Origin of the sequence: Halorientalis persicus, assembly GCF_900110215.1 — an archaeon.
GTDB lineage: Archaea > Halobacteriota > Halobacteria > Halobacteriales > Haloarculaceae > Halorientalis > Halorientalis persica.
Map to the genome: position 1 here is coordinate 1 of NZ_FOCX01000019.1, position 55,747 is coordinate 55,747.

Annotated in this window: 59 protein-coding genes and 2 pseudogenes (1 of these 61 cut by a window edge); 26 read left to right on the forward strand and 35 right to left on the reverse strand. The window is 64.9% G+C overall.

Going from position 1 to position 55,747, the window contains the following annotated elements:
* From BMX17_RS17145 to BMX17_RS17165, 5 genes are all read left to right on the forward strand, one after another.
* The coding region (locus BMX17_RS17145) for a SufD family Fe-S cluster assembly protein (protein ID WP_170845365.1) at positions 1–324 on the forward strand (324 nt) is incomplete at its 5' end.
* A 38-nt stretch (positions 325–362) separates the two neighbouring features.
* Positions 363–692: a 4Fe-4S dicluster domain-containing protein gene (locus BMX17_RS17150; protein ID WP_092662343.1), complete on the forward strand. Its 330-nt coding sequence runs from the start codon at positions 363–365 to the stop codon at positions 690–692.
* A 140-nt stretch (positions 693–832) separates the two neighbouring features.
* Positions 833–1,096, forward strand: a complete 264-nt coding sequence (locus BMX17_RS17155; RefSeq protein WP_244515037.1) for a hypothetical protein — start codon at positions 833–835, stop codon at positions 1,094–1,096.
* Positions 1,097–1,189: 93 nt separating this feature from the next.
* Positions 1,190–2,053 carry a 2-oxoacid:ferredoxin oxidoreductase subunit beta gene (locus BMX17_RS17160; protein ID WP_092662347.1) on the forward strand — a complete coding sequence of 288 codons (864 nt, stop codon included), beginning with the start codon at positions 1,190–1,192 and terminating at the stop codon, positions 2,051–2,053.
* Between the two features lie 18 nt (positions 2,054–2,071).
* Positions 2,072–2,629, forward strand: a complete 558-nt coding sequence (locus BMX17_RS17165; RefSeq protein ID WP_092662349.1) for a TATA-box-binding protein — start codon at positions 2,072–2,074, stop codon at positions 2,627–2,629.
* Between the two features lie 427 nt (positions 2,630–3,056).
* On the opposite strand, the gene BMX17_RS17170 is transcribed toward BMX17_RS17165, so the two are convergent.
* From BMX17_RS17170 to BMX17_RS17190, 5 genes and pseudogenes are all read right to left on the reverse strand, one after another.
* The gene (locus BMX17_RS17170) at positions 3,057–4,388 is read right to left on the reverse strand and encodes a glutamate-5-semialdehyde dehydrogenase (protein WP_092662351.1); all 1,332 of its coding nucleotides are present in this window, start codon (positions 4,386–4,388) and stop codon (positions 3,057–3,059) included.
* Positions 4,381–5,229, reverse strand: a complete 849-nt coding sequence (proB, locus tag BMX17_RS17175) for a glutamate 5-kinase (protein ID WP_092662353.1) — start codon at positions 5,227–5,229, stop codon at positions 4,381–4,383. The genes BMX17_RS17170 and proB overlap by 8 nt, the downstream gene beginning before the upstream one ends.
* Positions 5,222–5,998, reverse strand: a complete 777-nt coding sequence (proC, locus tag BMX17_RS17180; protein ID WP_092662478.1) for a pyrroline-5-carboxylate reductase — start codon at positions 5,996–5,998, stop codon at positions 5,222–5,224. Before proC ends, proB begins: the two co-directional genes overlap by 8 nt.
* Before the next feature lie 240 nt (positions 5,999–6,238).
* On the reverse strand, positions 6,239–6,439 hold the full coding sequence (locus tag BMX17_RS17185) for a hypothetical protein (protein WP_244515038.1): 201 nt from the start codon (positions 6,437–6,439) through the stop codon (positions 6,239–6,241).
* A gap of 76 nt (positions 6,440–6,515) precedes the next feature.
* Positions 6,516–7,139: pseudogene (locus BMX17_RS17190) on the reverse strand (IS6 family transposase).
* Between the two features lie 278 nt (positions 7,140–7,417).
* On the opposite strand from BMX17_RS17190, the gene BMX17_RS17195 reads away from it, so the two are divergent.
* Positions 7,418–7,870 (forward strand): nucleoside deaminase, encoded by a 453-nt coding sequence (locus BMX17_RS17195; protein ID WP_394327917.1) that lies wholly within the window; start codon positions 7,418–7,420, stop codon positions 7,868–7,870.
* A gap of 20 nt (positions 7,871–7,890) precedes the next feature.
* On the opposite strand, the gene BMX17_RS26295 is transcribed toward BMX17_RS17195, so the two are convergent.
* On the reverse strand, positions 7,891–8,040 hold the full coding sequence (locus BMX17_RS26295; RefSeq protein ID WP_170845457.1) for a hypothetical protein: 150 nt from the start codon (positions 8,038–8,040) through the stop codon (positions 7,891–7,893).
* A 76-nt stretch (positions 8,041–8,116) separates the two neighbouring features.
* Positions 8,117–8,377 (reverse strand): hypothetical protein, encoded by a 261-nt coding sequence (locus tag BMX17_RS17200; protein ID WP_092662355.1) that lies wholly within the window; start codon positions 8,375–8,377, stop codon positions 8,117–8,119.
* Positions 8,378–8,534: 157 nt separating this feature from the next.
* Between BMX17_RS17200 and BMX17_RS17205 the strand changes: the two genes are divergently transcribed.
* The 4 genes from BMX17_RS17205 (at position 8,535) to BMX17_RS26745 (ending at position 11,613) form a co-directional block, all read left to right on the forward strand.
* A complete protein-coding gene (locus tag BMX17_RS17205; protein WP_092662357.1) occupies positions 8,535–9,416 on the forward strand; it encodes a CBS domain-containing protein in 882 nt (293 codons plus the stop codon).
* 197 nt (positions 9,417–9,613) lie between these two features.
* Complete coding sequence (locus tag BMX17_RS17210; protein WP_244515040.1) at positions 9,614–9,922, forward strand: PRC-barrel domain containing protein; 309 nt, start codon at positions 9,614–9,616, stop codon at positions 9,920–9,922.
* Positions 9,923–10,296: 374 nt separating this feature from the next.
* On the forward strand, positions 10,297–10,647 hold the full coding sequence (locus tag BMX17_RS17215) for a HalOD1 output domain-containing protein (RefSeq protein WP_170845458.1): 351 nt from the start codon (positions 10,297–10,299) through the stop codon (positions 10,645–10,647).
* A gap of 246 nt (positions 10,648–10,893) precedes the next feature.
* Complete coding sequence (locus tag BMX17_RS26745; RefSeq protein WP_092662359.1) at positions 10,894–11,613, forward strand: hypothetical protein; 720 nt, start codon at positions 10,894–10,896, stop codon at positions 11,611–11,613.
* Positions 11,614–11,654: 41 nt separating this feature from the next.
* On the opposite strand, the pseudogene BMX17_RS17225 reads toward BMX17_RS26745, so the two are convergent.
* A pseudogene (locus tag BMX17_RS17225) lies at positions 11,655–11,973 on the reverse strand (DUF7130 family rubredoxin-like protein).
* A 460-nt stretch (positions 11,974–12,433) separates the two neighbouring features.
* Between BMX17_RS17225 and BMX17_RS17230 the strand changes: the two are divergent.
* Positions 12,434–13,105 carry a helix-turn-helix domain-containing protein gene (locus tag BMX17_RS17230; protein ID WP_092662361.1) on the forward strand — a complete coding sequence of 224 codons (672 nt, stop codon included), beginning with the start codon at positions 12,434–12,436 and terminating at the stop codon, positions 13,103–13,105.
* A gap of 124 nt (positions 13,106–13,229) precedes the next feature.
* Here the strand turns inward: BMX17_RS17230 and BMX17_RS17235 are convergent, their stop codons facing one another.
* From BMX17_RS17235 to BMX17_RS17265, 7 genes are all read right to left on the reverse strand, one after another.
* Entirely contained in the window at positions 13,230–14,081 is an 852-nt protein-coding gene (locus tag BMX17_RS17235) for a YihY/virulence factor BrkB family protein (protein ID WP_092662363.1), read from the reverse strand.
* Positions 14,082–14,374: 293 nt separating this feature from the next.
* The gene (locus tag BMX17_RS17240; RefSeq protein WP_092662365.1) at positions 14,375–15,298 is read right to left on the reverse strand and encodes a hypothetical protein; all 924 of its coding nucleotides are present in this window, start codon (positions 15,296–15,298) and stop codon (positions 14,375–14,377) included.
* 189 nt (positions 15,299–15,487) lie between these two features.
* Complete coding sequence (locus BMX17_RS17245; RefSeq protein ID WP_092662367.1) at positions 15,488–15,979, reverse strand: four-helix bundle copper-binding protein; 492 nt, start codon at positions 15,977–15,979, stop codon at positions 15,488–15,490.
* Between the two features lie 147 nt (positions 15,980–16,126).
* Positions 16,127–16,486: a hypothetical protein gene (locus tag BMX17_RS17250; RefSeq protein ID WP_092662369.1), complete on the reverse strand. Its 360-nt coding sequence runs from the start codon at positions 16,484–16,486 to the stop codon at positions 16,127–16,129.
* Positions 16,487–16,543: 57 nt separating this feature from the next.
* Positions 16,544–17,641: a Gfo/Idh/MocA family protein gene (locus BMX17_RS17255; protein WP_092662371.1), complete on the reverse strand. Its 1,098-nt coding sequence runs from the start codon at positions 17,639–17,641 to the stop codon at positions 16,544–16,546.
* The gene (locus tag BMX17_RS17260) at positions 17,638–18,603 is read right to left on the reverse strand and encodes a sugar phosphate isomerase/epimerase family protein (RefSeq protein WP_092662373.1); all 966 of its coding nucleotides are present in this window, start codon (positions 18,601–18,603) and stop codon (positions 17,638–17,640) included. The genes BMX17_RS17255 and BMX17_RS17260 overlap by 4 nt, the downstream gene beginning before the upstream one ends.
* Positions 18,604–18,685: 82 nt before the next feature.
* Entirely contained in the window at positions 18,686–18,934 is a 249-nt protein-coding gene (locus tag BMX17_RS17265; RefSeq protein ID WP_092662375.1) for a hypothetical protein, read from the reverse strand.
* 145 nt (positions 18,935–19,079) lie between these two features.
* On the opposite strand from BMX17_RS17265, the gene BMX17_RS17270 reads away from it, so the two are divergent.
* Positions 19,080–20,111: a Gfo/Idh/MocA family protein gene (locus BMX17_RS17270; RefSeq protein WP_092662377.1), complete on the forward strand. Its 1,032-nt coding sequence runs from the start codon at positions 19,080–19,082 to the stop codon at positions 20,109–20,111.
* A gap of 30 nt (positions 20,112–20,141) precedes the next feature.
* Here the strand turns inward: BMX17_RS17270 and otsB are convergent, their stop codons facing one another.
* Positions 20,142–21,038: a trehalose-phosphatase gene (otsB, locus tag BMX17_RS17275; protein WP_092662379.1), complete on the reverse strand. Its 897-nt coding sequence runs from the start codon at positions 21,036–21,038 to the stop codon at positions 20,142–20,144.
* A gap of 62 nt (positions 21,039–21,100) precedes the next feature.
* Complete coding sequence (locus tag BMX17_RS17280) at positions 21,101–22,711, reverse strand: alpha,alpha-trehalose-phosphate synthase (UDP-forming) (protein WP_244515041.1); 1,611 nt, start codon at positions 22,709–22,711, stop codon at positions 21,101–21,103.
* 594 nt (positions 22,712–23,305) lie between these two features.
* Here BMX17_RS17280 and BMX17_RS17285 point away from each other — a divergent pair.
* From BMX17_RS17285 to BMX17_RS17300, 4 genes are all read left to right on the forward strand, one after another.
* Positions 23,306–23,704 (forward strand): hypothetical protein, encoded by a 399-nt coding sequence (locus tag BMX17_RS17285; protein ID WP_092662381.1) that lies wholly within the window; start codon positions 23,306–23,308, stop codon positions 23,702–23,704.
* A gap of 1,243 nt (positions 23,705–24,947) precedes the next feature.
* Positions 24,948–25,241, forward strand: coding sequence for a PadR family transcriptional regulator (locus BMX17_RS17290; RefSeq protein WP_092662383.1), 294 nt, complete (start codon positions 24,948–24,950; stop codon positions 25,239–25,241).
* Positions 25,242–25,397: 156 nt separating this feature from the next.
* Positions 25,398–25,802, forward strand: coding sequence for a hypothetical protein (locus tag BMX17_RS17295; protein ID WP_092662385.1), 405 nt, complete (start codon positions 25,398–25,400; stop codon positions 25,800–25,802).
* Positions 25,803–25,927: 125 nt separating this feature from the next.
* The gene (locus BMX17_RS17300) at positions 25,928–26,125 is read left to right on the forward strand and encodes a DUF7511 domain-containing protein (protein WP_139203568.1); all 198 of its coding nucleotides are present in this window, start codon (positions 25,928–25,930) and stop codon (positions 26,123–26,125) included.
* Between the two features lie 189 nt (positions 26,126–26,314).
* Here BMX17_RS17300 and BMX17_RS17305 read toward each other — a convergent pair whose 3' ends face one another.
* The 4 genes from BMX17_RS17305 to BMX17_RS17320 form a co-directional block, all read right to left on the reverse strand.
* Positions 26,315–26,914: a DUF7344 domain-containing protein gene (locus tag BMX17_RS17305; protein WP_211611380.1), complete on the reverse strand. Its 600-nt coding sequence runs from the start codon at positions 26,912–26,914 to the stop codon at positions 26,315–26,317.
* Positions 26,915–27,266: 352 nt separating this feature from the next.
* Positions 27,267–28,640 (reverse strand): nucleotide sugar dehydrogenase, encoded by a 1,374-nt coding sequence (locus BMX17_RS17310; RefSeq protein ID WP_092662389.1) that lies wholly within the window; start codon positions 28,638–28,640, stop codon positions 27,267–27,269.
* Between the two features lies 1 nt (position 28,641).
* Positions 28,642–29,613: a Gfo/Idh/MocA family protein gene (locus BMX17_RS17315; RefSeq protein ID WP_092662391.1), complete on the reverse strand. Its 972-nt coding sequence runs from the start codon at positions 29,611–29,613 to the stop codon at positions 28,642–28,644.
* 55 nt (positions 29,614–29,668) lie between these two features.
* The gene (locus tag BMX17_RS17320; protein WP_092662393.1) at positions 29,669–30,772 is read right to left on the reverse strand and encodes a DegT/DnrJ/EryC1/StrS family aminotransferase; all 1,104 of its coding nucleotides are present in this window, start codon (positions 30,770–30,772) and stop codon (positions 29,669–29,671) included.
* 435 nt (positions 30,773–31,207) lie between these two features.
* On the opposite strand from BMX17_RS17320, the gene BMX17_RS17325 reads away from it, so the two are divergent.
* Positions 31,208–31,756, forward strand: a complete 549-nt coding sequence (locus tag BMX17_RS17325) for a DUF7344 domain-containing protein (RefSeq protein WP_092662395.1) — start codon at positions 31,208–31,210, stop codon at positions 31,754–31,756.
* A 16-nt stretch (positions 31,757–31,772) separates the two neighbouring features.
* On the opposite strand, the gene BMX17_RS17330 is transcribed toward BMX17_RS17325, so the two are convergent.
* Positions 31,773–31,964: a DUF7563 family protein gene (locus tag BMX17_RS17330; RefSeq protein ID WP_092662397.1), complete on the reverse strand. Its 192-nt coding sequence runs from the start codon at positions 31,962–31,964 to the stop codon at positions 31,773–31,775.
* 435 nt (positions 31,965–32,399) lie between these two features.
* Between BMX17_RS17330 and BMX17_RS17335 the strand changes: the two genes are divergently transcribed.
* On the forward strand, positions 32,400–32,675 hold the full coding sequence (locus BMX17_RS17335; protein WP_077208359.1) for a winged helix-turn-helix domain-containing protein: 276 nt from the start codon (positions 32,400–32,402) through the stop codon (positions 32,673–32,675).
* 137 nt (positions 32,676–32,812) lie between these two features.
* Here the strand turns inward: BMX17_RS17335 and BMX17_RS27345 are convergent, their stop codons facing one another.
* Positions 32,813–32,947 (reverse strand): hypothetical protein, encoded by a 135-nt coding sequence (locus BMX17_RS27345; protein WP_280141409.1) that lies wholly within the window; start codon positions 32,945–32,947, stop codon positions 32,813–32,815.
* Between the two features lie 352 nt (positions 32,948–33,299).
* Here BMX17_RS27345 and rdfA point away from each other — a divergent pair, with 352 nt between their 5' ends.
* The 4 genes from rdfA to BMX17_RS17355 all read left to right on the forward strand — a co-directional run bounded on the left by rdfA (position 33,300) and on the right by BMX17_RS17355 (position 38,508).
* Positions 33,300–33,911 carry a rod-determining factor RdfA gene (rdfA, locus tag BMX17_RS17340; protein ID WP_092662399.1) on the forward strand — a complete coding sequence of 204 codons (612 nt, stop codon included), beginning with the start codon at positions 33,300–33,302 and terminating at the stop codon, positions 33,909–33,911.
* 186 nt (positions 33,912–34,097) lie between these two features.
* Complete coding sequence (locus tag BMX17_RS17345; protein WP_092662401.1) at positions 34,098–36,032, forward strand: archaea-specific SMC-related protein; 1,935 nt, start codon at positions 34,098–34,100, stop codon at positions 36,030–36,032.
* Positions 36,033–36,391: 359 nt separating this feature from the next.
* Complete coding sequence (locus BMX17_RS17350; RefSeq protein ID WP_092662403.1) at positions 36,392–37,495, forward strand: DegT/DnrJ/EryC1/StrS family aminotransferase; 1,104 nt, start codon at positions 36,392–36,394, stop codon at positions 37,493–37,495.
* Positions 37,492–38,508 (forward strand): Gfo/Idh/MocA family protein, encoded by a 1,017-nt coding sequence (locus BMX17_RS17355; RefSeq protein WP_092662405.1) that lies wholly within the window; start codon positions 37,492–37,494, stop codon positions 38,506–38,508. Before BMX17_RS17350 ends, BMX17_RS17355 begins: the two co-directional genes overlap by 4 nt.
* A 100-nt stretch (positions 38,509–38,608) precedes the next feature.
* Here the strand turns inward: BMX17_RS17355 and BMX17_RS17360 are convergent, their stop codons facing one another.
* The 9 genes from BMX17_RS17360 to BMX17_RS17400 all read right to left on the reverse strand — a co-directional run bounded on the left by BMX17_RS17360 (position 38,609) and on the right by BMX17_RS17400 (position 48,530).
* Entirely contained in the window at positions 38,609–38,968 is a 360-nt protein-coding gene (locus BMX17_RS17360; protein ID WP_092662407.1) for a hypothetical protein, read from the reverse strand.
* Positions 38,969–39,032: 64 nt separating this feature from the next.
* Positions 39,033–39,830, reverse strand: a complete 798-nt coding sequence (locus BMX17_RS17365; protein WP_092662409.1) for a methionyl-tRNA formyltransferase — start codon at positions 39,828–39,830, stop codon at positions 39,033–39,035.
* Positions 39,831–39,953: 123 nt separating this feature from the next.
* Positions 39,954–40,787: a formyltransferase family protein gene (locus tag BMX17_RS17370; RefSeq protein ID WP_092662412.1), complete on the reverse strand. Its 834-nt coding sequence runs from the start codon at positions 40,785–40,787 to the stop codon at positions 39,954–39,956.
* 378 nt (positions 40,788–41,165) lie between these two features.
* A complete protein-coding gene (locus tag BMX17_RS17375) occupies positions 41,166–42,635 on the reverse strand; it encodes a flippase (RefSeq protein WP_092662414.1) in 1,470 nt (489 codons plus the stop codon).
* Between the two features lie 9 nt (positions 42,636–42,644).
* Positions 42,645–44,459 (reverse strand): hypothetical protein, encoded by a 1,815-nt coding sequence (locus BMX17_RS17380; protein ID WP_092662416.1) that lies wholly within the window; start codon positions 44,457–44,459, stop codon positions 42,645–42,647.
* Between the two features lie 189 nt (positions 44,460–44,648).
* Positions 44,649–45,593, reverse strand: coding sequence for a glycosyltransferase (locus tag BMX17_RS17385; protein WP_092662488.1), 945 nt, complete (start codon positions 45,591–45,593; stop codon positions 44,649–44,651).
* 59 nt (positions 45,594–45,652) lie between these two features.
* A complete protein-coding gene (locus tag BMX17_RS17390) occupies positions 45,653–46,663 on the reverse strand; it encodes a lipid II:glycine glycyltransferase FemX (protein WP_092662418.1) in 1,011 nt (336 codons plus the stop codon).
* A gap of 95 nt (positions 46,664–46,758) precedes the next feature.
* Positions 46,759–47,676 carry a polysaccharide deacetylase family protein gene (locus BMX17_RS17395; protein WP_092662420.1) on the reverse strand — a complete coding sequence of 306 codons (918 nt, stop codon included), beginning with the start codon at positions 47,674–47,676 and terminating at the stop codon, positions 46,759–46,761.
* Complete coding sequence (locus tag BMX17_RS17400; RefSeq protein WP_092662422.1) at positions 47,673–48,530, reverse strand: polysaccharide deacetylase family protein; 858 nt, start codon at positions 48,528–48,530, stop codon at positions 47,673–47,675. The genes BMX17_RS17395 and BMX17_RS17400 overlap by 4 nt, the downstream gene beginning before the upstream one ends.
* Before the next feature lie 309 nt (positions 48,531–48,839).
* Between BMX17_RS17400 and BMX17_RS17405 the strand changes: the two genes are divergently transcribed.
* Together BMX17_RS17405 and BMX17_RS17410 are read left to right on the forward strand one after the other, a co-directional pair.
* Positions 48,840–49,946, forward strand: a complete 1,107-nt coding sequence (locus BMX17_RS17405; RefSeq protein WP_092662424.1) for a DUF354 domain-containing protein — start codon at positions 48,840–48,842, stop codon at positions 49,944–49,946.
* Between the two features lie 93 nt (positions 49,947–50,039).
* Complete coding sequence (locus tag BMX17_RS17410; protein ID WP_092662426.1) at positions 50,040–51,143, forward strand: Gfo/Idh/MocA family protein; 1,104 nt, start codon at positions 50,040–50,042, stop codon at positions 51,141–51,143.
* A gap of 25 nt (positions 51,144–51,168) precedes the next feature.
* On the opposite strand, the gene BMX17_RS17415 is transcribed toward BMX17_RS17410, so the two are convergent.
* Positions 51,169–51,693 (reverse strand): acyltransferase, encoded by a 525-nt coding sequence (locus tag BMX17_RS17415; RefSeq protein ID WP_280141411.1) that lies wholly within the window; start codon positions 51,691–51,693, stop codon positions 51,169–51,171.
* 367 nt (positions 51,694–52,060) lie between these two features.
* On the opposite strand from BMX17_RS17415, the gene BMX17_RS17420 reads away from it, so the two are divergent.
* Entirely contained in the window at positions 52,061–53,032 is a 972-nt protein-coding gene (locus BMX17_RS17420) for a polysaccharide deacetylase family protein (RefSeq protein ID WP_092662430.1), read from the forward strand.
* A gap of 21 nt (positions 53,033–53,053) precedes the next feature.
* On the opposite strand, the gene BMX17_RS17425 is transcribed toward BMX17_RS17420, so the two are convergent.
* Positions 53,054–54,232, reverse strand: a complete 1,179-nt coding sequence (locus BMX17_RS17425; protein WP_092662432.1) for a GNAT family N-acetyltransferase — start codon at positions 54,230–54,232, stop codon at positions 53,054–53,056.
* A 7-nt stretch (positions 54,233–54,239) separates the two neighbouring features.
* The gene (aglF, locus tag BMX17_RS17430; RefSeq protein ID WP_092662434.1) at positions 54,240–54,971 is read right to left on the reverse strand and encodes a UTP--glucose-1-phosphate uridylyltransferase AglF; all 732 of its coding nucleotides are present in this window, start codon (positions 54,969–54,971) and stop codon (positions 54,240–54,242) included.
* Positions 54,972–55,515: 544 nt separating this feature from the next.
* Here aglF and BMX17_RS17435 point away from each other — a divergent pair.
* On the forward strand, positions 55,516–55,747 hold the start of the coding sequence (locus BMX17_RS17435) for an orc1/cdc6 family replication initiation protein (RefSeq protein WP_092662436.1). 992 nt of this gene lie beyond the right edge of the window; 232 of the gene's 1,224 nt are visible here — the first part of the coding sequence; its start codon is at positions 55,516–55,518; the stop codon falls past the right edge of the window.

A 55,747-nucleotide genomic window follows, 5' to 3' on the forward strand; every position in this document is an offset into this window, starting at 1 on the left:
CTGGTCCACATGGCCGACGGCGCGGAGAACGCCAGTACGAGCGTCGAGTGTGACGCGCTGATGTTCGACAACGAGTCCACGTCGGACACGATGCCGTACATGGAGATCCAGGAGAACAAGGTCGACGTGGCCCACGAGGCGACCGTCGGGAAGATCGGCGACGAGGACGTCTTCTACCTGGAGACGCGTGGGCTGGACGACGACGACGCAAAGCAGATGATCGTCGCCGGCTTCATCGAGCCGATCACCGAAGAACTGCCCATCGAGTACGCGGTCGAGCTCAACCGCCTCATCGAACTCGAGATGGAGGGCTCGCTCGGATAGTGAACAGGCTCGGCAGATACAATTACAGAGATAGATCAATGGCTATCGATCCGAAATTCGAGGAGAATCGCGACGTCGCCGAACAGCACGAGGACCACCGAGTCTGGGGTCCGGTCGACGAACCGGAGCAACTGGGCATCCACGGCACGCACGTGGCCGTCGACTTCGACATCTGCATCGCCGACGGGGCCTGTCTGGAGGACTGCCCCGTCGACGTGTTCGAGTGGACGGATACTCCGGACCACCCGGAGAGTGAGATCAAAGCCGACCCCGCCAGAGAGGAGCAGTGTATCGACTGTATGCTCTGTGTCGACGTGTGTCCCGTCGACGCGATCGACGTCGATCCAGGTCGTGCTGGGAGGCTTTAGAGGGTGTGACGATGACCGCCCTGACACTCCAGTGCTACCGATGCGGGGCCGAGTATGACTATATCGGCACCTCGCCACATCCAGCCCGATGTCCGGCGTGTGCGTCGTCGTGCGTGCCGCCTGCTGGCTCTCTCACTGTCGTGAACAGCGTCCACTGGGAGAGTGCCAACGGACTCTCGAAAGTCTGGGTGCACGCCACTGACGAACGCGACCGACCGTTCGAGTTCGAGGTCGCTGCACACGGTGACTGTGGCAAACTGGTCGCGGTCAAAGTCGACGGCGTGTCGACCGACCCACAGACTGAACCGTCGCTTGAGAGACTCCCAGAGGCAGTGACGGCCGAAATCGCTGCCCTCGGAATCGACGATGTCGAAACTACCCGAATGAAAAACTCGAAACGATGATCGTAGATTCGACCACGAAACCGACGATATCACCGAGTATCGAACCGATGAGCCAGTATGCAATCACGACGATCGGAGGTGTTCACTGAGCCGATGAGCTCCGAGATCAGATTCACGGACTTCAAATCCGACAAACAGCCCACGTGGTGTCCCGGCTGCGGGGACTTCGGGACGATGAACGGCATGATGAAAGCTCTCGCGAACACCGGCAACGACCCAGACAACACGTTCGTGGTCGCCGGCATCGGGTGTTCCGGGAAGATCGGCACCTATATGCACAGCTACGCGCTCCACGGCGTCCACGGCCGCGCACTGCCCGTGGGCATCGGGACCAAACTCGCCAATCCCGAACTCGAAGTGATGGTCGCCGGCGGGGACGGCGACGGCTACTCCATCGGCGCGGGCCACTTCATCCACGCCGTCCGCCGCAACGTCGACATGACCTACGTCGTCATGGACAACCGCATCTACGGTCTCACCAAGGGCCAGGCCTCCCCGACCTCGCGTGAGGACTTCGAGACCTCGACCTCACCCGACGGGCCCAAACAGCCCCCGGTCAACCCCCTCGCACTCGCGCTGGCCGCGGGCGGCACCTTCATCGCCCAGTCGTTTAGCTCGGACTCCCAGCGCCACACCGAGATCGTCAAGAAAGCCATCGAACACGACGGCTTCGGCTTCGTCAACGTCTACAGCCCCTGTGTCACGTTCAACGACGTCGACACCTACGACTACTTCCGGGACACCATCGTCGACCTCGGCGAGACCGACCACGATCCCACCGACTACGACGACGCCAAGGGGAAGATTCTGGACGCCGACAAGGAGTATCAGGGCGTCATCTACCAGAACGACCAGTCGGTACCGTTCGAGGAACGTGAAGGCCTGACCGGTTCCATGGCAGACATCCCCGACGGCGCGCCCGACGAGGCGATGGACCTCGTCAGAGAGTTCTACTGAGTCCGACGAGCCACCACAATGTCACTTCAACAGTCTGTCTCCGTCGAGAACGTCGTCGCGTCGACCGATGTCGGGAGAGAACTCGACCTCGACAGCGTCGCGCTGGACCTGGATGGGGTTGATTACGACCCCGAAGCGTTTCCGGGCATCGTCTATCAGACAGACGAACCCGACGCGGTCGCACTCATATTTCGGTCGGGGAAGATCGTCTGTACTGGTGCGGCAAGCGTCGACGCCGCCCGTGATTGCGTTGATATCCTCTTTACGGAGTTCGAGACACTCGAGATCCCGACACCGGAGGAGCCGTCGATCACGGTTCAGAACATCGTCTCATCCGGAGATCTCGGAGCGGCACTGAATCTCAACGCCATCGCCATCGGGCTTGGCCTCCAGGCGGTCGAGTACGAACCCGAACAGTTCCCGGGCCTGGTCTACCGACTCGACGAACCGGACGTGGTGTTACTGCTATTTGGATCGGGAAAAGTCGTTATTACGGGTGGGACGCATCCGTCGGATGCGTCCACGGCGCTGGAAACTGTCGGTTCGGAACTCGAATCGCTCGGGTTGCTCGAATGACGGGGTGATCGAGAGCCACCGTATTCCGGCGCTGATCGGTGTCCGGGGTTTCGAGACGCAATCCCACGGGTCCAGTCGTGAGACGACGGCGACAGCCAGGAATGAGTGATCCTCTCGACTGTAAGGGTATGGCCCCTCTGACGACGGGCGTCGGAAATCGCCACGACCTCGAGAGACCCGTCCTGCTCCATGTGTGAGGGCTCGCAGGGGCAGCGAGAGAATCCGTCACGTTAGAGACGGTCTAGCTGTATCTCCGCACCGTCGAGTCCCTGGTTCCCTCGTCGACAGCGTTGGCGTCGTATCGGCCGTCACGATTCGGGAGTGGCACCACAGTACGCCAGCCAAGCAGACGTGAGCGGCCCTCTCGTCGGGAGAGTAGCGGTCGATACGGAGTGGCCGACGAACGTTTGCTCAGCCGCGATAGCGACTATTCGTCGTCGAGTCGGCCGGGTGTCCACTCCCTGTCGAGGGGGTCGTGGGAGAACGGTGTACTCTCTGCACCTGCGTAGGTGGCCACGATCTGGCCGTCACCTTCGAGGTAGTACTTGTAGGTCGTCAATCCCGCCAGACCGACCGGGCCACGAGCGTGGATCTTCCCCGTCGAGATGCCGACCTCCGCGCCGAGACCGTAGCGGTAGCCGTCGGCAAAGCGTGTCGAGGCGTTGTGGAAGACGCTCGCGGCGTCGATGCCGGTCATGAACAGCTCGGCGGTCTCGGCGTCTTCGGTGACGATCGACTCCGTGTGCTTCGAGCCGTGGGTGTTGACGTGGTCGACAGCCTCGTTCACGTCCGAGACGATCTTGATCGACAGTTCGAGGTCGCCGTACTCGCTGTCCCAGTCGTCGTCGGTCGCTTCACCGACGTCGACGATCTCGCGAGTCGCCTCGTCCCCGCGGAGTTCGACGCCGGCAGCCTCGTAGCGCTCGACGATGTCCGGGAGGAACGTCTCGGCGACGCGTTCGTCGACCAGGAGCGTCTCGACGGCGTTACAGACAGCCGGATACTGGACCTTGGCGTCGTAGGCGATCTCTTCGGCCTGTTCGAGGTCGGCGGCTTCGTCGACGTAGACGTGGCAGATCCCTTCCGTGTGACCCAGCACGGGAATTTGGGTGTTGTTCTGGATGTAGGAGACGAACTCCGAGGAGCCACGGGGCATCAGCAGATCCACTTTGTCGTCCATCTCCAGCAGGCGGTCGACCTCCTCGTGAGCTTCGATGAGTTGGACCCAGCCGTCGGGCAGCTCGGTGGTCGCCTCGCGGATGATCTCGTAGAGGACGCGGTTGGACTCGCTCGCTTCGCTGCCGCCTTTGAGGATGACGGCGTTGCCGGATTTGAGGGCGAGGGCGGCGATCTGGACCAGTGCGTCCGGCCGTGACTCGAAGATGGTGCCGACGACACCGATCGGGACGGCGACCTTGTAGAGTTCGAGATCCTCGTCCAGTTCCCGGGCGTCCAGTGTCTCGCCGAGGGGATCCTCCTGTTCGGCGACGCTGTCGACCATCTCGGCGATACTCTCCAGTTTCGCGTCGTCGAGTTTCAGCCGGTCGACGAGCGCCTGGGTGTACTCGCCACGTTCGAGCATGGCCTCCGCCTCTTCCACGTCGGTCGCGTTGGCCTCGCGGATCTCCGTCTCGTGGCTGCGAATGGCGTCGGCCATCGATTCGAGCGCCGCGTTGCGCGTCGCTTCGTCGACGTTTGCCAGCCGCAACGCGGCCTGCTGTGCGTCGGTCACCTGGGATTCGGTGTCGTGTTCAGTCATCTTCGGCTCCGTTTATAGGGACGAATAGCGTGCCCACCGATTTGGCAGTGGCGATCCGTTCTAGCACGTCTCGGGCCGCCGAGTTCGCGATGATGGCGGGCGTGCCGTGCTCGCTCACGTCGCGTGCACCCTCGACTTTCGTCTGGATGCCGCCGAACTCGGCGGTCGTGCTGTCGTCGACGAGCGACTGGACGGCGTCGTAGTTCGTGCCGACTGCCTCGATCAGTGCCGCGTCCTCGTCGTCTTTCGGATTGCCAGTGTAGACGCCGCCAACGTCGGTCAGCGTCACCAGCAGATCGACGTCGACACCGATAGCGACCGAGGCCGAGAGCATATCGTTGTCGCCGATCTGGATCTCCTCGGTCGCGATGGCGTCGTTCTCGTTGATGATCGGGACGATCCCCCAGTCGAACAGGGTCTCGATGGTGTTGCGGACGTTCGTGAACCGCTCGGGATTGGACAGATCGTGCTCGGTCAGCAGAATCTGTGCCACCGTCTGGTCGTAGCGGTCGAAACTCTGCGTGTAGTGGCGCATCAGGTGGCTCTGACCGACGGTCGACAGCGCCTGGCTCTCCTCGACGGTCTCGGTCTCCTCGTCGATCAGTCCCTTGCCGGCACCGACTGCGCCAGACGAGACCAACAGTACGTCTTTTCCACGCTCCCGGAGCGCCATGATGTCGCTGACCAGTTTGTCGAGTTTCACGCGGTCGAGTTGGGAGTCCGCGTCGGTCAGGGAGTTCGTCCCCGCCTTGACGATCACGCGCTGGGCGTCGGCGGCCTGGTTGCGTGCCCGCTCGACGACCTCCTCGTCGATGGCTTCGATCGTCGACTGGTCACTCATCGTCGAACTCCTCGGCGAGTTCGCGGGATCGCTGCTCGGCCGCTTCGACGGCGTCGACGACCGCCGTATCGGCGTCGCTGTCCCACAGCATCTCCATGCCTTCGATGGTCGTCCCGTTGGGCGAGCAGACGGCGTCGATGAGTTCCGAGACAGTTCGGTCGTCCCGGAGGACGGTCTCGGCCGCACCTTTGAACGTCTGCGCGGCCAGCGTCTCGGCCTGCTCGGGTTCGAGACCGCCGTTGACGCCGGCCTCCTTCATCGCGTCGATGAGGTAGAAGGCGAAGGCCGGGCCGCTCCCGTTGACGGCTGTGGACACGTCCATCAGTTCCTCGTCGATCTCGACGAACTCGCCGAGCGCGTCGAGCAGGTCCCGCACGTCGTCGTCGATCCCCTCCTGGGTGGCTGCGGCGGCCATGTCGCCGGTCTCGGCCGCCAGGTTCGGCATGATCCGGACGACCGTCGCATCCGTCTCGCTGGCGACGAACGACCGCGGGACGCCCGCCGCGATGGTGACCAGCGACTGGTCCGGCCGGAGGTCGAGATCCGAGAGCACTGCGGAGACTGCCTTGGGTTTGACGGCCAGAACGACGATGTCCGCTTCCCGCGCCGCGTCGATGTCGTCGGTCGTCCTGTCCGCGTCGTCGGCGACTGACGCCAGCGCCTCGGGATCGAGGTCGATAGCTGTCACTTCGTACGCACTGCTCTGGGCGAGCCCCCTCACGAACGCTCCACCCATGTTCCCGCAACCGATAACGCTCACGTGTGTCATCATATCCTCACTGGGGAGATTGAGGTACATACCAACTACGGCTTCGTCCGAGCAGTGGGCCTGGCGAGGTCGCTGTTCGTTTCACTACCAACGCCGATACACATTCGTATCTATGTGTGTGAAGAACCTCTGAAAATCCAGGATATCGGACTAGCGACGGTTTCGATAAAAACTTCGGGAAGCAGTAGTTGAGACGGACCATCTCAATGCATATGCCTCACGCCCTCTGTGCTCGGTCGTTCAGAGTTGGTCGACCGGCTTGTTGATAATCTTGAAGACTTCGCTCGCCCGGTCGAACCGATTTCGCTCCTTCCCGGTGAGCTCTTCGAGTGCTCCGTCGTCTGCGAGCGGGCCGATCAGTCGGCCGATTGTGCTGTATTCGACATCCAAACAGTCGGCTGCTGTGTTCACGTCCAAGTACGGATCTTCGACGAGCCCCATCAGCAGTTCGAGGATATTCTCAGACCGCTCGCTCTGACCCTGTTGATAGTCTTCTCGGAGGTCGACGAGGTAGTGTTCAGATTAGTTGCTCCCATGCGTGGGGGAACGACTGGAACCGGTCGTCAGCTGTGTCTCGCTCGGTGTTGTCGAAATAGTTCGAGAACAAAGAGGTACAGCGTTTTCCTTCAGGAAAGACACGTTTGAGAGCGGTCCAAGTTCCTGGCCTTCGTATCTGAAATCGAGAGCGTGTCGTCGGCAGGCGTCTTTCAGCGGTGCTGCACCGTAGACGAGAAACCACAGCGTTGTCCACATCGTGTTTCTCGCGGGGCTCGGCAAAGAATGCACGAACGACACCGCTTCATCCCGTCGTTTCAAACCTTCTGTAACGTAATGTATTCGTGTCGGGATCGACCGCTACGTACAGACAATATTGCTCGTCGTCGAGTCGGGTCACGGTCTTGTCGACCGCGATGTGGTCCGGACTGCATCCAGTTTTGGGCTGTAGATCGGCTTTGGAAACCCAATTGTGTACGGTAGGTCGCGCTCGCTCACCATCGGATATTTCAAAAATAGCAACTGTATTCGAAACTGTGACTTCAGCGAGATGCAACCGAATATCGATCTTCATCAGCGGTCGCGGTGTCGACTCGGCCCGCGGGGCGTACAACCGATCACCATCGACGATATCGACGTCTGGCAACGTTGGTTGTAGATCAGACTCCTCGACGAAGCGGTCGCGGCCCTCGTCGGAGACGCCGATAGCTGATACGTTAGTTGGACAGCCGACAATAACTCCCAGTCAGAAAGCGAACTGGAGCAGTTTCCGCGTCCCGATTCGTCCGAAGTCTCACATTACAGATCCGTCGTACCCGCTGTGGTCTCAACTTCCACGGCGGACCTGTGTATACAAAGACGCCACCGGCCACCGGCACCGAACGGAATATTTGTTCGCGATGTATACAGTGGAAGGTGACCGGCATCGATTTCGACGGTTTCGATCACGAGGCGCATATGCGAGCAGCCTTCGACCTGGCCCGGGAGGCCGCGGCACGCGGTGACGAACCGTTCGGGAGCGTCCTCGTCCGGGACGACACAGTCGTGATGACCGAGTCGAACAGAGTCAACACGGAGTCCGACATCCGACGCCATCCCGAACTCGATCTCGCCTACCGCGCCTGCAACGAGTTCGACCCGGACGAACGCGCCGAAATCGTGATGTACACCAGCACCGAGCCCTGTCCCATGTGTGCCGGTGGGATGGCGCGAGCAGGGTTCGAAGGCGTCGTGTACAGCGTCGGTGGCGACGAGATCGCGGCGTTCCAGGGGACGGAACCGTCGACTCGTGCGTCCGAGATCCTCGACGACACCCGTGTCGTGGGCCCGGTGTTGAACGAGGAGGGCCGGCAGATTCACGACGACTTCGACTGGTGACCGGCGGCCACCGCTATCGACTACTCCAGTTCGACGGTCGGTGGCTCGCCGTTCCAGCCGTACGAGAAGACGACGAACAGAACTGTCAACAGGCCGATTCCCACGAGTCCGAGTTTCAGCAATTTGGTGAGCGTTCGGATCACGTCACCCACTTCGAGTAACACGACCAAGTACTTTCATGTCCGCGACGGCGAGTGTGACTCGCCGTGACTCGCTCGGCTTCGTCTGGGAGGATGTAGGGGGGAACTACGTCGGGGGTGGCGTCAGGTCCTCGGTTTCGACGTGTTCGCGCCCGTCGGTCGGGTGCGAGCCGAACTGGTCGAGTTCGGCCTCGAGCGCGTCGATCCGCCGTCCGATGCGATCTTCGACGCCGTTCAGTCTCCGCGCGATTCGTTCCAGTCCGTCGTCGGATACGGAAACGCGATCCGTGGACGAGCAACACCACTCGACGTGGGTCCCGAGTCGGCGGTGCGAGACGATCTTGTAACACTCCGGGCAGCGTGGCATAGACTATCACGAGCTACTGCAGCAGGTGTCTTGATCGTTCGGCCGAATCGTTTAGGGCATCGAGGCGCGACCGTGTCGTCGTACCGGCCTCGGGTTTTATCAGCAGGTTCGTGGTACCTCTAGGCGGTCGGTCGCGTATCGCTGACCGACGGCAATCATGAGTTACCAGGGAAACGATCCGAACCGACGACGGGAGCAACGGCGCACCGGAACGCCACAGCGTCAGCCACAGTCCGGACAGCCACGAGCCGGGCAGGGGCAGCAGTCACAGTGGCAGGGACAGCCCACACAGACACCCAAACAGCAGCCCCAGACACAGTTGACACAGGAACCGAGTGGCGGCCAGCGACAACCAGGTGGTGGCCGACAGCCCGGTAGGCATCAGTCAGGTGTCCCGCAGGGAGGGATGCAACCTGGTAGCGGCCAACAATCATTGGGGCACCAGCAACAGCGGACACAGCCGCCACAGTCGGGCGCACAGGTCGGAACGCAGGGTGCCGGCCAGCACGGACAGTTCACCCAGCAGGCCAGCCTGGCTCAGTCGGCACCGGCGGCCGGGGCGAGTGGAATGGGAGCCCCCCCACAGCCTCGTCGGACGCGCCTGTCGCCGTCGAGCGTCGAGGATGTCGTCAGTACCGATCTGGTTACCGCGACGCGTGACACGCCGCTCGCGACGGTCGCCGCGATGATGAACGAAAACGACGTGGGCTGTGTGATCGTCGTCGAGGACGACGAGGAGACGCCGATCGGCGTTCTCACCGACCGCAAAATCGCGCTGGCGGTGGAGTCGGAACCGGAGATCGGCAAGCGGACTGCCGAGGAACTCGTCTCGTCGGACCTCCTCACTGGCCGGACCGATATGACCGTCTTCGAGGCGCTGGACAAACTCAAGCAAGCCGGCGTCCGTCGGCTACCGATCGTCGACGAGGCGGGCACCCTCACCGGTATCGTCACGCTCGACGACCTGCTCGTCTTGCTCGGCACCAACCTCGGCGACGCGGCCGATATCATCGCCGCCCAGACCACCCGGCACTCCTGACCGTCCGGGCCGCGGCTACCGGCCGCGTATCCCTCTCCATCGCGTTCCTGGGAGGCAACCCCTCGATGCTGTCCCCTGCACCGCGATTATGTTCCGTATCGTTGCAGATCCCGAGGTCGTACGTACCAGTCGATACGGGATAGCGACCATTCTTTACAGTTGTACGTATGTAATTGATACGGTCGAGTGCGGTGTGGATGCGAGGGATGACAGAAGACCTGCTCCTGCAGGCACCAGTCATTCACTGGCGAGGGTCGTCCGGCCGACGACCCACGATAGAACTCACCGACGAGGACGAAGGGAAAGAAGTGGTGCGCAGTGACGATTCCGTCGGCCGCGTCGTCGAAGTCGATCGCGGGACAGCGTACGTCGACCCGGACCCGGGGATCACCGAGACGATCAAATCGAAGCTGGGCTGGGGTGATCGTGGCGACGAAGACACCGACCCGCTTCAGGAGGCGAGTATCGAGTCGGTCACCGACGATCAGATCCGGCTCGAAGAGTAGCGCCGACGGCGGGGCGTCGTTTTTCAGGCGGTCCAGGCGAGTTCGAGCGACAGTTCAGCCGTACACTCGGGACGCTGGATCTGCCGGTCCTCGCCGGTCGTCTCCGTGTGGTTGGCGTCGCGCTGTCCCGAACAGCAGCCGGTCTCGACGATCCGGTGTAACGAGACCGTCGAGCCACACTCCGGACAGTCGATCAGGTACCCCTCCGCCGACTCGTGGAGTCCGTCCGGCAGGAGAGAACACGGATTACTCGCCGTAGTCTCTGATTACCGCCGGGAAGATCGGGTCTGGGGGTGACGTGTCGCTGTCGCCGACCGCGGCCGTAGGTGGAGAAAAACTTTTGGTAGCAGTCGTATAACTGACCCACGAGACAGATGAACAATCGCAACGTGTCACAGCGTGACCGGGCTAGAGTTTCACAGTCGGTCGGTCACCGGACACAACCGTACGTCGTCCACCACGACTTCGACGGGCCAGCGGAACTGACGACGACACTCGCACACGCCATCGCCGACGTCACCGGCTTCGAGGTCACGGAGACTGGCTTCACGCTGAGTGAGTACGTCGATCCGGACGCACTCGACCGCCTGTTCTCCCCCAAATCCGACGGGACACCGCGGACGAACGGCCATCTCAGGTTCACGATCTGGAACTGTCAGGTCACCGTCTACAGCACCGGGCGGATCGTCATTACGCAGACCCAGCCACAGCCCAGCCACCAGTAAGCAGGCCAGCGCTGTGGGCGCATTCGGCAGCCGAACGATCCAGTAGTAGCGATCGTCACGCCCGGGGCGTGGCGGACAGAAACCGCTTACCGAAATCGGAGACTCGTCAACCCGGGGCTATCCGGGTAAACGATAGCAGTTGTTTATACAGGCGCCGGGGGACGACAGGGACGCAGCGCCGAAAGCGGCGAGCATCTACCCGTACGTACCGGAACGGCAGACCCGGTTCGTTATCCACTGCAACCTATGAGCCAGCAACAACAGACTCAGCAAGGAACCGGCGAGACGGGCACACAGACGGCACAGCTCCAGCAGACACTGATGGAGAACGGACGCAAAGCAATGCGCCAGTTCTTCGAGTTACCGATCCAGCAGACGCTACAGTTCCAGCGCAGTGCCGTGGAGCTGTTCGTGAACAGTATGGAGGCACAGCAGTTGGCACAGGATCGGAGGATGGAGTTGACCAGGGAGACGATGCACAACTACCTCCGGACGCTCGACTCCGTCGCGCAGAACACCGAAGAGTTGGCCCAGTCGGAAATGGCCACAGCCCAACAGCAGGGCCAGGCGATGCAACAGGCGACGAGCGGATTGCAGGGCAACGGACAGCAGACATCACAACAGCAACCAGGTCCACAGCAGCCACAGGCGATCGGACCGCAGGCGTGGGCCGGCGGGCACCAGAAACCACAGCCGATTCAACAGCCTCAGGGGATGGGCCAGCAGCCTCCCCAGATCGGCCAGCAACCCCAGGGCATGGGTCCACAACAGCCACCACGGAAACAGGGGATCCAACAGCCACTCGGTCAGCAACCGGCCGCCAGGGCGGAGGGCGAGCAACCGGCACCGAAGCCCGAACCTGCCGAGACCACACGACCGGAGGGCAGAGGCGAGGGGAGACCGACAGGCGCCAAGAGTGAAGGCGCTGGCAGGCCACAACAGGAGTCACTGACAGAGACGCAGTAGTGGGCCGTGGCCGGGTCGATTTTTTCTCCCGGGAGCGTCGTTCAGTCCTCGGTCCAGTACATCAGGTCCTCTCTGAGAACGTCGCAGTTGGGACACGTCGAGGGAAGTGGCCGTCGATCTCGCCCATCTCGCCGCAGTTCGTGCACCGCCACATCAGTTCGGCCTGCCCGAAAGAGTGACCGGAACGGGCGTGTTCGACGCTCAGCGACTCGACGTCTTCCCGGACAGGTAGAGACCGCCATCCTCGACGCCGCGAACGGTACCGACCGCGTGACCGTCTTCGGTGTAGAGTGTCTGCCCGAACGCGAGGTCGAACTCGGCGGGGTCGATCGTGTGGGGAGTTTCACCTCGTCCGCTCATACCGCGGCTTGCCTGTGGACGCGGAAAAAGGGACTGTCGGGTCGGTTGCCATCTCCGAAGGAACCCGATCGCTCCCAGCCCTGTAGAGCAGTTGCCGCGCTCTCACTGCCGGCCCCTCACCTGTTCGAGCGTGGCTGACGAAACTCCTTTGGACTGTGCGGACTGGCCGCTGTGCTGGAGTTGGCTCACTGGCTGACACCAGCTGGGTACTCCAACGACCGGGCCAAAGAGAGTTCGTGTGGGTCCGAGATACTGGCCGTTCCGGCGGTTCAGAACGACTGTTCTTCGTAGCCGAGTTCGGTATCGTTGGTCTCGCGGTCGCTGTAGAATTTCCGCCCGACGGCCTCGGCGCGTTTCGCCGAGCTTTCGGACCGCTCGACAGGGCGCACGATTCGGTACTGCGGCGTTACCGCGACTAGCCAGTGAATAGTAAAAGCCGCGCCCCGTCTGGACCCCACGCATGGGTACGATCGTGGAGGCACAGATCCCGGCGTCGGAGTTCGCGCTCGGTGACACGGTGGCGGCGGTTCCGGACGCCTCGTTCGAGACCGTCCGCACGGTTACGACCGGGACGGATCAGCCGATACCGTTCCTGTGGGCCTCGGCACCGGCGTTCGATCGACTGGACGAAACACTGCGTGGCGACGACAGTACTGCCGAGGTACGCCGGCTCATCCGGAACGAGAATCACGTCCTCTATCGCGTCCGCTGGCAGGATCGGGTTCGCGAGCTGGCCGACTTCGTCGCCGCGGAGGACGGCACGCTCTTAGACGCCCGACTTCACGGGAGGACCTGGAAACTTCGCGTCCTCTTCCCGGAGAAGGCGGCCATGTCGTCGTTCTACGACACCTGCCGGGCCTACGGCGTCACCATCGACGTGAGCCGGGTGAACGGCCTCGAAAGCGTGGTCCGCCACGGGGGCACGCGGCTCTCAGCCGAGCAGTACGAGGCACTCTCCGAGGCACTCGAAGCGGACTACTACGGGGTGCCGCGAGGGTCGACGCTGGTCGAACTGTCCGACCGCCTCGACGTATCTCATCAGGCGGTCTCGGAGCGCCTCCGTCGGGCACACCAGTCCCTCATCGAATCGTCGCTCCACGACGGCCTCACGCCGGACGAACCACATCCGTGAGCGCCTCACGACCCCCGACCGCAGAGAGATTAAAACAGCATCGTCAGGGCAGACAAGCAGGGCCGGGACACCAGCACCACCAGTACTGAGATGCACACGAGCGGTAGCCGTCACTGACGGTTCGTCAGCCAGGTCTTCCGTCCCTTCCAGTACCTTCGTAGGCAAGTTCGGCTTTCGGGGGGCTACGGCCGGCGAGAACGACGTTCGCGACGCCGCCGAGCAGGAAGATCAGCGAGGCGAAGTAGAGCCAGGTGATCAACAGGAGAACGCCACCGAGGACACCGTACAGTTCCGCGGTCGAGGAGATGGAGATGTACACCTGAAAGAGCAGTTGGAGGAGCGTCCAGCCGACGACCGAGACGATTACGCCGGGCACGGCTTCGAGAGGGGCGATGTCCACGTCCGGGAAGACGTAGTAGACGGGGTAGAATGCGGCCGAGAGCGCCGCGATCAGAAAGAGGACGTTGAGAACGCCCAGAAAAGGGATCTGCGGGACCATCGCGAACACGAGTCCAGCGAACAACATCGCGATCATCGCGCCGGCCATCGCGGCGATCACGATCAACGCGTCGGTGAGCTGTTTCCGGAGCGAGCCGCGACCGTCCGTGCCGTACAGCTGTGCAAAAGCGGTATCGAGCCGTCGAAACAGGGTGAGCGCCCCCCACGAGAGCGCCAGGAAGCCCAGCACGGAGAGTCCGAACCGGCCACTGGCGTGTGTCAGTGCGTCGAAGACGACGTTCTGTCCGGCCGGCGAGAGGTAGCGTCTGGTGAGCGACAGGACGACCGCGACCAGTTCCTCGCCGCCGATCCACGAGACTGCGAGGACGACTAGCAACATGAACGGGAGCAGGGAGACGAACGCCGAGTACGCGAGGCTCCCGGCCATGAACGGTACGTCGCGCTCACGAAACTCCGCGACGATGTCGCGGACGAGTGTCGTCGCGTCGTCGACGGGCTTGGGCCAGGCGATGCTCATGCCCTGCCTCGCCCTCGACGGAAGCGTGGCTCCCGCTCCATCCGTGCTCGCCTATAGGGCCGGACGCACTTATCGCTCGCGGGGTGTCCCGTCAGTGACACCACGGGAGGGGTCTCCGGCAACTCGACACGCGAGTTCGTGATCTTTCTGGCGGCCGCGACGTGACGCCGGATCTGGCGGCACGTGACCGACGACGGTCGGCTCCGTCGTGTGAAAACTGCGAGTGAAGCCCGCCACGGGCTACGGCGGTCCAGGCGCGATTCGGGGGTCGAGATACGGTCAGTCGTCAGAGATCAGCGCTGTTGCTGGAACTGTCCCTCTTTCTGGCCCTGGTGGCGCTGCTGAGTCCGCTGTTTGTACTGGAGGCCGCCCTGTGACTGCTGTGAACCCTGCTGGCTCTCGATGGGCTGTTGTTGTTGGTCGCCCTGCTGTTGTTGTTCCTGCTGGCCCAGCTGGGTCCTGAACTGTTCCTGCTTGAATCCCTGCTGGGGCTGTTGTTGCTGGCCCAGCCCGGGCTGTTGGTGCCGGCTGGCTCGCCGACCCTGGTTCTGGATGCCTTGCTGGCCCTGATTCTGGATGCTTTGCTGTGGCTGTTGCTGGAACGTCTGTGGCTGCTGTTGCCGCCCCATCTGGCGTCGGGGCTGGTGCTGCTGGATCTCCTGGGGCTGGTGCTGGAACGTCTGTGGCTGCTGTTGCTGCCCCATCTGGCGTCGGGGCTGGTGTTGTTGGATCTCCTGGGGCTGGTGCTGGGCCCGCTGTCGCTGTTGGCTCTGTTGTTGCGGCTGCACCTGCTGTTGACCCTGTCCGGGTGTTCCGCCACCGCCGACGAACTGCCCGCTCTGTCCGTGCTGGGGCATCTGGTGTGATTGCTGGGGCTGGACGGACTCCGTCTGGGGCTGCTGGGAGAGTTGCTGTGGCGACATCCCGGCACCCTGGGGTTGCTGGGTCGGCTGTTGCTGTGACGGGCCGATCCGCTGGTGGCTCTGTCGCCCGACCTGTTCACGCTGCTTTCCGTGCTGCTGTGGTTCCTGCACGAACTGCCCCGTGCGCGGATCGCGGGGCTGCAACTCGGCCTGACTGGCCTCGTCCTCGCGGAACGCCTGACTCCGAGGCCGGTCGCTAGCTCCCTGCTCAGCACCACGTCCCTGCTGGCCCTGGCGCTGCTGGCGCTGTCCTCGCTGGCTCTGTCCCTGCTGATACGGATTTTGCTGGTTCATAGGTGGTCCTGCGCTGCTGTCAGCGTGGTGTCGGTGCCGTGGTATCGCGGCCGAGGAATCGATCTCGGGACCGCGTCACCGTGGTCGGTCACAACACCATCGGGCCCTGCCATGGCGTCGTCATTAACCGTTTCGTCGGTTCGGATCGCTAAGACGACGTTACTCCGTTTCGTCGGGATTTGGCCCTCGCTAGAATCCCTGAGACATCCCGCCGGACTGGCCGATACGCTGTGTGCCACCGGTCTGCATTCCGCCGCCCTGGGGGGCTCCCATCTCCTGCTGGATGGTCTGGATCGTGTCCCCGAGAACGCGGGCACACTCCTGGCAGTGGTCCCGGTCGTGCTGGCCACACTCTTGGGCGCAGGCCTGAACGGCCTGCTGGAAGGTCTGGAGGATCGACCGTCCGAACCGGGAGTTCCGCGGCACCATGGCGAGTGCGGTCTCACCGATCTCGGTCACGTCGTGACAGAGCCGGATGCACTCGGTCATCTGGGGATTGCTCTCCCGGATGCACTCGTCTGCACACCAGCCACACACCTCGACGGCGCGGGCGATGCTGTCGGCGAGGTGGCGGGACTGGTGGCCCATCTGCTGTTGCTGGCCGCCTGGGCGGCCGGCGGTCGCGCTCTGCTGGCCGTAGGTCTGTGCGCCTGTCGTCTGCTGGAACTGTCCTGCAGTCATTGTTCGACGGGCGGTCGACGCCCGACGGGGTGTATCACCACCCGGTCAATAGGTATAACACGGTTATCGCCAGTAACGCGGGCGTATTCTGTCGCATGGTCCGGTAGCGTCCATTCCGTGTCCGGCGGACATCGCGACCACGCCGAGTCAGACACCGGGTACCCCGGCCGCGTCGAACGTCGTCACGCCGAGCACCGCGAGGAGACCGACGACGAGAATCGAGGCGAGCCAGGCGATCAAGGCGATGCCGATCGCGTTCAGCCAGCCGCCGGGGTACCGGTAGTTGATGACGGCGACGTACGCGATCAGGGCGACGATGGGGCCCAGCAGGGGGATCCAGCCGATCAGGACGGCGACGAGCGTCCAGACGACAGCCCCGATCAGCGCGGTGATCAGGGCGTAGCTGTAGTCGTCGGTGTCCGTGATCACGCGCGCGCCGGCGTAGATACCGAGGGCACCGATGAGGAGACTCACCGCGAAGACGATCACGGAGTCGATGAGGGCCATGCGTCCACGTCCGTTCTGCCGCGTCGTTGTTATGGGTGGATTTCCAGTATCGTGTCGTCAGCACTCGATCCACCGACCGTTCGCATCGGCGCGCTGGATCGCGTCGAGCAATCGCTGGACCGCAAGCCCGGCCTGGAAGTCCGGGTCGTGTGACTCGCCGGCCACGGCCGCGGTCAGGAACTCGGCGTTCTCGTGGACGACGGAGTGTTCCCAGCCGAGAACGTGCCCCGGCGGCCACCAGTGATCGACGTAGGGGTCGTCGGGGTCGGTGACGAGTTCGCGCTCGAAGCCCCGCGCCCCCGCGCGGCGAACCAGGAGTTCGTTGGGTCGTTCGAGCGACCAGCGGAGCGCCCCGTCGGTCCCGTCGAGTTCGATCCGATGGTCGTTCTTTCGCCCGGGTGCGACTCGGGAGGCCTCGACCGTGCCCGTCGCGCCGTTCTCGAACGCGAGTTGCGCCGTAAACGCGTCGTCGACGGTCACGGGCTGGGTCCCATCGCCCTCGGGGTCCGGTCGCTCGTCAACGAAGGTTCGGGTGTAGCCGCTGACCCGCGCCACGTCGCCGACGAGATACCGCGCGAGGTCGAGCGTATGCGCGCCGAGGTCGCCCAGGGCCCCGCTCCCCGCCAGGTCGGCGTCGGTCCGCCACGACCACGGTGCGGTCGGATCGGCGAGCCAGTCCTGGAGGTAGCGCCCGCGGAAGGCGCGTATCTCGCCGAGTTCGCCGGTCTCGACCAGGTACTTCGCGCGAGCCACCGCCGGCAGGAAGCGGTAGTTGAACGCGACGGCCGCCGTGGCGTCGCTGTCGGCCGCAGCGGCGGCCATCCGTTCGGCGTCGTCGAGCGTGTGTGCGAGGGGTTTCTCACAGAGGACGTGGGCGTCGGCGTCGAGCGCGGCGATCGCGGGATCGGCGTGGAGGTAGTTCGGTGCGAGATCGTAGAACACGTCTACCTCGTCGACGACCTCGCGCCAGCCGGTCGCGGTCTCGGCGAAACCGAGGCGGTCGGCGGCCTCGGTGAGGGCCGACTCGTCGCGCCCGATCAACACCTGCCGGCGCGTCTCGGGTGCGTCCGGGAAGAACATGGGAAGCCGCGCCAGCGCGTTGGCGTGGGCGGTGCCCATGAACCGATAGCCCAGGAAAGCGACGCGGAGCGTCACGCCCAGAACGCCTCCCCAGGTTCGGATGCCAGCAGGACCCGGTCCAGTAGCTCGACCGCCTTTTCGAGCCCTTCCTGGGGACTCGTCAGCGCGTCCTCGTGTTCGATGCTCAGCGTGCCGTCGTACCCGACCAGTCGCAAGGCCGTGACGATGCGTTTCCAGTGACGCTCGCCGTGTCCGTACCCGACAGTGCGAAAGAGCCAGGACCGCTCGGCCGGTCGGTCGTAGCGCGTGGTGTCGAGGACGCCCCGGGTTCGCTGTCGGGACTCGTACAGTTCCGTGTCCTTGGCGTGGACGTGGTGGATCGCGGCCCGCGCTCCGAGCCAGCGGATCGCCGCGACCGGATCGATCCCCTGCCAGTAGAGGTGTGAGGGGTCGAGGTTCGCGCCGATGCGCTCGTTCGTTGCGTCCCTGAGTTTGGCGAGGCCGTGGGGCTCGTGGACCAGCATATTCGGATGCATCTCGACCGCCACGTCCACGCCGTGATCGGCGGCGAGGGTGGCCACGTCGTGCCAGTACTCCGTGGCGCGTTGCCACTGGTACTCGAGGGCGTCGGCGTGTTCGGGCGGCCAGGGGGCGGTGATCCAGTTCGGCGTGGTGTCGTCGGGGCTCCCGCCGGGCAGTCCGGAGAAGCAGGTGACTGCAGGCACGTCGAGTTCGTCTGCCAGCCGAATCGCCCGCCGGAGTTCGCGGTCGGCGCGGTCGGCCCGCTCGTCGTCCGGGTGGAGCGGGTTGTTGTGCGTCGCGAGAGCGCTGACCGACAGCTGTCGCTCGTCGAGCGCGGTGCGCAGTGCCTCTCGTCTCTCGGGACCGTCGAGCAGCGCGTCGGGGTCGAGATGGTCACTCCCGGGAAAGCCGCCACACCCCAACTCCACGGCGTTGACGTCCAGGTCGGCGAGGTAGTCGAATGCGTCCCCCCGCGGGCGCTCCCCGAGAGGGACGGTCAGGACACCGAGGTCCATACTCGTGATTCGACGCGGGGCGGCTAATAGTTCACCCGCGGGGCCATCGGCATCGACCGGTGGCCCGGTTCGCGGCCCGGCGTTACCGCTGTGGCTGAGATCGGCCGTTAGTGCCGCCCTTCTCGTCTGTCCGGGAACGAGTGATGTCGAGTTCGGCTTCGAGCGCGCGGAGCCGGCGGTACATCCGTCGTTCCGCATCTGAGATACGGCGGTCGAGTCGCTCGATTTTCCGAACGTGGCTCGTGTCGGCGCCCAGTTCCGCGCAGTACTGCTCGTGAGTCGCCAGCCTGTCGTACGGAACCGGCCGTTCACAGCCAGGGCAGATCGGCATAGGCCCTCCATGGTACAACCCCGCACGACTTCACTCTTTGGTTGCGGTCGTATGGCGCTCGATCCGGCGGCCACGGCGGATGCGTCGCCGACCGGTAGCGCGGAGCCAGCGTCAGACCTTTCGCCGAGAATCACGCACGACGTGTATGGTCCTGCAGATCGGCGTCATCGGAGTCGGTGGACTCGGTTACCTCCAGGCCAAGACGTACGCAGAACACGCAAACGTCGACATCGTCGCGGCCGCCGACGTCACTGCGGACGCTCGCGACCTGTTCGAACGGGAGTTCCACGCGCCGGCCTACGAGACGTATCGGGCTCTCTTGCACGAACACGGGGCCGAGCTGGACGCGGTCACCATCGTCACGCCACACACACTCCACTACGATCAAACCATGGCCTGTCTGAATCGGGACCTCCACGTCCTCGTCGAGAAGCCGATGGTCACCGACGTGGGGCAGGCGAAGGCGCTCGTCGAAACGGCCGCCGAACGCAACCTCGTCCTGCAGGTCGGGTATCAGCGGCGGTTCCACGACGGGTTCAGCGAGATCGACAGAGTCCTGCACAGCGGTCGCGTCGGCCGTCTCCGCGCCGTGGACTGTTACGTCAGTCAGAACTGGATCGACAACCACCGCGGGACCTGGCGGGTCGATCCACAGCTCTCCGGCGGCGGCCAGCTCTACGACACCGGGTCCCACGTCCTCGACGCGCTCGTCTGGCTCTCACACGGCGACCCCGCGACCGTGACCGCCCAGATCCAGTACGCCAAGCCCGACGTGGACGTCGACAGCGTGTTGACGATCAGCCTGGAACGCGACACCGCCCCGGTCCTGGCGAGCGTCGCCATCGTCGGCGACGGCGTCGACATCACCCCCAGGGAAGGGTACCGGTTCTGGGGAACCGACGGGACGATCTCCTACACGGACGACGAACTCGTGATCGAGGAACAGAACGGAGCCACGTACCGAACGGAGATGGCCATCGACGCCGACTTCGACACGCTCAATCGCCGCAAACTGCAGAACTTCCTCGACGCGATCGAGGGCCGCACCGAGTCGGCGGTCCCCGGGACCGTCGGTCTCACCATCACCGCGCTCACCGAAGCAGCTTACCAGGCCGACGCGACCGGCTCGGCCGTCTCGGTCCAGTCGATCGTCGAGAGTGCGACCGTCGAACAGTGACGAGCGCCCGGTCGGACAGCCCGGGCGCGGTCACACGCCCGTGGTAACGCGGCGGCCGAGCCAGTCGAGAAAGGGAGCGACCCCGCGTTGGTACCTGAGGCGATATCGGGCGGCAGTATCACGTCTCCCCACGTGAACGCCGACATCTCCAGCCCGGAGAGTCCGAAAGACGTCTTCGTCGGTCGTATCGTCACCGAGATAGACGGCACGGTACCCGTCGGGAAGCGTCGTCCGGAGCCACTGGAGCGCCTGGCCCTTGTCCCAGTCGATGTCAGGCCGTATCTCGACGGACTTTCGCCCGGAGACGAGGCACAACCCATCGTCCAGCCGTGGGGCGAGTGCATCGATCCGTTCGACCACGCCGCGCTGGAGCGCTGGCGGGACCTGTCGATAGTGGACCGTCAGCGAGAGCGTCTTGTCTTCGATCAGACAGCCGGGAACGTCACCGAGCGTCTGTCCGACGAGGTCCACGGCGTGGTCGAGGGCAGGTCTGTAGCGTCGCGCTGCTGGATGGATCACGCTGTCTGGCCCACGCGCCAGTTCCAGCCCGTGATTGCCGGCGTAGACCGCACCCGCGACCTCGGCCCGCGGCCGAAGATCGGCGATTTCACGCCCGCTCACGACGGCGACGACAGTGTCGACGCTCGCCGCGAGCCTGGCGAGCGCGACTGCATTGGCCGGTGTGATGTGGGGATCGTCGGGGTCCGGTGCGATGGGGGCGAGAGTCCCGTCGAAATCGACACCGACCAGCAGCCCCGACCCCCGTTCCAGCCGGCCCGCGATTTCGCCAAGGTTCGTGGCCGCCGGTTTCGTCCGGGCATCGGTCGGTGGAGCCGAGGACGCCGCTCGTTTCGGCACCCGCTCGTTTTCCGGCCCGTTCGTCTGTCCCGGTTCGTTCGTCCGTCGCTCGTGATTCGGTGTGTACATTCGTCGTTCGTGGTCGGAGTGATGTCGGGGATCGATGTCGTGTTCGGGATCGGTGTCGTGTGTTACGTCGGCTGGTGTCGGACTCGTGGCTGCTTCCCGTCCTGTCGGAGACACTGGCTGACCCACGAGTCGAGGTCCCGCTCGGACACGGCCCGGGAAAGGCCGTCCATCCGCCGTCGGCGCTCGTCGTCCGGCATCGCGAGCGCGTCCTCGATCGTCGTGGCGAAGTCGGACACGTCACAGGGATTGAGCGCGAGCGCGTGTTCACCGAACTCGTCGTACGCACCAGTCCCCCGACTCAGCAGGAGGACGCCCGGATCGGAACCCTGCGCGGCGACGTACTCCTGGGCGACGAGGTTCATCCCGTCCCTGAGCGGACTGACGATGCCGAGATCGGCCTCGCGGTAGAGCCCGAACAGTTCTGCCTGGGAGAGGTGGGCTGTCGTGTAGACGACCGGTTGCCAGTCGTCGGTGCCGAACCGGTCGTTCAGTCGCTCAACACAGTCGGCGACCTCCTCCTGGATCGCTCTGTACGCCGGGATCGTCTCCCGGGTGACGCTCCCGACCTGGATGTACGTGAGGTCGCCACGGAGGTCGGGCGTATCGTCCAGCAGGGATTCGAGCGCGCGAAGCCGTTCCGGAATGCCCTTCGAGTAGTCGAGCCGGTCGACGCCGACGGCCAGCGTCGTGCCCGCTTCGATACCGTGTTGGGCCCGAAGCCGAGCGGGGAACGCGGTCGCCTCCGCCGTCGTCGCGGTCTCGGCGACGTCGTCGACCGGGACACCCATCGGGATAGCACGGATAGAGATCTCTCGGTCGCGATAGCGAACGCGACGATCGGACCAGTCGACGGCCGCGTCGTCGACGGCGGTCGAAACACACTCGAGGAAGTTCTCGGCGTACCGATTCGTGTGGAATCCGATCCGGTCAGCGCCGAGCAAGCCCCGGACGAGGTCCTGGCGTCGTGGACAGGCGCGGAACGTGTTCCAGTCCGGCCACGGGATATGCCAGAACTGCGCCACGTCGACCGCGGAGCCGAGCTGGCGACGGATCGCACGCGGGGCGAGCGCGAGGTGGTAGTCGTGAATCCAGATCGTCGTGTCGGCGAGGACGTCGTCGGACGCGCTCGTCGCGGCGTTCGCGGCGAATCGCTGATTCACCGTTCGGTAGGCGTCCCAGAACGCCCCGTCACAGTGTACGTGACCCAGAAACGAGTGGCAAAGCGGCCACAGCACCTGGTTGCTGAACCCGTAGTAGTAGTTCTGGACCTCGGCATCGGAGAGCCAGACGCGACGCAACGTGTACTCACCCTGCTCGCGGTCGTCGGTGCGGGATCGATCCGACGACACGGCGTTACTGGACGAGTCCTCGGACGGGGGGACCGTCACGCGACCAACATCGTCGACGACCGCCCGATCTGCATCGCCGTCCCCCCAGGCGATCCACGTGCCGCCGAGTTCACGCATCACCGGATCGAGACCGGCGGTGACACCCCCAGTTGGCCGGTCCACGGTGACCGTCTCGCCGTCGTACTCGTGGCTGTAGGGCTGCCGATTCGAGACCACGATCAGGTTTCGACCACCGTTCCGTTCGCCCGGGGTGTCGACCCCGGAGTCGGGATCGAGATCGGCGTCGGTCCCGAGTGCCTTAGCGTGCCGGTTACCTGGGTCCAAATCTCGCCCCGACATCGCTCCGCGTATGGGTTTTCGTTCCGATTTGCGATTCGTCGATCCGTGGACACCGGTCTCGTACCCGTTCGGCCGTGGTAGCGTATGGTCGTGCATGATCCCGAGGGTAACCGCAGTCCTGATGCGATGGCAGGCGTTGCCTCGACAAGGCGGTGATGCCTGCATCTGAAAGGACGCGGACGATCTCACATCGCCCTGTGACCCACATCAGTCTGCGGCCCCACACCGCCCTGTCTTCTCTGGGCGATCTACACCACGGAAGGGACTGCGCTCACGCTCGGCCTCGACGAAGTACACCGATTCACCGGGCCGACTGCATCCCACTTCGATCCGTGAGCCCCACATTTACAGACGTATGGTTGTAAAAATATATCGCACGAGTGATTATCGTTGCGCGAGCGGCCACGCAGTCCCTGCTGGGGGTTCGTAGTCCCGACCGATAGTGCACAGTCTTGGCTGGTGGGACGAAACCGTGATCGCCAATCTTAACCAACACCAGATTTCAGAAACACTAATCCCCCGCAATCCTCTCCAACCCCGGAGGTTTGAAGTCAGCGGGGACAACAGTGTTGGTTAAACATGAGTGAAGAGCAGCATAGCGCTGTCGGGAACGATTCGGACCTGGTCGAGAGCGTCCCCGACGAAGTGCGTGACGTGATAGACGAGTCGAGCGAAGCGGAGTTGCGAGCATTGCTGCGATACGTGCGCGAAGCGTTGGAGTCGGCAGACGGCGATACGGATACTCCCGGACGAGTCGCAGTGAGCGAGCTATCCGCGGCGGAATCGAACACGGCAGGGTCGACAACCACCAGCGAAGTGGATTCACAGGCCGAATCCACTGACGAACAACCCGAAGGGGTGCCATCGAAGGCGACGAGAGTCGTCAAAGAGATCAACGACAACCGGTATTACTACTGGCAGTGGCGAGACGGGGATTCGGTCAAATCGAAGTACGATCGCCCGGCCGACCCGGAGTGAGCCACAGTGAATCGGGAGTCTCGTCGACTCGATCGAGAAGTCGGCGGCGCGCGCACACCGGGTTTCCGGTGAAACGGGTGGTAGCGGTGGGTGGGGGAGAGCAGAACGGCGAGCGAGTGGGGACAGGATTCGACCAACAGGAATCGACCGTATATTCGAGCGTTCGCACACCGGATCGAGCGTTCGCACACCGAAGTTTCTTCGAGCGCGCGCACACCGTGTTTCCGGTGAAACCAGGTCAGAGAGGGGCTGGGGGGGACGACGAGTGGAGAAGCCGGATGGAACCACCCTAGAAATAGACACACCGGATTTCCGGTGAAACCGTTCGGTAGAGCGGACGATGACGGCAGTTTAGCGTACTTTCTCCACAGCATCTACAGCAGTAGGATGGTCTCAGTTGCTAGCACGTCACAGTCATACAAACCTAGCTACACAAATCTAGCTGTGAGCAATACAAAACTACCTGCACGAATCTGCAAGTATTTAAAACAGATTAAATAGAACACCAGAGTTAAATACATGAGTAGCGTATAGCTCATTGAGTATATCACGATACAAGAGTGATAGCTAGATGCTATCACGTGGGGTCAAGCTGTTCACCCGAAACGGAAACGAAGTCACTCCGGACAATCGCCGAGAAAGGGTTTCTTCCGGTCGGCAATCGTGTTTGGTGGATTTACACTCGGTGGGTCTCGCTCACGGCTTTCCGTTCTCTGTTCAGTACGACGGCAACGAACACTCGCTAGAGTAGCTTGTGAACGCTAACTGCGGCCACACAGGGTCAGCGGTCGTTCACGATCTCCAATCGACGAACGCCACCACAGAGACCACAACCCCCGTTTCGACTGCACCCCACCCCCCGTTCCCTCCCGTTTCACCGGAAATCCGGTGTGTGTCTCTACCCCGGTTCTTTATAAACCATTTCACCGGAAACCCGGTGTCCGATTTCGAAATTTTATATAATTATAGATCAAACAATTCAGTTACACTCTGGTACTCCTTCAGATCGGAGGGGGTCTCGAGTTCGTTCGGCCAGGTATCGATTCTCGGACGTGACCGTACACCGTTCGGTCCCTGACGGTCACACCTCGTATACTCGATCTCAGTTGGATCCCCCGGTCGGTATACACCTCACGTCGTAGCTACACCTCACGTCGTAGTTGTTAATACGGTCGTACGGGGGAATAGCTCGGGTAACTGGTGTATAACTATAGACGAAAATTCATAACGAGAATACGGACCCATGTTCGACCTGACTGGTTTCCAACGAGACATCATGTACCTGGTCGCGGGGCTCGACGATCCACACGGCCTCGCTGTCAAAGACGAACTCGAGAAGTACTACGAATCGGAGATTCACCACGGCCGACTGTATCCCAACCTCGACGAACTGGTCAAGAAAGGCCTCATCAAAAAAGGAAAGAAGGATCGACGAACGAACGTCTACAAACTGACCGATCGGGGCGTCCGTGAACTGGAAGACCGGCGGGACTGGGAAGACCAGTACCTGCAAGACAAACAGGCGATCCCGACGTAACCGTTCCCCACCTCGTTTTTTGGACTTCAGTGCCTGACGCTATCCGGTCGCGAGCCACGACTTTGCCACGCCGTTCACATCTCACGGCCGATCGGTAACAGAACCGCCGGACATGGACCGGGTAACAAACCGTTCGTCACCCGTCGTCTGGGCTCGATGCTTCGCTCCCGTGAGGCGCTCGCCACGGTACCCACGAACCCGCTCTCGTGGTACCGATCCGCTTCGGTTCCCTGGATACTGGCACTGGTCGCGAGCAAGGCGGGTGATCTCGCGACGACCATCGTCGGCCTGACCATCGTGGACGGGCTTTCCGAACGCAACCCCGTCGCAGGGACGGTCTTTCACCAGTTCGGCGTCGCCGGTCTGTGTGTGGTGAGTGTGTTCGTTCTCGTGGTCGTCGTCCTCGTCGTCGAGTTTGCCGGGACCGTCCTCGAACGCGACGACCGGACCGAACTGAGTCCCGACACTGCCTACTTCATCGGGTACTTCCCCTTGGTCACCGTGTTCGGTGGAGCGACTGTGTATAACGCCGTATTAATATGTATACGCGTCTGGCCGTGATCGCGATAGTGAGCCCGAGCGATTCGGCCGTGCGCTCGTCTGCCGTAACCACTCTATAACTATCCCAGCGGCGCGCCAGGGCTCGCTCGATGGCACGCTGGCTGCGTTCAGCGGACGAGGATAGTATGAACGAGGATGAGACGCTCGACGACCTGGCCGACGGTACACCGGCGGATCCGGAACTGGTCTCGGTCGTCGTCGAGGACGACGACGCCCCGGACCGGTGTACGATCTACCATCCGGAGTCGTCCGGGATCGACCGAATGTCACGGTGGATCACTACCGAGACGGACCTGCTCGTCGATCTCGAACGTATCCGGTAAGTGTTTCGAAGCTGGCGACTCCACACGTGCTGACCGGTTGTTCCAGTACTCGATGCGCAGCTGTCCTGGCACCCCACGATCAGCTGTTCCGGCATTCGAGGACCAACGCGATCGATTCTCGTGTGCCGATGCGACGGTATCAGCGCGGAACGGACAGAATCGAAATCGGTCGCGGTACGGGCCGCTCGGTCAGTCGTCTTGATCGGCCCCGATTTCGATCGCGTGGAACGCCGAACAGCCACCGACGGCCAGACAGAGCACGCCGAGGGCGGCTATCGACACCGTGCCGCCCGCAATCAGGCTAACCAGAAACAGCACGCCACCGACACCGCTCAGCCCGAGGTAGTACTCGTGCCAGGGTCGCGTGTCCGGTGACTGGTTGTCCAGATACTCGTAGAGCTGGGGGGCGTTCTCACCGAGGGAGACGATCCCGCGGTTCTGGTTGAACTGTACGATGCCCATGTCGGCCATCTTCGGCAGGTGGCACTGGTACAGGCCGACGTAGACCCGTTTTCGCTGGCTGGAGGTGATCGACGCGATGTCCGTATCGTTCTCCAGGGCAGCGATGTGTTCGGCCAGATCACTGAGTGTGACCTGCTGTTCGTGTTCGCGTAGGTATCTGATCACTTCACGACGACGCTCGTTTTTCAAAATCTCGAAAATGAGATCTAGTGACAGCTCTTCGGCGGGCGACCCCTCGCCCCCCTCTGCGCTCGTCGTCGGTTCGGTTGACGATTCGTCGATCTGTCGTGTCGTAGGTCCCGTTGACCCCGTTTCCTGTGTACTCATTCACTAATCACCCGTCTCTCGGATCGCAGCTCGTTCCCCCTCCCAGGCGGTCGTGTGTCTCCTACCGGAGCGCGTCTCCATTCGCTCCATTACTGCGAGTAGGTCTCTCCCAATGACCGACGCCACGTGGGAACGCGTTGATTTATGCGTGGCATCTACACGCACGACAAGCAGACACTTAATTGTTATTTGTCGTATAGGAAATAAATATAGCCACATTCGATGCGTCCGTGGTAAGGATCTGTTCTTGGACTTGGAAGCGATCGGGAACAGTCCGGTAGTGAATAATCCGGTTATGAATAGTCCGGTAGTGTAGTATCAAAAATATATTCGAAAATGAGGGGATGTGAGATCAGTCCCGCGCACGCTCGCCGATCCCGATGGTCATGACTGCGTCCGCGACACCGGCGGCGTCGTCGAGTGCGTTCCGACCGTCGACGAGAATTGGACTCTCGAACACGCTCCAGTCGATGTCGTCGAACTCCTCGTGCGCGGTCGCGAGGATCAGCGCATCGAGGTCCATCCCGGTGAGGTCCTCGATCGGCACCGACCGAACGTCCGCGGTATCGAGGTCGACGACCGGATCGACCCCGACGACGGCAGCGCCGGCGTCCCGGAGCAGGGACGCGATGGCAACGCCTGGTGATTCGCGTGTCTCGTCGACGCCGGGACGGTAAGCAAAGCCCAGGACGGCGACCGTGGCGTCGGACAGTGCCAGTCCCCTTTCGCCCAGACCTTCGCACAACTTCCCGACCGTGTAAGCCGGCATCGCGTCGTTGATGCGTCTCGCACGCCTCAGAAGCGGCGTCCCGGTGTCGCAGGTGTCGATGAGGAAGTACGGGTAGTAGGGGATACAGTGGCCGCCGACCCCGGAACCGGGCCGGTGGAGGTCACAGTACGGCTGTGCGTTGGCGGTCTCGATGGCCTCGAACACGTCGATCCCCAGTTCCTCGGCCAGCGTGGCGAGTTCGTTGGCCAGCGCGATGTTCACGTCCCGATAGACCCCCTCGAAGATTTTGACGCACTCGGCGGTCGTGGCGTCGCCGACCGTGTGGACCTCGTTGTCGGTGACCACGTCATACAGCGCCTCGGCGGCCTGGGTGCTCTCGTCGTCGACGCCGCCGACGACTTTCGGATACGCCCCCCGGACGTCCCGCAGTGCACGCCCGCTTGCGGTCCGCTCCGGACAGAACGCGACCCCGAACTCCCCGCGCTCGCAGTCGCTCTCCGCGATCAGCTGTTGGAGCACCACACCGTCGCAGGTTCCCGGCGGGACGGTCGACTCGATGCAGACGAGATCGCCGGGGTCGAGGCCACTCGCGACGGCCGAGACGGCCGCCCGGAGCGTCGTGAGGTCGGGACTGCCATCTTCGACGAGAGTGGGGACGATCACGACGTGGACAGTCGCGCTGTCGGCGGCCGCGTCCCCCTCGGTCGTCGCGACCAGCGATCCGTCGGCGACGACGGTTCGGAGCACGTCGGGGAGCCCCGGTTCGCCGGTGACGGGACAGTCTCCATCGTTGACCGCCCCGACGACGGACGGGTCCACGTCGACCCCGATGGTGTTCCCGGTGACCTCGGCGAGGACCGTCGCGAGCGGGAGCCCCATCTTGCCCAGACCGTAAACCGTCACGGGAACCTGGCCGGCGCGGATCGCGGTGTCCTGCCCGGCAGCCGGACTCGAACCACCGTACAGCGAGACGCTCGATTCTGGTTCCTGGTGCATACTAGTTCTCGATGGTGGGTGGCTCGCCGGTCGCGTGGTCGTCGATCCGGCGCGCCACGTCGAGCGCCGCCAGCGCGTCCTCGCCGGTCACGGGTGGCCGGGAGCCGGTGGTGGCCGCCTCCACGAACGCTTCGAGTTCGGCCCGGAGGGGCTCGCCGTTCTCGATGGTGGGCCGCTCGATGATGCTCTCGTGGCGGTACCGGAGGTCGCCGCCGGACTCGTAGTACTCCGGCACCGAGTGGCGGTGGATCTGGACGCTCTGGGACTCGTAGTCGACGTTGACGCGACACTCCTCGGCCGTTATGGCGAGTCGGCGGACCTTCTCCTGGGTCACCCGACTGGCGGTCAGATCGACGACGACACCGTTCGCCAGTTTCAGTTGCGCGGTGACGTGGTCACTGTCCCGAGCGCCCATGGCCGAGACGTTGGTGACCTGCGATCCGAGAGCCGACAGGACGATGTCGATGTCGTGGATCATCAGGTCGAGGACGACGCCGTCCCTGCTGTCGCGGTCGACGGGCGGCCCCAGTCGCTGGACGTCGACGGCGATCACGTCCAGGTCGGGGACGATGTCGGCCAGTGCCCTGACGGCAGGGTTGAACCGCTCGACGTACCCGACCTGTAACGCGACGCCCTGGTCTCGTGCCATCTGTGTGAGTTCTTGGCCGCGGGTGAGATCGGAAACGAACGGCTTCTCGACCAGGACGTTTACACCGCGGTCGATGGCTTCGGTGGCCACGCCGTAGTGATATCGCGTCGGCACGGCCACCGATACCAGGTCACAGCGGTCCAGCAACGTCGTCTGGCTCGCCACGTCGGCCCCGTACTTGACCGCTACGTCGGCGGCACGATCCTCGTCGGCGTCGGCGACACCCGCGAGTTCGACACCAGGGACTTCGTTGTACACGCGCGCGTGATGTTGCCCCATCGACCCGACGCCGACGACGCCGGCCTTCGGTTGCTCGTTACTCATATCTGGGCTGTCGGTTCGTCGTTCGTCGGACTGATCCGGATCGGTCGCGATTCTGTCACTCGTGGCTCACCTCGCCGATCGTCCGGGCGATGGTACGGCGGTCGGCATCGGTCGTCTCGGGGTGGATCGGCAGGGACAGTACCTCTCCGGCCGCACGGCTGGCGACGGGGGCCGACGCATCGGTCCCGCTGTAGGCTGGTTGCTCGTGGATCGGCGTCGGGTAGTAGACGCCGGTGTCGACGCCGGCCGCAGACAACTCCTCGCGGAGTCTATCGCGTTCCTGCGTCCGGACGGTGTACTGGTGGTAGACGTGCCGGCGCTCGACAGGCTCGACGGGCGGGATGACCGACGTGTCTTCGAGCAGGTCGGTCAGTTCGGCGGCGTTGGCCCGGCGCGCCCGGTTGAACTGGGGCAACTTCTCCAGTTGAACGAGTCCGATGGCGGCCGCGAGATTCGTCATCCGGAAGTTGTGGCCCAGCTCAACGTGCCGGTAGCTGTCGTCCCGGCCGTGGTTGACGAACCGGGCCGCCCGCTCGGCCACGTCCTCACGGTCGGTCACCAGCGCGCCCCCCTCTCCAGTCGTCATGTTCTTGGTCGGGTAGAAGCTGAACGCACCCACGTCGCCGATGGAGCCGACGGGGCGGCCATCGTGGCGTGCGTCGTGGGCCTGTGCGGCGTCCTCGATCAGTGCGAGGTCGTACGTGTCGGCGATGTCGCCGAGGTGGTCCATGTCCGCGGGCAGTCCGTAGAGGTGGACGGCCAGGATGGCGTCGACGTCCTGATTCTGCACGACGGACTCCACGGCGTGCGGGTCGAGGTTGTACGTCTCGGGGTCGATGTCGGCGAACACCGGCTGGGCACCGCAAAACCGGATGGCGTTTGCCGAGGCGACGAAGGAAAACGGCGTCGTCACGACTCGATCGCCGTCGCTGATGCCCAGCGCGTGCAAGGCGGTGTGGAGCGCGGTCGTCCCGTTGCTCGTTGCGACGGCGTGCTCGGTGTCACAGAACTCGGCGAACGCGGTCTCGAACTCCGAGACGGTCTTACCAGCCGCCAGACGGCCGGATTCGACCACCTCAGTCACACGGGCGGACTCCCGTTCGTCCAGTTGCGGGTCGGCGATGTCGACCGACCGGACGCGCTCGTCACCGGTGACCATCGTCGCCCTCCCGTCGCCCGACGCGTCTGGTGTCGCTCGACAGCACAGTTGTACCGACAGACAGTGTTCGTGTTGGGGACCTCATGGTTCGAATTCGCCAGCGGACGAAACCCCTGGCACGGCTGGATGCAGTCGGTAATTAGCCTTTGTTATGCGGCCCATTTAGCCGGCGTATCGGCCGCCTCACGGCTGTATCCGCCCGACACTGAGTAGTCGGCCAGGGACCCGGGCCAACTCGCGGTCGGCCCGGCCGTCCAGGTAACACAGTGAGCCGCTGTCGCTGGTCGGTGACGACGGTGGTACCAGCGCGCTACCGTTTATAAGCTGGGTGTAACAAAGGGACGACGCAGAAATGCAGAGGTACGTCACTCCGACATGAGCGTGCCAGGCGTCCAGTCTCGTCGAGAGAGCTAATCACGAGGGACGAACTCCTTGATGGCATACGATCAGGAAGAACTGACCCAGGACCTCGTTTTCGACATCCTGAGCAGTCCGCGCCGCCGGTACGTGCTGTACTATCTGCGGACTGTCGGGGAGCCGGTCGCGCTGAACGACCTGGCCGAACAGGTCGCGGCATGGGAAAACGAGACGGAAGTCGACGAACTGTCCGACCAGGAGCGAAAGCGCGTGTACGTCTCGCTGTACCAGACCCACATTCCGAAACTGGACTCGGTCGGAATCGTCGAGTACGATCAACAGAGCGGGATGGTCGAGCTGACCGACCGCGTCCACCGGATCGACGACTACCTCACCGAGACGAGCGAGCCGATCCCCTGGCAGGGATTCTACATGGGGCTGGCCGCCGTCAGCGGCGTCTTGCTCCTGCTGGTGTGGCTCGGCGTCGGACCGTTCGGCCAGGTCCCGGCGCTGGTGGTCGGTGTCATCATCACTGCCGGCCTCGCGATCTCGGCCTCGGCGCACTACCTCTACTGGCGGTCACAGCGAAAACAGGTGCCCCAGGAGCTCAGTGACCGAGGTGGCTGAGCTGACCGCCGTCGTCTCACTCGTGAACGACACCGCTACCGGTTCTGAGTGACCGCATCGTCGAACACTCTAGACACGCGTACACGTGGTCCTCGTTGTCGCCGAAGACGCGGGCGAACGCGCTCGTGACGTAACTGCCGCAGTTTCGACACCGGGTAGATGTCTCGTTCGTCGTGTCGTCGGTCACCGTCGTAAGTTCCGCTGTCATGTGCGGTCGGCACGTGGTGTGGGGGGTGCTTTGTTATACTCGGACTATTGACCCGTATTTGGGTTGTTACGAGCTTACTGGCTGGCGCTGTGACGCTGCCGGGCGCTCGCGCCGAGCGTGGAGACAGGCGGGGCGTAAGTTACACTGAAACTCTCTCCTCGACAGGGACTGGCCGATCGATCCTGAACGGTCGGTGGGCGGGGCAGCGAACGCCTGAGAACGTGTCGCTGAGGTCGCAATAAGGGGGACAAAATTATTGGGGGTGACGACGAACACATGGCAAGTCACCGAAGGACGGACGACGAGTCGTCGACGCCGTGAGCGGCGAGTCGTGTCGTCGAGTCAGTCGCGGCGGGGTGACGAAGACGGTAGCGACGGGGCTGAGTACGCCAAGGAACGCGGTACGGATGGCGCGATAGGAGGACGATCAACCAAATGAACTCAGACTGGGACGACGTAAGCTTCGTTATCAGTTCGCAGTACCGCATCGCGGTCCTCAGGCGGCTCGCCGACGGGCCAGCGACCCCGTCGCGCATCGCGAACGACGCCGATCTCGGCATCGCCCACATCTCGCGGGCCCTCCAGGGGCTCCGCGAGCGAAATCTCGTCGAACTGCTCGTGTCCGAGGACAGACGGAAGGGTCGCGTGTACGGGATCACCGAGAAGGGCGGCAACGTCTGGCAGAAGATCGAGGCTGAGAACATGGTGTGATCGGCCAGTGACCGTGCTGCCACGATCGGTCGGCAGCCACGAACGAGTGTCCCCCCGACACGCCGGCACCGCTCGGTCCGCTGGCCAACGCTATCTTGATACAGCGAGAGGACCCCGCGTTCACGGCACGGAGGCTGTTATTCGTCTTCGCCCGGTGCGTTCCCCACGTCTGTGTCCTCCGGAACGAGCTGTTCCGGTGTTCGCTCGTGCATCGGTGTCCGAGCGAACTCTGTAATCCGTTCCCACTCACTATCTGTCAGCCGTCCTTGCATACGCACCTTCGTTCGGCGTGTCGTGTCTTAGTAATAACCTTCTTAGTTCACAGGTAAACGACTCGTAAAACTCGGACACCCATACCGTCTGGCACATAACTAGTGACTTCTCGCTGATAGTATGGCCGTTTTGTTCCTGCAAGCAGTCGGCATCCAAGGAGGAGACACTCACGAGCGACGTGCAATCCACCCGCCACTGACTGGGAGGGTCGCCGACCGGACACGGATTACACTGGGATTCGACCACGACGCGCCGTCGTGTCCGACCGGCAGGGTCGAGATACCGGGTCCCACGGACGGGCGTGTCCGGAACGTTTAGTGGAAACCGATACCTACGGTTCGCTCATCGCACATGACCGAGACGGACTGTCAGTGTAAGGTCGGGCGGGGCGTCGACGCGTTCGGTCTCGAGGGGATTCACGACGAGCTGGCGCGAGGCTGGTGTGGCGACGGGCGAGAGCGACAGAGTCTGCGGGAACTGGCGGACCACTTCAACCGACGGCTGTTGCGCTCGGCCGTCGAATCGGCCGACGAGGCACCGCTGTCCGGCGAAGTCTCGAACCTCTACCGACTGCTGACGGCCGACGACGTGAGCAGTGGGGTCCGGACCCAGACCCGTGGCCGGCTCGAGACGGCGGGCGTCCCCGTCGACGAAGTCGAATCGGCGTTCGTCTCCCACCAGACCGTTCACACGCACCTGACGGAGTGTCTCGGTATCTCACGGGAGACGTCCGAGGACGATCCGGACGCTCGCCGGCGGGCAGACCGGGATCGAATTCGGGCGCTCCAGAGCCGCACGGAAGCCGTCACGACCGACGCGCTCGAACGCCTCCGGGAGTCGGACGCACTGGCGATCGAGGGTTTCGACGTGCTCGTCGACGTGAACGTTCTCTGTGACGAGTGTGGCCGCCAGCACGACGTGGGCGCGCTACTCGACGACGGCGGCTGTGACTGCAAAGTGTGACCGTCCCTGCTTGGGCCGTTCCCGCCAGGCCCTGTGTACTTTCCACCCGTACAGCTGTAAAGCATTGTGTCCGTCCGTTAGGACGCTCTTACTGGCCGGACGCGTCTGACGTGTGGCTGACGCGTCGGGTCGCCGCGTCCAGGTGGTAACAAAACGTTATGTGCGAGTAGCCGTAGCCTTCAAGACATGAATACGGTCGAGTCGGGTGGTGGTGTCGAGGTCGACGTGCGGAACGTCGGCGGCATCGACCGAACGCGGTGTACGTTCGAGCCGGGGATCACGGTACTGACAGGGGAGAACGCGACCAACCGAACGTCGTTTCTCACGTCGCTGATGGCGGCGCTGGGCAGCGACGAGGCGACGCTGAAAAGCGATGCCGACGAAGGCGAGGTGCGACTCTCACTGAACGGCGAGACGTACACCCGGACCTTCGAGCGGACGGACGGTGGGGTCACGATGGGGGGCGACCCGTACCTGAAGGATCCGACCGTCGCGGATCTCTTCGCCTTCCTGCTGGAGTCAAACGAGGCGCGGCGGGCGGTTCGATCGGCGTCGGACCTGCGCCAACTGGTGATGCGGCCGGTCGACACCGACGAGATCCACGCCGAGATCGACCGGCTGGAAGCGGAGAAACGGCGGCTCGACGACGAACTCGAACAGCTGGACGACCTCGAGGCCGAACGGGCCGACCTCGTGGACGAACGTGCGCAGTTGGCCGACGAGATCGAGGACGTAGAGCGCGAACTCGAGACCCGGCGGGCGGAACTGTCGGACCTGGACGCCTCGATCGAGGAGAGCAAATCCCACCGCGAACAGCGCCAGGCGGAGTTCGCGGAACTGGAATCGGCTCGCGAGGACCTGGAGCGGACGCGTCGGCAGCTGGAGACCGAACGCGAGAGCCTCGACTCCCTGCACGAGGAACGTGCGGAACTGGAACGGCGACGCGAGGCGTTGCCCGACGACACCGGCGACCGACTGACCGAGATCGAGTCGGAACTCGACCGGCTCAGGGAACACAAGCGGTCGTTGGAGTCGACGATCAACCGGCTCGGACAGATCGTCCAGTTCAACGAGTCGATGGTCGACGGTGACGACGCGCCCGTCGAGGGCCTGACCGAGCGTGACGACGACGTGACGGCGCAGCTCCTGCCCGACGACGAGGTCGTCTGCTGGACCTGTGGCTCCGAGGTCGAGGAGGCGGCCATCGAGAACACGCTGGACCGACTCCGGGATCTCCGTCAGGAGACCGTCTCTCAGCGGCGCGAGATCAGTGCCGAGATCGACGACCTGCAAAGCGAGAAACGCGATCTGGAGTCGACCCGTGAAGAGCGTGAGCGAGTCGACCGACGGCTGTCGGACCTGGACGCCGAGATCGAGCGCCGGACGGAGAACGTCGACGAACTGGAGTCCTCGATCGACGACCTCGAAGTGCGTGTCGAGGACCTCGAAGACGCCGTTCGCGAGCGGGACGAGCGCGAGTACGAGGAAGTCATCGAGCGCCACCGAGCGGTCAACGAACTCGAGTTCGAGCTCGAAGCGCTCCGGGACGACCGCGACGCCGCCGCCGACGAAATCGAAGAGATCGACGCGCGACTCGACGAGCGCGAGGAACTCGAAGCCAGGCGGGAGTCGGTCGCCGAGGAGTTGCAGGTCCAGCGCACGCGGATCGAACGGCTGGAAGCCGAGATGGTCGAGACGTTCAACGACCGGATGGCCGAGGTCCTCTCGCTTCTGGATTACGACGGGATCGACCGGATCTGGATCGAAGCCCGAGAGCGTGAGACACGTGAGGGTCGTCGAAAGGTGACCGAACGGGTGTTCGACCTGCATATCGTCCGCCGTGGTGACGAGGACGGCGTCTACGAGGACACCGTCGACACGCTCAGCGAGAGCGAGCGGGAGGTCGCGGGGCTCGTGTTCGCGCTGGCGGGGTATCTCGCCCACGACCTCGACGAGACGGTGCCGTTCGTCGTGCTCGATTCGCTCGAAGCTATCGACGGCGACCGGATCGGTCGACTGCTGGAGTACTTCGCCGACCACACGCGGTACCTGGTGGTCGCACTGCTGGACGCCGATGCGGCGGCCGTCGACGACAGCCACGAGCGTATCCAGATGGGCTGAGTGGGGTCGTCGCGGACTGTCGAGGCAGTAGCCTCGGCCGTCAGTGACCCGAAAAGTGGGGGCAGGGGAATGTCCTGGGCCCTGTCCGTGGGGGCAGGGCTGGCACCCCGGCACGGGTGGGGGCGGTGTCGGTTGCCGGGGCGCACGCTCACGTACCGGAGTCCGGTCTAAAGTTATCGGCCGGATGCGATCGGTGGCGACCGATCCAGCCGACAGTAACCTCCCTGTACTCGCTCGCACCGGGAACTGCCGGACTCGACGCTCGTGCGCTCGGCTCCGTCGGCCGTAGCAGCGGCTTTCCGAGCCCGACGGGGGATACGGCCGCCATAACAAACTGCCGGAACTCACCACCCAGAGGTATGGACGAGCCCGTGGAGTTTACGGACATCTACGTCGACGAGGCGATGGTCGACCGGGCCACCGAGGTGCTCCGGAGCGGTCGGTACGTCAAGGGGCCGATGGTCGAGCGGTTCGAGACCGCGTTCGCCGAGTTCTGTGGCACGGACTACGCCGTCGGGGTCGCCAGCGGCACGGACGCGATCTACCTGTCGCTGAAAGCGGCCGGCGTCGAGGCAGGCGACGACGTGTTCGTGCCGGCACACACCTTTTTCGCGACGGTGAGCCCGGTGCTCGAACTCGGGGCGAACCCGGTCTTCGTCGACCACGACCCGGTGATCTACACGATGGACGCGCTGGACCTCGGGGAACGAGTCAGGGCGGCCGACGATCCGGCGGCGGTCGTCCCGGTCCACATCTACGGCCACCCGGCCGATATGGGGGCGATCCGGGAGGTGGCCGACGCACACGACCTCGCGGTGATCGAGGACGCCTGTCAGGCCCACGGCGCGACCTTCGAGGGCGACCGCGCCGGTAGTCTCGGGGACGCCGGCGCGTTCAGCTTCTATCCCTCGAAGAACATGACCGTCGCCGGTGACGGCGGGATGCTCACGACCGACGACCCGGACCTGGCTCGTGAGGCGCGGCTGCTCCGGAACCACGGACGCAACGAGGACGGCGAACACGTCCGCTTGGGGCTGAACCACCGACTCGGCGAACTCCACGCGGCGCTGGGCCTCGAACAACTCGACCACATCGACGACTGGAACGAGAAGCGCCGCGCGGCGGCGGCACGGTACACCGACCGACTGGGGCACGTGGACGCGGTGACGACCCCGCAGTCCCGCTCCGAGGCCGAACACGTCTATCACCTCTACGTGATCCAGGTCCCGGACCGGGCGGACCTCCGGGATTCGCTCGACGCCGCGAGCGTGCAGACGGGGATCCACTATCCGGATCCCGCCCACGAGCATCCAGCCGTCGAACGCCGACTCGACGAGCCACCCAACGTTCCACGGACGGAGACGCTGACCGACCGCATCCTCTCGCTCCCGATGCACCCCCGAATCACCGAGACGGAGATCGACCGGGTGTGTGCCGCCATCGAGCGGCATTACGATCGATGAGGTACGGTATCGTCGGGACGGGCTACTGGGGGAAAAATCACGTCCGCGTCGCGACGGAACTCCGGGACGCGGGAGCCATCGACGAGGTGGTGATCTGTGACGCGGACGGCGAGCGGGCGGCCGACCTGGCGTCGACCTACGACGTGGCGTACACCACGCGCCACGACCGGCTGGCGGTCGACGCCGCGTCGGTGGCGACGCCGTCGCCCACCCACGAGGACATCGCGACCGACCTGCTCCGGTCAGGGACGGACCTGTTGGTCGAGAAGCCGCTGGCGCTGTCGGCCGACGCCGCCTGGAACGTCGTGGAGACGGCCCGCGAGGAGGGGCGGACGCTCGGCGTGGGCCACATCTTCCGGTACCACCCTGGACTCAGGGAGCTGAAGCGGCTGATCGACGCCGGCGAACTCGGCGAGGTCGAGTATCTCCACACCGCCCGCTTCGCGTTCCGGGTCCCTCGGGATACGACGGGCGTCCTCTACTCCCTCGCCGTGCACGATGTGGACGCGTACGACTACCTCCTCGGGGAGCGCCCGGATCGAGTCCACTGTACGATGAATTCCACCCACAGGGACGACATCGACGAGACGACGACACTCACGCTGGAGTACGGCGACCGGACGGGCGTGATCCACTCCTCTTGGCAGATTCCGGTGTTCGGGAAGCGCCGGGACCTCGCGGTCGTCGGCACCGACGGCGCGGCGTACCTCGACTACCTCGCGGACACCGAGGTCGAGGTGTACGACGCGAGCATCGTCGCCGACGCCAGCGGCGACCTGCGCAAGCGTGACGAGGGCAAGACCGTCCACGAGGCCGCGGACGCGGAACCGCTGAAGACGGAACTGCGTGAGTTCGTCGCGGCCGTGGAGGGCGGCCGTGACCCACCGGCGAGCGGTCGCGTCGGCGCACGGACGGTCGAACTGCTCGAACGGGCTGCGACCGCGGCCGACGCCGGACAGATCCTCGAGGTTCCCGTTCGAACTCGATCCGTAGAACGGATGAATACGGATTAATACGACGCATACGCTAGCTCAGTAGCGGTCGACACCGACGCCGAACCGTTCGAAGTCGGCCACGTTGCGGGTGACGGCGGTGGCATCGGCTGTGTTCCGTTCAGATCCCCGGCACGCCGAACGCGTCGAATTCGGTGACGCCGGCCGAGGCGAGGACCGAGAGGACGACTACGGCTGCGACCCACGCGACGAGCGCGATCGCGGCGGCCGAGAGCCAGCCGCCGGCGTAGCGGCGCTTGATGACCCAGAGATACGACAGGAAGACGAGCACTGGGCCCAGACCCGGAATACCGCCGAACAGCCAGCCGACGATCCCCCAGACGAGCGCTCCGATCAGCGCCGTCCAGACAGCGTGTTCGTAGTTGCTTTCACCCGTCACGATCAGCGCGCCCACGTGGATCCCCAGCGCGCCGATCAACAGGCTCACCAGGAAAACCACCAGACTGTCGACGAGTCCCATATCTTAACTGTCGGCGCGGCGGTAAAAAAGGCGACGGCCGCGGCGTGTGGTCTCGACTCTCGAGTCACTCCGCCAGCACGCTCTCGTAGTCGGACTTGGTGAGGTAGAGTTTGCGGTCGCCCACCCGCGTCCAGGCGGGTTCGTGCGGTGGGAAGTCGAGCGCCCGAACGCGGTCGTAGAGCGCGAGCTGACTCGCCTCGTCGGTGGCGGTCAGTTTCTCGGGCGGAATCTCCTTCAGGTCGTCGAGGCTGTCCTTCGCGTAGAAGTACCGCGTCCCGTCGTAGGCCGACTGTGGCGTCGCCAGGTCCTCGATCTCGCGGGCGGCGATGGCCGGTAACTGTGCTTCGAACAGGTCGATGGAGGCGTCGCGGACGCGCTCGTAGAGGGTGCGGGCGGTGTCGTGCTCGGTGATCGGGGCGAACTTCCGGTCGATCACGTCGCCGGCGTCGACGTCCTCGGCCATGACGTGCAGCGTCGTCCCGTGTCGCCAGTGGTCGTCCTCGCGGGCGTTCATGATCGAGTGGCTGAACACGTTGCTCCCGCGGTAGCGCGGGAGTTCGGCCTGATGGAGGTTCAGCGCGGCCTCGCGTGGCGTCTCCAGCAGGTCCGGACCGAGGATGTTCGGGTAGTAGACCGAGAGCAGGTAGTCGATGTCCGCACCGACCACGGCGTCCTCCTCGTCGGTCGTCAGCACCGGGAGGTCGTGGTCGAGCGCTCGTTCGTGGACCGACCCCTCCCACCAGGAGTCGTAGTTTCGGGGGTAGGTCACCACGGTGTCGACGGTGAGCTCGTCGTGGGCGACGAGGCGCTCCAGACACGCCTCGCCCAGCGGATGGCTGCCGAAGAAGGCGACGGATACCATGCCTGCGGTGACGCCGCTGGGCGGGTTTGTTATGGACCCCTTTGGGATCGCCGATCGGCGATTCGGCCGACGGTGCGGTGTCGCGAGCCTGTCTTAACCAACAGATGTGCCGAATCGGGATTCTTAACCAACACCGCTCGATCGCCGGTCTCGCCCTCCCCCGTCGCTGGTGCCGCCGAGTCGTTCGCGCAGCTGCCCAACCGCGTTCCGCACGGCGAACTCGAACACGGGGCGACCGCTCGGGAGGGTGTACACGTCGCCCAGTCGCTCGGGTTCGCGGGCGCGGCCGTCGCGGACGGCACGCAGGGCCGGCAGGAGCAGGTCGCCCGATTCGGCGTAGAGTCGTCGTCTGACGGCTTCCCAGGCGTGACAGTCCCCGATATCGACCGTCCGGAGGGCGGCGATCTCGCCGGCGTCGATATCCGGGGTCAGTCGCTGGACGGTGATCCCGGCCGTGTCGGCGTCGTGGACGAACTCCCAGAACCCCGCGGGCTGGCCGCGGTACTCCCGGAGGTCGCCGTGGTGGTAACTGAGGACGCCGTACTCGAAGGCGGTGAGGACGGGACCGACGATAAAGTTGAAACCGAAGCGGACCGCCACGTCGGCCTCGGCCGCGATGGCGTCGACCACCTCACCGGGGATCTCCTGTTTCCAGCCGTCGACGACGCGTGGCCGGACCGCGCGCTCGGTGATTCCGTCGCGGTCGAGTACGCGGTCGACGGGGACGCGCTCGGTCCCGACGCCGCGGGGCCGGAGCCACGCGTTCAGCGCGTTCACGACCGCCCACTCCCGGACTTCGAGGCCGCGCCGGAGCGTGTCCCCGAGCGAGCGGTCCGATTCCGCGGCGCTGTAGAGGATCGAGGTGATCGTCACGTCGTCGGCCGCCACGACCCGTTCGAGCGCCTCGGCTTGCCAGTCCCGGACCGTCGTCCCACTCAGGAACAGACAGACGTCCATCGTGGCTGGCTTCACCAGCGGGTCACTTCACGCATCGGTGGATTGGGTGCTGTCCCTTGATTTCGGGGGTACGTTACGCCTCCCGTTCGACACGTTGAACCAGTGTTCGTTTCGTCTCGCTGTCGAGTGGAATATCGTTACATCGGTCGCCTGAAGCCGAATTTTCATCTGAAATCCGGTGTGGGTGTCCTGTGCTAGTGACCGCTCACTTTCATCTGAAACGTGGTGTGGGTCTCCCATTATGCTCCTCTGTCAGTAACACGAAAATCGCGCAGGTGTGGATAACTCCACCGTCGCCGCTTCAGGCGCTGATCTTAACTTGCATCAGTGGTGTGTATGTGTCCATGCTTCGACACACCCGGTCTCGTTCTATACGCCTCACGCCAGCAACCCGCGAACCTCGCCGGGGTCGAGCAGGCCGCTCGCCACGGACAGCACGGACCAGACGGTCGCGCCCAGGAGGACGACGGCGGCGAGCGAGAGGATGCCCGAGATTCCGGGACGTGCGAGCCAGACGACACCGCCCATCGCCAGCGCGATGACGCCGATCCGGAGGGTGCGCTCGGCCAGATACCCCATCCCGAGGTCGAGTTCGCGGTGGATGTAGAAGACGTTGACCGCGGTGTACGCCGAGTAGGTCGTGACGGTCGCGACGGCGGCCCCCATCACGCCGTAGGGTGGGATCAGCAGGAGGTTCAGGACGACGTTGCTCCCGGCGGCGGTCCCGCGAGCGAGCGCGCGGATGCGGGCGAGCCCGAGGTAGTCGAGGCCGTTGCCGGTGATCTTGTGGACGGCGCGGACGACGACGAAGAGACTGAACAGCTGGAGGACGGGGACGGCCCCGAGGTAGTCGGTGCCGACGACGAACCGGATGGCGGGGTCGGCGACCAGCGCCAGGCCGACGGCGGCGGGGACGTACAGCAGGAGGACGTTCTCCATCGAGCGCTCGTAGAGGGTCGCGGCGGTCCCCGTGTGATCGTCGGCGTGCTGGTCGCCGAGCGCCGGCGAGATGGTGAACCCGAGCGCCGTCGCGGGGACGATACAGAAGTCCGCGATCTGTTTCGCGAGCGTGTAGAACCCGACGGCGACGGGGCCGACCAGCACCCCGAGCAACACCTTGTCGATCCGGCTGTCGAGGACGACCGAGAGCCGGGTCGCCGCCGTCGGGACGCTATACTCCAGAATCCGGCGCGTGAGGCCGGCGGCCGGCTCCGTGGCCGCGTCCAGGTCCGCGAGAAAGTGGGTTCGGAGGGCGACGAGACCGACGACGGCCCCGGCGGCGTACCCCGCGACGTAGCCCGCGAAGGCCCCGAGAGCGCCGAATCCCAGTAGTACGAGCCCGATGGCACCGACCACGCGCGTCAGGGAGTTCACGACGCTGATCGCGGCCGTGTACTCGACCCGGTTGAACCCCTGGAAGACGTTCGTCAGGTACGAGAAGAACGACCGGGCGATCACGAAGACGGCACCGAGCAGGAGGAACGGGGTCAGCGTCGGATCGTCGAGCAGGCGGGAAAGCGGTCGGTGGAGCAGGACCATGCCGCCGGCGACGACGAATGCGAGGATCGTCAGGTACCGCACGGAGATCGACAGGACGTGTGGGACCTGTCCCTCGTCGGTCGCGAGGAACTCGGTCACGTAGCGGCCGGTCGATTTGGGGAGGCCCAGCGTCGCGAGCATCGCGCCGACGCTCACGACGGAGATGGCGAAGTACAGCAGGCCGTACGCTCCGGGTTCGAGGAGGTACCGCGTCAGCGCGAACAGGAGGACGGCGTTCGCCAGCGCGTACACGACCCGTGCGCCGAAGAAGGCTTTCGCGCCGCGGACGAGACGAGTGGTGAGGTCCATGCTGTGTGGTCAGGAAACCGAACCGTTGCGCTGGTCGACGTAGTAGAGTCGGAAGTCACCGTTCGATCGGACGCGGTGGATGCCGGGCGTCGTTCGCAGGTCGCGAAAGCCCGAGAGGGGGTACCGGAACCCCTGGTAGAGCCTGACCTCCTGTGCGAGGTCCCGGTCGGTGATCGGGACGTACCGGTCGCTGTCGTAGTGCGTCGAGACGTTCGTCCCGAACACCCGGTCGGGAATCCCCTCCTCTTTGCCCTCGAACAGCCTGCCGTCCGGGGTCCGGTCGGTGAACGTGGTGCCGAAGACGGCGTCGACGTAGCGGCGCGGACCGCCCCTGACACCCGCGTACTCGACGCTGGGATCGCGGTGCTCGAAGGAGTTCTCGTAGCCCTCCATACTCGTCAGCGTGACCTGGTTGGACGGCTGGAAGATGTACGGCGAACTGTGGACGTGGGCGACCTGTGCGGCCAGCAGCGCCGTGAAGGCGACGACGGCGAAAAAGCGCATCGTCCGCCAGGAGGGCCAGGGGGCCGAAACTGGAACGCCGTCGACGAGGCCGACCGCGGCGAGCACGGTGACGACGACCATCGCCGCGCCGAGATACCGGAAGGGCAGGACGGAGACGCTCCCCGCGAAGAAGACGAGGAAGGTGCCCGAGAGCAGGGCGAGTCCGACCGCCAGATACCGCAGGCGAGTCCCCCGGCGGGCGGGGTCGTCCATGCGACCCAGCCAGCCGGCCAGGACGACGAATCCAGCCACGGCCGAGAGCAACAGGCTCACGCCGAAGAGCTTGAGGAACAGTTCGGGGACGCTCCCCCCGAGGATCTCCAGCGAACTGGCTCGTCGAGTCACCTCGTCGCCGGGCGGTTCGGCACCCAGCAATCCCTGGATCAGGCCCCCCATCGCACCGTGGAACCGTTCGAACCGCGGGGTCCACAGGAGAAAGGCCGCCGTCGCGACGGCGAAGGGCGCGTAGAACGGGCGCTGTCGGCTGATCGGGTGGTCGCGGCCCCAGCGGCGGAACAGCCACTGGACGGCGACGATAGCCCCGAACAGAAGCAGGACGCTGCCGGCCTGCTGGGGGTGTAAGAGGACGACCGTGGCCGACGCGAGTGCCAACAGGACGCCCAGTCCGCTCGCCGCCCGCGGGAAGCCCGAATCCGGCAGATCGAGGTATCTGAAGGCCAGGTAGAGGACGAAGGGGACGAAGAAGATCGCCTGACTCGTCGGGTACGGTTCGAGAAAGACGCTGACGTTGTTGATCGGGAGCAAGAGCGCGCCCGCGACGGTGCCGGTCACGAGCGCCCACCGCGAGTCGGCGACCTCGCGAACACAGAGGGGAACGAACGCGAGAAAGAGGGCGGTGAAGACGACGACCACGTACAGCATCGCCCGCGTGAGATCGACGCCCAGCACGCGGGAGACGAACACTGACACCGAGTGGATGCCGGGGTAGAGAAAGCCGACGGGGCTGAGCCGGTTCTCGGCCAGCAGGCGGGCGAATCCGAGGTGGGACAGCGAGTCACCGGGACCCCAGAAGTAGTAGTTGCGGAGGAGTGGCAGGGCCGCGACGGCGAGGACGCTCGCGGCCAGCAGGAGGAGCGCCCCCCGGCGGACGCCGCGGGTCACCGCGGGGTTGTACGCGACGAACAGCGCGAGGACCACGGCCAGCCCGAGGCCGGCCCAGAAGGCGACCGGGGTCGCGGCGTACACGTCGAGTTCGTAGCGGCGACCGGGGTCGAGCCAGGCGGCGACGGTCGCCGTCGCGAAGGCGAGATAGCCGAGTGCGAGCGACAGCCGCGCCGACCGCACGGGCTCAGTCCCCATCCGTCACCCCTGTCCCGTCGATGCTTGGGCGTTCGTGCGGCGTTGGGTGTGTCCATACAGTCATGTCGAGTCGTAGCGTCGGTCGGGTGGGCCGAACCCCTCGCGGGGCGTTGTAATGGGGCGCTTTGCGGGCTCGACCACGACGTTCGGCACTCGCTACGGGGCCAGCCGATCGCCCGAGACTCACGCTCACGCTCGGTCGTCCAGTACCTCGTCGTAGACGGCCCGGATGCGCTGGCCCATCCGTTCGAGGCTGAGGTCGCGGGCGTGGTCACGACCGTTCGAGGGCCCGCCGGCGCGCAGGACCTCGACGAGACCGTCGATCAGTTCGGGATCGGTTCGGCCGACACCCGACGGTGTCACGCCGTCGAGTCGTTCGGGCACGTCGCCGACCGCCGTAGCCACGACCGGCGTGTTACAGGCCATCGCTTCCTTGACGGTGTTGGGCGAGCCTTCCCGTTTCGAAGTCAACAACAACACGTCGGCCGCGTTCATGTAGGTCGGCATCTTCGAGTGGGGCACGTCCGAGATCGTCTGGAGCGTGACCGACTCGTCGAGGCGCTCGCGAGCGCGCTCGACCACCCGCTCGGCGCGGGGGAAGTCCTTGACCTCCCGTTTGGGCGGGTAGGGGAACAGGACGTGTCGCGCCGAGTCGTTCCAGCCGAGTTCGGCGCGGGCGTCGGCCTGTGGCCGCGGGACGAACGTGTCCAGGTCGACGCCGTGGGGGATGACGTGGCAGTCCCGGTCGAGTTCGGCGGCCATCCGGTCGGACATGACGATCACCGCGTCGACGTGGGGGACGAGCCGTCTGGTCACCCAGCCGTACTCGCCGAGCAGGTCCGAGCCCCACAGCGAGAGGACGACCGGCAGTCGCGGCTGGACGACCGCGGGCGGCGCGGTCAGCCCGTAGTTGGCGTGCAAGAGATCGTAGTCGCCAAGCGAGTGCCGGAGCGCCCGGGTCCCGAAACGCGCGTAATCGAACAGGGAGCGTTGCCCCGTCGTCCCGGCCTCGACCGACGCGCTGTGGCTCTTGCCGGGCACGGACACGGTCGTCGAGGCGATGCCGAAGGACGCGATCGTGCGCAACTGGCGCTCGTAGAACTGCGCCTCCTGGTTGGTGACGAAGTTCAGCACGTCGAGCGGGCGCGCGCCGGTGTCGGTCCGGGTGTCGTCCCGGTGGCGGCTACTGAGCGTCACCGAACTAGGGCCTGGTAGGTCTTTTTCGCCAGCGCCATCGTTCGGCCGCCCGATTCGACGACGTAGTACGGCACCAGTTCCGCGCCGAACTTGCTCTTGTACTGGCAGAGTCGTTCGGTGTTGGCCCCCATCAGGTCGTAGGTCGTCACCGACTCACGGGGCGGATCGTCGATGATGTCCTCGATGATGCGCCAGTGGAGCAGGCTGTTGAGGCCGACGCCATCGTGGACGGTGCGGGTGCCGCCCTGCCAGAAGTAGGCGGCGTCGTTGGAGTAGAGGACGGTGATCCCGGTGAGGAACTGCCCGGACGCGTCTCGGGCGACGTAGATCCGGGCGCGGCCGGTCTCCAGAAGCGAGGCCACCAGATCCGAGACGTAGGCCCACGAGAGGGGATAGTTCCGGCCCTGTTCCTCGTAGCGGGCGCGGGTCTGCTCGTAGATGGCGCGGGCGTCGTTGCGGTCGCCCCGTTCGACGGTCACGTCCAGATCCTCGGCGTCCCGCACGTCTCGCCGCAGACTCTTGCTGAAGTCCTTCCGGACGGACTCGGGGTCCCGTCCCGCCAGGTCGAGCTGGTAGGTGAACTGCGTCCCGAGATCGAAGTCCTGCCACCGGAACGGCCGGGGGTCCGCGTAAGTCGTGTTACAGATCATCCGGAACAGTTCCAGCGGGGAGTCGCTCTCGATCTCCTCGAGGACCGCCTCGGTGAACCGCCGGTTCACCTTCTCCTGTTTGCGGCGTTTCGGGCTCTGGGGCATCAGGACGGGGCCGAGCCGGGAAACGCTCATGCCGGGGGGCGGCGAGAACACGAGCGTGCTGAACAGCCGCTCGGCGACCACGACCGGCATCAACCCGACCGGTTGATCGCCCTTGTACCCCGCGAACAGTCGGAGGTCGCCGTCCACGTGTTCGCCGAGCACTTCGAGCGCCGCCGGCGCGTGGAAGACCTCGAAGCCCGCGTCGGGGAGGACCGACTCCCACTCGTCGATCTCGATGGGTTCGACTCGCATCGCTGAATCTGCCGACGAAACGCTCAGTCACACCTTTGTTATCGTGGGCCTACCGGACCCACGTGGTGGCTGTCACCGCTCGTCCCGCGAACCCATCACTGTCGCTGTGGCGTCGACTGCGGATCGACCGCAGTCGGGTGATCCATGCTCGCGTAGAGGTCGCCCAGCGGCCCGATCCAGGCACCCATGTCGAGCGCTCGCTCGATCAGCCGGCGGTAGAGCCGCTCGTAGCCCGCGTAGTCGTCGCTGAAGTACCGCGGGTGCCACAGGACCGACATCGCCGCCTCGTTCTCGCGGGCCTCGCCCAGGAGCGATTCACAGACGTTCCAGGCGCGGTCCCACTCGGTCTCGGGATCGGGGAGGGTCTGTTCCATGACGGTCACGGGGAAGACGACGAAGGCGTCGTCGAACGGGCGGAACGGTTCGTACCGGTCCCGGAAGCCGTACGCGTCCCGAGAGCCGGGTGTCGCGTCGTAACGCAACCCGACGGCGCGCTGGCGGATCCAGGTGTCGGGGCGCTCGCAATTCAGGTAGTGTTGGCGGCCGCCGAGGATGCCGTGGCCCAGGATCTCCTCGATGCGGGACTTCTCGGTGGCGAGCATCGCCGTGTCCCGGTAGGACTCGAAGGAGCCGTGGAGGCCGACCTCCCAGCCGTCGCGGTCGAGTTTTCGGATCACGTCGCGGACGGCCTCGTCCGACAGCGAGTAGCGGCCGGCGTAGAGCCGCCAGGCCGACGGGTCGGCCAGGTCCGCGGTCGGGCGGTCGCCGAACAGCGACTGTTCGTCGAGGAAGTACCAGCTCGACCGGACGCCGTGGTTCGATTCGATGTCCATCACGCGCTCGAAGGTCCAGTAGGGGTTCCGATCCGGCAGGAGGTCGAGCAGGTGCCGCGGGTCCCGATCCGTGAGCGCGTAGTACAGCGACTGGTAGGTCTTGTACGGGCGGTCTACGTCGTGGGAGAGACAGAGCGCGAACGCGGCGTCGTCGGCGACGGTCCCGTCCAGCCAGCTCATGAAGAGACCAGTGTGAGCCCGCGTTTGACGGCGTTGATTGCCGCGTCCTTGGCCCCTTCGACGAGCCATTCGGGGCGGCTCCCGGCCCAGCGGTTTGGATGGGAGAGCAGACAGACGCGGTCGACACCCCCCGACAACAGGAGCCCGGCTAGTTCCGGCGTCGTGTCGACCTGCACCCGTTTGTCACCTTCGCCCATCGTGTGATCTTTGACCTTGAGGTCGCCGTCCCGCCAGGTGCGGCCAGTATCGGAGAAGTAGGTTACGTCGGTGAAGTCCAACGAGAGGTAGGCCTCGCCCAGTAGATCGTAGTCCGCGGGGTCGGCGTGCTCCCAGAGGTCGCGATTGTCGTGGGGCGAGAGGGGATTGCCGTGCATACAGACGGTCTCCACGTCGACGAGCCCCCGGAGCCGGCCGAGTTCGCGCTCGAAGGAGGCGAGTGCGGCCCGGGGGTCGCCGTCGGCCCGGTCGAGGTCCTCGTAGTGATAGCCGATTTCGTGGCCGAGCGCGGCGATGCGTTCGATCAGGGTCGGGCGGAAGGTCTTGTCGATGGTCCTGACGTAGTAGGTGCTCTCCACGCCGCGTTCGGCCTCGATCCGCGCCATCGCGAGGGCGTTGCGCGGCTTCCGATCCATGTCGTGGCGCAGGACGGCGAGCCGCTCGGGGAGTCCCGTTCCGCCGTCGGGCGTTGGATCCGACGTTTTATCACTGGGTCGCTCGGGGGGCGATTCGGTCCCGGTCGCGTCGGCGCGACGGGTGAGGTACTCCCGGACCGGGAGGAACTCGTAGCCGGCCGCCAGTCCCGCGTCGAGGAGTCGGCCGTACATCGGATAGGTGAAATCAACGTATCGGGACATCTAGATGGGCCTCCGTTGTGGGCTGACCGGACGGCGACGGCGGGTGCAGGTCGCCACCGTCGGCCGCGGTCCGTCGTTCGTCACCCGCTGCCCACGCTGGCGGCTTAGTTATGCCCGACCTGTCCGGCGGTAGGAGCGTGGTGTCCGGTGAAACGATCCGATGGGCGAGAGGTCACTTCGAGCGGGCGTCGACACCGTCGCTCGCGTCCTGATCCGGGACCCGACGGGGGGCCGTCGACGCCGGTCGTCACGCTCGGGGTGGGTCCTAATCCCACGATAACTTAGGCGAGTGAAACGGTCGGTTGCCCCATGACCGGGGACCGACGACGGGTGCTATTCGACATCAACCACCCCGCACAGGTGCACCTGTTTCGGCCGCTCGTTCGCGACCTGGCGGGACGGGGCCACGAGACGCTGGTCACTTCACGTGACAAGGAGATCACGACGGAACTGCTGGACGCGTACGACATCCCACACGAGTGTCTCTCGACCGAGGGCGGCGGCCTGTTCGCGACGGCTGCCGAGATGGGCGTCAAGGGTATCCGGCTCTACCGCATCGCCCGGTCGTTCGATCCCGATGTCGTAGTCGCGCGGCCGAATCCGCCCGCAATCTACGTCGCGAATCTGCTCGGTGCCCGGAGTGTAATGTTGCGGGACACCGTGATCCCCTCCCGGCTCCTGCGCGCGTGTTATCGCGGACTGATGCTCCCGTTCGTCGACGATCTCTGTGCGCCGGCGGGGTTCGAGACGAGCCTGACCGGCGGGCAGAACCACACGCTCGGGTTCCAGGAACTGACCTACCTCCACCCCGACCGGTTCGAACCGGACCGCGAGCGCCTGGAGACACACGGCGTCGCGACCGACGACCCGTACTTCGTCCTCCGCTTTGCGGCGTGGGACGCCTACCACGACGTGGGCGGTGGCGGCTGGTCCGCCGCGGGCAAGCGCGAACTGGTCGATGCCCTCTCGGAATACGGGACGGTGTATATCACGAGCGAGGCCGACCTGCCCGCCGAGTTCGCCGAGTACGAACTGACGGTGCCGCCACACCTGATCCACGACCTGCTCTACTTCGCGGACCTCTACGCCGGTGACTCCCAGACGATGGCGACGGAAGCCGCACTGCTGGGGACGCCGGTGATCCGGGTCAACTCGAAGGTCGGTACCCACGAGATGCACAATTTCGAGGATCTAGAGCGGCGGGGCCTGCTCTACTCGTTCCGCGACGAAAAGCGGGCGCTGGCGAAGGCCCGCGAACTGGTCGCCGAGGGCGACGAGGCCGACTGGCAACGCCGCCGTCGCGAGTTGATCGCCGACAAACCCGACGTGGGTGCCTATCTGCGAGATCTGATCCTCGATCCCGACGCGGCGGGGCGGGACCGCGAGGATCGGCGGCTGACCGCCCCGTCGAGCTGAGCGGCCGATCCAGCGACTATCACCATCGGTTGAGACTGCTTATCGGCCGTTGGCCGGGAATAACAATGAGTGCCCGGCACCCGAGCAAAGCCCATGTCGTTACGCACAGCCGTCGTCGGCGGCGGGACGGTTTCTGACAACCACCTCGACGGGCTCGAATCACTCCCGTTGACGACGCTCGCCGCGTTCTGTGACATCGACAGCGACCGCGTCCGGGCGGTCGCCGCCGAGTACGGCATCACCGGCTACACCGACCCCGAGACGATGTTCGCCGAAGCCGATCTCGACTGGGTCCATCTCTGTACGCCGGTCGGGACGCACCTGGACCTGGCGACGAGCGCCATCGCGGCCGGGATTCCGGTGTTGATCCAGAAACCGATCACGGAGACTGCCGCGGAGTACGAGCAACTCGCCGAGACCGCGCGTGACCACGGCGTGCACGTCTCGGCGGTCCACAACCACGTCTTCGACCCGGCGATGCGAGAGTTGACGACGGCGCTCCAGCAGGACGCGGTGGGCGAGGTCCGGGCCGTCGACGTGCGGTACACCGGGCAAACCTACCCCGACGACGTGCGCCGGGGCGAGTGGGCCTTCGACCTCCCCGGCGGCGAGTTCGAGGAGGGGCTGCCACACCCGCTGTACCTGTTGCTCCGCGTGGGCGGGTATCCCCGTGCGGAGGGCGACGTGCAAGTCGTCACGCACTGCCGCGGCGAGTACGAGCGGCCGTTCACCTACGACGGGGCGAAGCTTCAGTACTGCAGTCGGGAGGACCTGCTCTGCAGTGCGACGTTGACGCCCGGTCGTGTCCCCGACAAGAGCGTGACCGTCCACGGCGAGGACGGCGTGTTGATCGCCGACCTGATCTCACAGACGCTGGTCCGGCTGGATCGGGACTATCAGGCTTCCCCTATCGCCCGTGCGCGAAGCAACGTCGACCGCGCAGTCGCTCGTCTGCGTGGGAACGCGGCGAATCTCAGGCGTGTGATCGCACGCCGGCGCAACGACGACTGGGAGACGAAGACGGAACTCGACGCCCACGCCTACCAGTTCGAGGCCGAAGCGCTGGCGCTCACCGGCGACCGCGAGCCCCCCGTCCCGCTGGCGGAGGCCGGCTGGACCATCCGGCTGATGGAGGCCATCCGCGACGCCGCGGCCGACCGGACGGAGGCCACCCAGGACGTGTCGGTCTCGAACTGATCCGTACTGACTCTCTCGTGACTCCTCAGCGCTCGTTTTCGCCCTCCAATGTCTCGGGTAGTGGGTGGTGTTCGGCGGGCACGCCCGCCGCGAGTGTCTCCGGCGGCACGTCCTCGGTGACGACCGCGCCAGCGGCGACGAAGGCCCGCTCGCCGACGGTCACACCTGGCAGGATCGTGGCGTTCGCGCCGACCGAGGCGTGTGCCGAGATCGTCGGACCGGTCAGCCCCACGTCCGTCCTGAGGGGGTAAGGATCGTTGGTCAGCACGGCGTGTGGGCCGAGGAAGACGCCGTCGCCGACCGTCGTCTCGGGGGGCACGTAGACCCCGGTCTGCATACTCACGGCGTCGCCGACGGTGCAGGTCCCGTCGAGGACGGCGTTGGTCCCGAGAACCACGTCGTCGCCCACGGTCGTGTCCTCCCGCACGATGGCGTTGTGGCCGGTCGTGAAGTTCCGACCGATCCACACGTCGGGATAGACGATGGTGCCCGACCTGATGGTCGCGCCGTCGCCGACCCGTGGTGCGCGCTCGTCCGCACCCGGCGACAGGAACTCGACCGACGATGCGATCTCACAGTGCTGGCCGATCCGTGTCTCGGTCACGTTTTCCCCCCGGGGACGCTCGTTCCCGCGACGGTGCCGTCACCGTCTCGGCACGCCCCCGGTGAGTCGTGGCTTACCACGAGTAACGGCTTTGTTATGGCGCTCCTGTCCGGGTTCCCGGTATGTCGTGGCGACACGGCTCTCGGGTCCGCCCACGACCGCCAGCGTTGCATCGGCTGACCGACCGCGATACACGCGTTTCACCGCGAGCCGTGCTATCGCCCGAACACAGCCGGGAGGTAAACGGTATCTTCGGCGTATCACGATTTCCCTGATCGTAACGAAGTGGCCGGCTACGGTAGCTGGGCGGACAATGGGGACCGTCGTCCTCTCCGTCGACGCCGAACTCGGATGGGGGTTTCACGACTTCGCGGAACCGCCTCGCGACCGCCTCGCGAACGCACGGCGCGGGTGGCGAACCCTGCTCGACCTCTGTGAGGAGTACCGCGTCCCGGCGACGTGGGCCGTGGTCGGCCACCTGTTCCTGGAGGCGTGTGACGGTCGACACGAGGACCACCCCGCGCCGCCGGGCTGGTTCGAACACGAGCGCGGAACCGACCGGATGTCCTCGTCGCGACGGTTCGCCGACGGACTGATCGAGCGCATCGACGGGGCCGAGGTCGATCACGAGATCGGGCTGCACACGTTCTCACACGTCGAGCTGGGGGCGGGCGGAACGACCGCGCGGCTGGCCGACGCGGAGCTGGCGGCGGCCGTCGAGGCGGCTCGTGAGTGGGGTCTCGACCGGCAACCGCGGTCGTTCGTCTTCCCGCGGAACAAGGTCGGCAACCTGCAGGCGCTGGCCGATCACGGCATCACCTGCTACCGCGGGACGGCACCGACCGACCGGCCGACGGACGGCTACGGCGGTGCTGGGCGGCTCGTGCGGGCCGCAGTCGGGAGCGCGAGCCCACCGCTGGTCGAGCCACGACAGGACTCGCTCGGGCTCGTCGATCTGCCGGCCTCGCTGTTCCTGTTTTCCGTCGAGGGGCTGGCCCGGTCGGTCGCCGAACCGTTTGTCGGCGACCCGGTCGCGATACTGGCCAGACGCGGCATCGACGAGGCTGCCGCGAGCGACGGGGTGTTCCATATGTGGCTCCACCCGAACAATCTCGTCACGCCCCGGGACGTGGTGCGCATGGAGGCGATCCTCGAACACCTCGCCCGGGTCCGTGCTCGGACCGATCTGCGCGTCCGAACGATGGGGGCGGTCGCGGCCACGGCCCGAGAAGGTGGTGAGACGGTGGCGAAAGCCGTCGCGACCGACGGATCGGCACCGGAGTAGTTGGATCGGGATCGAGGAGACTCAACCCGTGTTGTGTTCACAGAACGGCAGGTCCCAGCTGTCCGGGTCGGCGAGGTCCCGGCCCTCGACGGTCCAGGAATTGGGCGTATCGTCGGCCGTGAGTGGCATCGTGATGAGGACCGTCGAGTTCGCGAGCGGCGACAGTGCCGGCCCGTCGTCGGGCCGGAAGCCGAAGGAGCGCAACAGCGAGGCCGGGAGCCCCGACCCGGCGACCGCGAACACGTCGGTCTCGGGCTGGGTCCGGAGCAGTCGCTCGAACAGCGCCGAGATCGCGGGCAGGCGGGTCTCGCCGGCCAGCGGCACCACGTCGGCGATCCGGGTTTCGGTTCGCCCCTCGAACTGACGGGTGCCCGCGACGAGGCCGGCCACGGGATCGCCGTCCCGGCGTGCGACGTAGCTGTCGTACGCCCAGTTGGGATTCTCGAAGCGCCAGTCGTAGAACGCCCGGTCACGGCGGACGTGAAGCACGTCGGGCTGGGGGAGGGCGGCGATGTCGGCCAGCGTCTCGCTCGGGACGGCGGCGTGACGCTCGACCTCGATGTCGGCGTGGTCGTGGCCGTTTCGGCGGCGATCCCGGAGCCGGTGGTAGCCGTCGCTGAGGCCGTCGATCGCGGTGGCGGCGCGCTCGGAGGGCCAATCGCCGAGTTTCTCGTCGAGATACGTGGATGGGCGTTCGATGCGGAGCCACGTCCGGATCGGGCCGACGATCCGGGCACCCACGTCCAGGTAGGCCGGCCGCGAGCGGGCGTTGGGGATCGCGAACAGTAACCCGGGTTCGCGTTGCCGGTAGTAGGCGAAGGCGAGGTCGTTCATCCGCGAGAGCAGGCCACGTCCGCGATGGTCGGGGTGGACCACGGTATCCGCGGTCTGCAAGCCGACCATCGTCCGGGGGCCAACCCGGAGCCGGAAGGGGACGAAGGGACGCGCCCCGACCACCTCGTCCTCCTGGTCGGCCACGAACACCGGCGTGTGGACGAGATACGGCTGACGCTCGAACTTCCAGGCGAACCACTCGCGGCTCCCGCCGAGTTCGAGTTCCGTGTCGCGGTGGAGTTCGAGGTAGTCGGTCACGTCCTCGGGCTCGATCCGGCGGATACGGTAGGTCTCGCCCTCCGCCTCGTGTTCGATAGTCGGGTCGGGGTCGGTCGCGGCCTCCGCGGGGTCGAGTTGCTGGCTCATGCGTCGGTCACTGACTGATTTCGGGCTGCTCGGCTCGGAGGCGCTGTTCGGCCTCGTCGCGGTCCTCGGGGTAGCCGATGTCCAGCCGCCACCCCTCCAGCGGGATGGCGTCGATGGTCCGGCCGCTCTGGAGCAGGAGGTTCACCGCGTCGGTGATCTCGAACTCGCTGCGATCCGAGGGCTGGACGAGGTGGCAGGCGTGGAAGATGGCAGGCGTGAACGTGTAGAAGCCCGTCATCACGAGGTTCGACGGGGGCGCGTCGGGTTTCTCGACGACCTCGACGATCTCGCCGTAGTCGTTGGTGTCACAGACGCCGTACCGGCTGGCCTCTTCGTGGGGCACTTCCTCGACCAGGAAGGCGGCGTCGGCGCGGTCTTCCTGCTGGCGGCGGACGGCGTCCCGGAGGTTGGCCTCGAAGACGTTGTCGCCCATCATCAGCATGAAGTCGTCGTCGATCTCCTCCTCGACCGTGAGGAGGGCGTGGGCCAGCCCCTGCTGGCGGCGCTGGTGGGCGTACGTGATCGGGACGCCCCGGAACTCGTCGCCGTAGTAGCTGATGATGTCCTCTTTCCGGTAGCCCACGACCACGAGCAGTTCGTCGGCGTCCAGCTCGACCAGGCGCTCGAAACAGTGAGTCAGGATCGGCCGCCCGTCGATCTCGACCATGCCCTTGGGTTTGTCCTCGGTCAACGGGCGGAGCCGCGTGCCTTCCCCGGCCGCGAGTACGACGGCTTTCATGTGACGGGCGTCACCGTGTTCCGAAAAAAGTATGGGCGCGTTATGCTGGATACGGGACGTATACTCGCGTCTTGTCTATTGAATTTCGATAGAGCAGCTATCATTCCGTGAGGGGAGACACACACCTAGTTTCGAGTTATAGCGAATACGAGGGTGGTTGCTTCAGAGGAGAGTGACTGAAATGTGGGTTCTCGAAGGAAGAGGCAATTTTTAACTCGAAACTAGGTGTCCACTCTCTAACTAGGTACGGATACATCTAGTCTAGGTAGAACGATAGAGAATGTAATCACAGATATATTGATAGATATAGCAGAGCTGCCAGAGCGTACATCCATCTACTGGCTATAACTCGAAACACGGTGTCCCTCTGCTGGACATAACTACGTCTCGACTGATCACTCCTTAACTCGAAACTAGGTGTGTGTGAGTAGAGGCGGGCACACGCTTCTAATTTCACATTCGGAAGACTGAACCACACGAAACGTCGGATATAACTCGAAATCCAGTCCAAATATACTTAAGAAGGGCGGGTGCAACTAACCCCATGCCCGCTGACGACGGTTTCGACCGTGAACCGGATCCACTCTTCGAATCCGTAGAGCCCTCCGGAGGGGATCGAATCTTCGAGCGTCGGGAGCTCGTGACCATCGACCACTTGCCGACAGAGGACCGGATCGTGGGTCGCGATGAACAAATTCGGATGATAGCGGGTGAGATCGGACCAGCTGTATCCGGTGCACCCCCGAATTCCGTGATGATCTATGGCAAGACTGGAT

Coding starts and splice junctions, on each gene's coding strand:
- BMX17_RS17150 (WP_092662343.1), top strand. CDS start 363: ATGGCTATCGATCCGAAATTCGAGGAGAATCGCGACGTCGCCGAACAG.
- BMX17_RS17160 (WP_092662347.1), top strand. CDS start 1,190: ATGAGCTCCGAGATCAGATTCACGGACTTCAAATCCGACAAACAGCCC.
- BMX17_RS17165 (WP_092662349.1), top strand. CDS start 2,072: ATGTCACTTCAACAGTCTGTCTCCGTCGAGAACGTCGTCGCGTCGACC.
- BMX17_RS17170 (WP_092662351.1), bottom strand. CDS start 4,388: ATGACTGAACACGACACCGAATCCCAGGTGACCGACGCACAGCAGGCC.
- proB (WP_092662353.1), bottom strand. CDS start 5,229: ATGAGTGACCAGTCGACGATCGAAGCCATCGACGAGGAGGTCGTCGAG.
- proC (WP_092662478.1), bottom strand. CDS start 5,998: ATGACACACGTGAGCGTTATCGGTTGCGGGAACATGGGTGGAGCGTTC.
- BMX17_RS17185 (WP_244515038.1), bottom strand. CDS start 6,439: ATGGGGCTCGTCGAAGATCCGTACTTGGACGTGAACACAGCAGCCGAC.
- BMX17_RS17200 (WP_092662355.1), bottom strand. CDS start 8,377: ATGCCACGCTGCCCGGAGTGTTACAAGATCGTCTCGCACCGCCGACTC.
- BMX17_RS17205 (WP_092662357.1), top strand. CDS start 8,535: ATGAGTTACCAGGGAAACGATCCGAACCGACGACGGGAGCAACGGCGC.
- BMX17_RS17210 (WP_244515040.1), top strand. CDS start 9,614: ATGCGAGGGATGACAGAAGACCTGCTCCTGCAGGCACCAGTCATTCAC.
- BMX17_RS17215 (WP_170845458.1), top strand. CDS start 10,297: ATGAACAATCGCAACGTGTCACAGCGTGACCGGGCTAGAGTTTCACAG.
- BMX17_RS26745 (WP_092662359.1), top strand. CDS start 10,894: ATGAGCCAGCAACAACAGACTCAGCAAGGAACCGGCGAGACGGGCACA.
- BMX17_RS17230 (WP_092662361.1), top strand. CDS start 12,434: ATGGGTACGATCGTGGAGGCACAGATCCCGGCGTCGGAGTTCGCGCTC.
- BMX17_RS17235 (WP_092662363.1), bottom strand. CDS start 14,081: ATGAGCATCGCCTGGCCCAAGCCCGTCGACGACGCGACGACACTCGTC.
- BMX17_RS17240 (WP_092662365.1), bottom strand. CDS start 15,298: ATGAACCAGCAAAATCCGTATCAGCAGGGACAGAGCCAGCGAGGACAG.
- BMX17_RS17245 (WP_092662367.1), bottom strand. CDS start 15,979: ATGACTGCAGGACAGTTCCAGCAGACGACAGGCGCACAGACCTACGGC.
- BMX17_RS17250 (WP_092662369.1), bottom strand. CDS start 16,486: ATGGCCCTCATCGACTCCGTGATCGTCTTCGCGGTGAGTCTCCTCATC.
- BMX17_RS17260 (WP_092662373.1), bottom strand. CDS start 18,603: ATGGACCTCGGTGTCCTGACCGTCCCTCTCGGGGAGCGCCCGCGGGGG.
- BMX17_RS17265 (WP_092662375.1), bottom strand. CDS start 18,934: ATGCCGATCTGCCCTGGCTGTGAACGGCCGGTTCCGTACGACAGGCTG.
- BMX17_RS17270 (WP_092662377.1), top strand. CDS start 19,080: ATGGTCCTGCAGATCGGCGTCATCGGAGTCGGTGGACTCGGTTACCTC.
- otsB (WP_092662379.1), bottom strand. CDS start 21,038: ATGTACACACCGAATCACGAGCGACGGACGAACGAACCGGGACAGACG.
- BMX17_RS17285 (WP_092662381.1), top strand. CDS start 23,306: ATGAGTGAAGAGCAGCATAGCGCTGTCGGGAACGATTCGGACCTGGTC.
- BMX17_RS17290 (WP_092662383.1), top strand. CDS start 24,948: ATGTTCGACCTGACTGGTTTCCAACGAGACATCATGTACCTGGTCGCG.
- BMX17_RS17295 (WP_092662385.1), top strand. CDS start 25,398: ATGCTTCGCTCCCGTGAGGCGCTCGCCACGGTACCCACGAACCCGCTC.
- BMX17_RS17300 (WP_139203568.1), top strand. CDS start 25,928: ATGAACGAGGATGAGACGCTCGACGACCTGGCCGACGGTACACCGGCG.
- BMX17_RS17305 (WP_211611380.1), bottom strand. CDS start 26,914: ATGAGTACACAGGAAACGGGGTCAACGGGACCTACGACACGACAGATC.
- BMX17_RS17310 (WP_092662389.1), bottom strand. CDS start 28,640: ATGCACCAGGAACCAGAATCGAGCGTCTCGCTGTACGGTGGTTCGAGT.
- BMX17_RS17315 (WP_092662391.1), bottom strand. CDS start 29,613: ATGAGTAACGAGCAACCGAAGGCCGGCGTCGTCGGCGTCGGGTCGATG.
- BMX17_RS17320 (WP_092662393.1), bottom strand. CDS start 30,772: ATGGTCACCGGTGACGAGCGCGTCCGGTCGGTCGACATCGCCGACCCG.
- BMX17_RS17325 (WP_092662395.1), top strand. CDS start 31,208: ATGGCATACGATCAGGAAGAACTGACCCAGGACCTCGTTTTCGACATC.
- BMX17_RS17330 (WP_092662397.1), bottom strand. CDS start 31,964: ATGACAGCGGAACTTACGACGGTGACCGACGACACGACGAACGAGACA.
- BMX17_RS17335 (WP_077208359.1), top strand. CDS start 32,400: ATGAACTCAGACTGGGACGACGTAAGCTTCGTTATCAGTTCGCAGTAC.
- BMX17_RS27345 (WP_280141409.1), bottom strand. CDS start 32,947: ATGCAAGGACGGCTGACAGATAGTGAGTGGGAACGGATTACAGAGTTC.
- rdfA (WP_092662399.1), top strand. CDS start 33,300: ATGACCGAGACGGACTGTCAGTGTAAGGTCGGGCGGGGCGTCGACGCG.
- BMX17_RS17345 (WP_092662401.1), top strand. CDS start 34,098: ATGAATACGGTCGAGTCGGGTGGTGGTGTCGAGGTCGACGTGCGGAAC.
- BMX17_RS17350 (WP_092662403.1), top strand. CDS start 36,392: ATGGACGAGCCCGTGGAGTTTACGGACATCTACGTCGACGAGGCGATG.
- BMX17_RS17355 (WP_092662405.1), top strand. CDS start 37,492: ATGAGGTACGGTATCGTCGGGACGGGCTACTGGGGGAAAAATCACGTC.
- BMX17_RS17360 (WP_092662407.1), bottom strand. CDS start 38,968: ATGGGACTCGTCGACAGTCTGGTGGTTTTCCTGGTGAGCCTGTTGATC.
- BMX17_RS17365 (WP_092662409.1), bottom strand. CDS start 39,830: ATGGTATCCGTCGCCTTCTTCGGCAGCCATCCGCTGGGCGAGGCGTGT.
- BMX17_RS17370 (WP_092662412.1), bottom strand. CDS start 40,787: ATGGACGTCTGTCTGTTCCTGAGTGGGACGACGGTCCGGGACTGGCAA.
- BMX17_RS17375 (WP_092662414.1), bottom strand. CDS start 42,635: ATGGACCTCACCACTCGTCTCGTCCGCGGCGCGAAAGCCTTCTTCGGC.
- BMX17_RS17380 (WP_092662416.1), bottom strand. CDS start 44,459: ATGGGGACTGAGCCCGTGCGGTCGGCGCGGCTGTCGCTCGCACTCGGC.
- BMX17_RS17390 (WP_092662418.1), bottom strand. CDS start 46,663: ATGCGAGTCGAACCCATCGAGATCGACGAGTGGGAGTCGGTCCTCCCC.
- BMX17_RS17395 (WP_092662420.1), bottom strand. CDS start 47,676: ATGAGCTGGCTGGACGGGACCGTCGCCGACGACGCCGCGTTCGCGCTC.
- BMX17_RS17400 (WP_092662422.1), bottom strand. CDS start 48,530: ATGTCCCGATACGTTGATTTCACCTATCCGATGTACGGCCGACTCCTC.
- BMX17_RS17405 (WP_092662424.1), top strand. CDS start 48,840: ATGACCGGGGACCGACGACGGGTGCTATTCGACATCAACCACCCCGCA.
- BMX17_RS17410 (WP_092662426.1), top strand. CDS start 50,040: ATGTCGTTACGCACAGCCGTCGTCGGCGGCGGGACGGTTTCTGACAAC.
- BMX17_RS17420 (WP_092662430.1), top strand. CDS start 52,061: ATGGGGACCGTCGTCCTCTCCGTCGACGCCGAACTCGGATGGGGGTTT.
- BMX17_RS17425 (WP_092662432.1), bottom strand. CDS start 54,232: ATGAGCCAGCAACTCGACCCCGCGGAGGCCGCGACCGACCCCGACCCG.
- aglF (WP_092662434.1), bottom strand. CDS start 54,971: ATGAAAGCCGTCGTACTCGCGGCCGGGGAAGGCACGCGGCTCCGCCCG.